The organism is Pseudomonas sp. DCB_AW (genome assembly GCF_026240895.1).
GTDB lineage: Bacteria > Pseudomonadota > Gammaproteobacteria > Pseudomonadales > Pseudomonadaceae > Aquipseudomonas > Aquipseudomonas kermanshahensis.
This window is the reverse complement of record NZ_JAPFCE010000023.1, coordinates 1-56,510: the sequence shown is the minus strand read 5'-3', so window position 1 is coordinate 56,510 and position 56,510 is coordinate 1. Positions and strand designations below refer to the sequence as shown.

49 protein-coding genes, 1 tRNA gene and 1 pseudogene (1 of these 51 running past the window's edge) are annotated in these 56,510 nt (G+C 62.8%); 24 read left to right on the top strand and 27 right to left on the bottom strand.

Translation table 11 applies throughout. The features are described 5' to 3' along the window. A protein-coding gene (locus tag OO306_RS14855; protein ID WP_265969202.1) for a nodulation protein NfeD crosses the window boundary here: on the bottom strand, nt 1–1,151 show its 5' portion. 199 nt of this gene lie to the left of the window's left edge; only the first 1,151 of its 1,350 coding nucleotides appear in the window; the start codon lies at nt 1,149–1,151; its stop codon lies beyond the left edge, outside the window. A 99-nt stretch (nt 1,152–1,250) separates the two neighbouring features. Between OO306_RS14855 and OO306_RS14850 the strand changes: the two genes are divergently transcribed. The 3 genes from OO306_RS14850 (at nt 1,251) to OO306_RS14840 (ending at nt 2,721) form a co-directional block, all read left to right on the top strand. Beyond that, nucleotides 1,251–1,709, top strand: coding sequence for an aminoacyl-tRNA deacylase (locus tag OO306_RS14850; RefSeq protein WP_027595139.1), 459 nt, complete (start codon nt 1,251–1,253; stop codon nt 1,707–1,709). A 61-nt stretch (nt 1,710–1,770) separates the two neighbouring features. Further along, the gene (locus OO306_RS14845) at nt 1,771–2,013 is read left to right on the top strand and encodes a DUF2789 domain-containing protein (protein ID WP_085273890.1); all 243 of its coding nucleotides are present in this window, start codon (nt 1,771–1,773) and stop codon (nt 2,011–2,013) included. A gap of 69 nt (nt 2,014–2,082) precedes the next feature. Beyond that, nucleotides 2,083–2,721, top strand: a complete 639-nt coding sequence (locus tag OO306_RS14840; RefSeq protein ID WP_027595141.1) for a hypothetical protein — start codon at nt 2,083–2,085, stop codon at nt 2,719–2,721. Nucleotides 2,722–2,727: 6 nt separating this feature from the next. Here the strand turns inward: OO306_RS14840 and OO306_RS14835 are convergent, their stop codons facing one another. Continuing rightward, on the bottom strand, nt 2,728–3,165 hold the full coding sequence (locus tag OO306_RS14835) for a CBS domain-containing protein (protein ID WP_027595142.1): 438 nt from the start codon (nt 3,163–3,165) through the stop codon (nt 2,728–2,730). A gap of 256 nt (nt 3,166–3,421) precedes the next feature. Here OO306_RS14835 and OO306_RS14830 point away from each other — a divergent pair, with 256 nt between their 5' ends. Genes OO306_RS14830 through OO306_RS14820 form a run of 3 tightly spaced genes read left to right on the top strand, consistent with a single transcriptional unit; the run spans nt 3,422 to nt 7,464 of the window. After that, complete coding sequence (locus OO306_RS14830; RefSeq protein WP_265969201.1) at nt 3,422–5,005, top strand: OmpA family protein; 1,584 nt, start codon at nt 3,422–3,424, stop codon at nt 5,003–5,005. 21 nt (nt 5,006–5,026) lie between these two features. After that, the gene (locus OO306_RS14825) at nt 5,027–6,634 is read left to right on the top strand and encodes a hypothetical protein (protein ID WP_099428049.1); all 1,608 of its coding nucleotides are present in this window, start codon (nt 5,027–5,029) and stop codon (nt 6,632–6,634) included. Further along, nucleotides 6,631–7,464, top strand: a complete 834-nt coding sequence (locus tag OO306_RS14820; RefSeq protein WP_027595145.1) for a hypothetical protein — start codon at nt 6,631–6,633, stop codon at nt 7,462–7,464. The genes OO306_RS14825 and OO306_RS14820 overlap by 4 nt, the downstream gene beginning before the upstream one ends. A gap of 133 nt (nt 7,465–7,597) precedes the next feature. Here the strand turns inward: OO306_RS14820 and OO306_RS14815 are convergent, their stop codons facing one another. The 4 genes from OO306_RS14815 to OO306_RS14800 all read right to left on the bottom strand — a co-directional run bounded on the left by OO306_RS14815 (nt 7,598) and on the right by OO306_RS14800 (nt 12,212). Further along, nucleotides 7,598–9,328, bottom strand: coding sequence for a dipeptidase (locus tag OO306_RS14815; protein WP_265969200.1), 1,731 nt, complete (start codon nt 9,326–9,328; stop codon nt 7,598–7,600). 160 nt (nt 9,329–9,488) lie between these two features. Next, nucleotides 9,489–9,565: transfer RNA gene (locus OO306_RS14810), tRNA-Arg, on the bottom strand. 188 nt (nt 9,566–9,753) lie between these two features. Continuing rightward, nucleotides 9,754–10,617, bottom strand: coding sequence for an ABC transporter ATP-binding protein (locus OO306_RS14805; protein ID WP_050580764.1), 864 nt, complete (start codon nt 10,615–10,617; stop codon nt 9,754–9,756). Continuing rightward, a complete protein-coding gene (locus OO306_RS14800) occupies nt 10,614–12,212 on the bottom strand; it encodes an ABC transporter permease (RefSeq protein ID WP_265969197.1) in 1,599 nt (532 codons plus the stop codon). Before OO306_RS14800 ends, OO306_RS14805 begins: the two co-directional genes overlap by 4 nt. A 300-nt stretch (nt 12,213–12,512) precedes the next feature. Here OO306_RS14800 and OO306_RS14795 point away from each other — a divergent pair, with 300 nt between their 5' ends. Together OO306_RS14795 and OO306_RS14790 are read left to right on the top strand one after the other, a co-directional pair. Then, a complete protein-coding gene (locus tag OO306_RS14795) occupies nt 12,513–13,550 on the top strand; it encodes an ABC transporter substrate-binding protein (RefSeq protein WP_265969196.1) in 1,038 nt (345 codons plus the stop codon). 36 nt (nt 13,551–13,586) lie between these two features. Further along, entirely contained in the window at nt 13,587–14,492 is a 906-nt protein-coding gene (locus tag OO306_RS14790) for a TauD/TfdA family dioxygenase (RefSeq protein ID WP_265969194.1), read from the top strand. Between the two features lie 130 nt (nt 14,493–14,622). On the opposite strand, the gene OO306_RS14785 is transcribed toward OO306_RS14790, so the two are convergent. After that, entirely contained in the window at nt 14,623–15,537 is a 915-nt protein-coding gene (locus tag OO306_RS14785; protein ID WP_027595151.1) for a LysR family transcriptional regulator, read from the bottom strand. Nucleotides 15,538–15,730: 193 nt separating this feature from the next. Between OO306_RS14785 and OO306_RS14780 the strand changes: the two genes are divergently transcribed. From OO306_RS14780 to OO306_RS14760, 5 genes are all read left to right on the top strand, one after another. Next, on the top strand, nt 15,731–18,067 hold the full coding sequence (locus OO306_RS14780; RefSeq protein ID WP_099428053.1) for a TonB-dependent receptor: 2,337 nt from the start codon (nt 15,731–15,733) through the stop codon (nt 18,065–18,067). A 17-nt stretch (nt 18,068–18,084) separates the two neighbouring features. After that, on the top strand, nt 18,085–19,761 hold the full coding sequence (locus OO306_RS14775) for an aryl-sulfate sulfotransferase (protein ID WP_265969191.1): 1,677 nt from the start codon (nt 18,085–18,087) through the stop codon (nt 19,759–19,761). A 546-nt stretch (nt 19,762–20,307) separates the two neighbouring features. Continuing rightward, entirely contained in the window at nt 20,308–21,750 is a 1,443-nt protein-coding gene (gene gabD, locus OO306_RS14770; RefSeq protein WP_027595154.1) for an NADP-dependent succinate-semialdehyde dehydrogenase, read from the top strand. Between the two features lie 182 nt (nt 21,751–21,932). Beyond that, nucleotides 21,933–23,210, top strand: coding sequence for a 4-aminobutyrate--2-oxoglutarate transaminase (gene gabT / locus OO306_RS14765; protein ID WP_027595155.1), 1,278 nt, complete (start codon nt 21,933–21,935; stop codon nt 23,208–23,210). 136 nt (nt 23,211–23,346) lie between these two features. Next, a complete protein-coding gene (locus OO306_RS14760) occupies nt 23,347–24,573 on the top strand; it encodes a response regulator (RefSeq protein ID WP_265969188.1) in 1,227 nt (408 codons plus the stop codon). Nucleotides 24,574–24,726: 153 nt separating this feature from the next. Here OO306_RS14760 and OO306_RS14755 read toward each other — a convergent pair whose 3' ends face one another. Together OO306_RS14755 and desA are read right to left on the bottom strand one after the other, a co-directional pair. Beyond that, a complete protein-coding gene (locus tag OO306_RS14755; RefSeq protein ID WP_265969186.1) occupies nt 24,727–25,716 on the bottom strand; it encodes a sensor domain-containing diguanylate cyclase in 990 nt (329 codons plus the stop codon). A 141-nt stretch (nt 25,717–25,857) separates the two neighbouring features. Next, complete coding sequence (desA, locus tag OO306_RS14750; protein ID WP_027595158.1) at nt 25,858–27,042, bottom strand: delta-9 fatty acid desaturase DesA; 1,185 nt, start codon at nt 27,040–27,042, stop codon at nt 25,858–25,860. A 147-nt stretch (nt 27,043–27,189) separates the two neighbouring features. Here desA and dibA point away from each other — a divergent pair, with 147 nt between their 5' ends. Next, entirely contained in the window at nt 27,190–29,085 is a 1,896-nt protein-coding gene (gene dibA, locus OO306_RS14745) for a phosphodiesterase DibA (RefSeq protein WP_265969185.1), read from the top strand. Between the two features lie 4 nt (nt 29,086–29,089). Here the strand turns inward: dibA and OO306_RS14740 are convergent, their stop codons facing one another. From OO306_RS14740 to tcyJ, 11 genes are all read right to left on the bottom strand, one after another. Continuing rightward, entirely contained in the window at nt 29,090–29,833 is a 744-nt protein-coding gene (locus OO306_RS14740) for a HipA N-terminal domain-containing protein (RefSeq protein ID WP_265969183.1), read from the bottom strand. Then, nucleotides 29,830–30,057, bottom strand: coding sequence for a helix-turn-helix domain-containing protein (locus OO306_RS14735; RefSeq protein WP_033694250.1), 228 nt, complete (start codon nt 30,055–30,057; stop codon nt 29,830–29,832). The genes OO306_RS14740 and OO306_RS14735 overlap by 4 nt, the downstream gene beginning before the upstream one ends. A gap of 228 nt (nt 30,058–30,285) precedes the next feature. Then, nucleotides 30,286–30,930: a methionine ABC transporter permease gene (locus OO306_RS14730; RefSeq protein ID WP_008096606.1), complete on the bottom strand. Its 645-nt coding sequence runs from the start codon at nt 30,928–30,930 to the stop codon at nt 30,286–30,288. Then, nucleotides 30,920–32,029: a methionine ABC transporter ATP-binding protein gene (locus OO306_RS14725; protein WP_265969182.1), complete on the bottom strand. Its 1,110-nt coding sequence runs from the start codon at nt 32,027–32,029 to the stop codon at nt 30,920–30,922. Before OO306_RS14725 ends, OO306_RS14730 begins: the two co-directional genes overlap by 11 nt. A 1-nt stretch (nt 32,030) precedes the next feature. Beyond that, nucleotides 32,031–32,831 carry a MetQ/NlpA family ABC transporter substrate-binding protein gene (locus OO306_RS14720; protein ID WP_085273879.1) on the bottom strand — a complete coding sequence of 267 codons (801 nt, stop codon included), beginning with the start codon at nt 32,829–32,831 and terminating at the stop codon, nt 32,031–32,033. Then, complete coding sequence (locus tag OO306_RS14715; RefSeq protein ID WP_265969181.1) at nt 32,824–34,215, bottom strand: LLM class flavin-dependent oxidoreductase; 1,392 nt, start codon at nt 34,213–34,215, stop codon at nt 32,824–32,826. The genes OO306_RS14720 and OO306_RS14715 overlap by 8 nt, the downstream gene beginning before the upstream one ends. Next, nucleotides 34,215–35,396 (bottom strand): SfnB family sulfur acquisition oxidoreductase, encoded by a 1,182-nt coding sequence (locus OO306_RS14710; RefSeq protein ID WP_027595165.1) that lies wholly within the window; start codon nt 35,394–35,396, stop codon nt 34,215–34,217. The genes OO306_RS14715 and OO306_RS14710 overlap by 1 nt, the downstream gene beginning before the upstream one ends. Before the next feature lie 134 nt (nt 35,397–35,530). Next, nucleotides 35,531–36,772 (bottom strand): SfnB family sulfur acquisition oxidoreductase, encoded by a 1,242-nt coding sequence (locus tag OO306_RS14705; RefSeq protein WP_265969178.1) that lies wholly within the window; start codon nt 36,770–36,772, stop codon nt 35,531–35,533. A 269-nt stretch (nt 36,773–37,041) separates the two neighbouring features. Then, complete coding sequence (tcyN, locus tag OO306_RS14700; RefSeq protein WP_085273875.1) at nt 37,042–37,800, bottom strand: L-cystine ABC transporter ATP-binding protein TcyN; 759 nt, start codon at nt 37,798–37,800, stop codon at nt 37,042–37,044. Nucleotides 37,801–37,802: 2 nt separating this feature from the next. Next, entirely contained in the window at nt 37,803–38,471 is a 669-nt protein-coding gene (gene tcyL / locus OO306_RS14695; RefSeq protein ID WP_027595168.1) for a cystine ABC transporter permease, read from the bottom strand. Further along, nucleotides 38,468–39,262 carry a cystine ABC transporter substrate-binding protein gene (tcyJ, locus tag OO306_RS14690; RefSeq protein WP_265969177.1) on the bottom strand — a complete coding sequence of 265 codons (795 nt, stop codon included), beginning with the start codon at nt 39,260–39,262 and terminating at the stop codon, nt 38,468–38,470. The genes tcyL and tcyJ overlap by 4 nt, the downstream gene beginning before the upstream one ends. 270 nt (nt 39,263–39,532) lie before the next feature. Here tcyJ and epsC point away from each other — a divergent pair, with 270 nt between their 5' ends. Together epsC and betT are read left to right on the top strand one after the other, a co-directional pair. Continuing rightward, on the top strand, nt 39,533–40,465 hold the full coding sequence (epsC, locus tag OO306_RS14685) for a serine O-acetyltransferase EpsC (RefSeq protein ID WP_099428064.1): 933 nt from the start codon (nt 39,533–39,535) through the stop codon (nt 40,463–40,465). 334 nt (nt 40,466–40,799) lie between these two features. Beyond that, nucleotides 40,800–42,761 carry a choline transporter BetT gene (gene betT, locus OO306_RS14680; RefSeq protein ID WP_172960398.1) on the top strand — a complete coding sequence of 654 codons (1,962 nt, stop codon included), beginning with the start codon at nt 40,800–40,802 and terminating at the stop codon, nt 42,759–42,761. 112 nt (nt 42,762–42,873) lie between these two features. Here betT and tauD read toward each other — a convergent pair whose 3' ends face one another. The 4 genes from tauD to tauA are packed head-to-tail and all read right to left on the bottom strand — an operon-like array spanning nt 42,874 to nt 46,363. Further along, entirely contained in the window at nt 42,874–43,707 is an 834-nt protein-coding gene (tauD, locus tag OO306_RS14675) for a taurine dioxygenase (protein WP_265969175.1), read from the bottom strand. Between the two features lie 46 nt (nt 43,708–43,753). Continuing rightward, nucleotides 43,754–44,593, bottom strand: coding sequence for a taurine ABC transporter permease TauC (tauC, locus tag OO306_RS14670; RefSeq protein ID WP_265969173.1), 840 nt, complete (start codon nt 44,591–44,593; stop codon nt 43,754–43,756). Beyond that, nucleotides 44,590–45,378, bottom strand: a complete 789-nt coding sequence (gene tauB / locus OO306_RS14665) for a taurine ABC transporter ATP-binding subunit (protein WP_265969171.1) — start codon at nt 45,376–45,378, stop codon at nt 44,590–44,592. Before tauB ends, tauC begins: the two co-directional genes overlap by 4 nt. A gap of 13 nt (nt 45,379–45,391) precedes the next feature. Further along, nucleotides 45,392–46,363, bottom strand: coding sequence for a taurine ABC transporter substrate-binding protein (tauA, locus tag OO306_RS14660; protein WP_085273871.1), 972 nt, complete (start codon nt 46,361–46,363; stop codon nt 45,392–45,394). A gap of 499 nt (nt 46,364–46,862) precedes the next feature. Between tauA and OO306_RS14655 the strand changes: the two genes are divergently transcribed. From OO306_RS14655 to OO306_RS14620, 8 genes are all read left to right on the top strand, one after another. After that, nucleotides 46,863–48,197, top strand: coding sequence for an OprD family porin (locus tag OO306_RS14655; protein WP_252826412.1), 1,335 nt, complete (start codon nt 46,863–46,865; stop codon nt 48,195–48,197). A 165-nt stretch (nt 48,198–48,362) separates the two neighbouring features. Beyond that, nucleotides 48,363–49,001 (top strand): peroxiredoxin, encoded by a 639-nt coding sequence (locus OO306_RS14650; RefSeq protein ID WP_027595177.1) that lies wholly within the window; start codon nt 48,363–48,365, stop codon nt 48,999–49,001. 229 nt (nt 49,002–49,230) lie between these two features. Beyond that, a complete protein-coding gene (ssuE, locus tag OO306_RS14645) occupies nt 49,231–49,824 on the top strand; it encodes an NADPH-dependent FMN reductase (RefSeq protein ID WP_252826413.1) in 594 nt (197 codons plus the stop codon). A 94-nt stretch (nt 49,825–49,918) separates the two neighbouring features. Beyond that, nucleotides 49,919–50,884, top strand: coding sequence for a sulfonate ABC transporter substrate-binding protein (locus tag OO306_RS14640; protein ID WP_027595179.1), 966 nt, complete (start codon nt 49,919–49,921; stop codon nt 50,882–50,884). A gap of 60 nt (nt 50,885–50,944) precedes the next feature. Beyond that, nucleotides 50,945–52,093, top strand: a complete 1,149-nt coding sequence (ssuD, locus tag OO306_RS14635; protein ID WP_099428069.1) for an FMNH2-dependent alkanesulfonate monooxygenase — start codon at nt 50,945–50,947, stop codon at nt 52,091–52,093. A 10-nt stretch (nt 52,094–52,103) separates the two neighbouring features. Next, nucleotides 52,104–52,901: an aliphatic sulfonate ABC transporter permease SsuC gene (gene ssuC / locus OO306_RS14630; RefSeq protein WP_027595181.1), complete on the top strand. Its 798-nt coding sequence runs from the start codon at nt 52,104–52,106 to the stop codon at nt 52,899–52,901. Beyond that, nucleotides 52,898–53,710, top strand: coding sequence for an aliphatic sulfonates ABC transporter ATP-binding protein (gene ssuB, locus OO306_RS14625; protein ID WP_027595182.1), 813 nt, complete (start codon nt 52,898–52,900; stop codon nt 53,708–53,710). The genes ssuC and ssuB overlap by 4 nt, the downstream gene beginning before the upstream one ends. Before the next feature lie 44 nt (nt 53,711–53,754). After that, on the top strand, nt 53,755–53,970 hold the full coding sequence (locus OO306_RS14620) for a molybdopterin-binding protein (protein WP_027595183.1): 216 nt from the start codon (nt 53,755–53,757) through the stop codon (nt 53,968–53,970). Between the two features lie 140 nt (nt 53,971–54,110). Here OO306_RS14620 and OO306_RS14615 read toward each other — a convergent pair whose 3' ends face one another. The 3 genes and pseudogenes from OO306_RS14615 to OO306_RS14605 all read right to left on the bottom strand — a co-directional run. After that, nucleotides 54,111–54,743 (bottom strand): TetR/AcrR family transcriptional regulator, encoded by a 633-nt coding sequence (locus OO306_RS14615; protein WP_027595184.1) that lies wholly within the window; start codon nt 54,741–54,743, stop codon nt 54,111–54,113. Next, nucleotides 54,743–56,335: a glutamate--cysteine ligase gene (gene gshA / locus OO306_RS14610; RefSeq protein ID WP_099428070.1), complete on the bottom strand. Its 1,593-nt coding sequence runs from the start codon at nt 56,333–56,335 to the stop codon at nt 54,743–54,745. Before gshA ends, OO306_RS14615 begins: the two co-directional genes overlap by 1 nt. Nucleotides 56,336–56,383: 48 nt before the next feature. After that, nucleotides 56,384–56,510 (bottom strand): annotated as a pseudogene (locus tag OO306_RS14605) (SDR family NAD(P)-dependent oxidoreductase); the annotation flags it as partial.

Here is a 56,510-nt window from a genome sequence, read left to right as displayed (position 1 = left end):
GCATCGCCGCTGACCAGGGCGCGCTTGCGCGCTTTCAGGGCCATGCCCAGCACGCCACCGATAAACAGCGCCGACAGCACTGCCAGGCTGGCGATCAAGGGCAAGGGGATGCCGAACCCAGGCACGTCGGTGTCCATCAAAATCACTGCGCCGACCACGAAGGCCACGATGCCGCCAAAGCCGACCACGCCAAAGCTGGGCAAGAACGCCTCGGCAATCATGAACGCCAGCCCGAGCAGGATCAGCGCCACCCCGGCGTAGCTCACCGGCAGCAATTGCAGGGCATACAGCGCCAGCAGCAGGCAGATACCGCCGATCACGCCGCCCACGGTGGAGCCGGGGCTCATGAACTCGAACAGCAGGCCGTACACGCCGACCATGATCAGGATCAGCGCCACGCTGGGGTTGGTGATGACGGCCAGCAGGCGCGTGCGCCAGTCCGGCAGGTGTTCGACCAGGCTGGCACTGAGGGTGTGCATCTGCTGCGGCTGGCCGGCAGCGTCCAGTGTTTTGCCGTCGAGTTGGCGCAGCAGGTCGTGCAGGTCAGTTGCCACGAGGTCGACCACCTTCAGCCGCAATGCCTCGCTGGCCGACAAGCTGACGGCTTCGCGCACGGCTTGCTCCGCCCAATCGGCATTGCGCCCGCGTAGCTGCGCCAGGCCGCGTATGTAGGCAGCAGCGTCATTGACCTGCTTGCGGGCGAGGGTTTGTTCATCACCACTGGGCTTGGCCTTGTCGTCCTTGGGCATGCCCGGGGGGCCGCCGATCTGCACCGGGGTGGCCGCGCCCAGGTTGGTTCCGGGGGCCATGGCTGCGACATGGCTGGCATAAAGGATGTAAGTGCCAGCGCTAGCGGCCCGTGCACCGCTGGGCGCGACGAAGCTGGCAACCGGCACGGGGCTGGCGAGGATGGCTTTGATCATCTGGCGCATGGCGCTGTCCAGGCCCCCAGGGGTATCCATGCGGATGACCACCAGTTGCGCGCCTTGCGCATGGGCCTGGTCCAGGCTGCGCACCAGGTAGTCGGCACTGGCCGGGCCGATGGCATCGTCGATGCTCAACACCCAGACGGCACCGGGCGCTGCCTGGCTGCCCGGTGCCAGCCCAAGCAGCATCAACAGCAACAGCCAGCGCCACCAGCGAGCGGCCACCTGTCGTCACCTCGTTCGTCTCTATTACACAAGTTTAGTCATGCCTGCCGGGCCAGGGCCTAAAATTGAAGATTGGGGGCGCAATACCGGAGGTGCATCATGCGTATGGCAAAGACCCTGCAGGCTCGCCTGGACAAGGCCAACTGCGACTACGACATCATTCCCCATCCACATTCAGCCACCAGCCTGGAGTCGGCACGTACGGCCGGTGTACCCGCCGAGCGGGTCGCCAAGTCGGTGGTGCTCGATGACCGGCATGGCAACTACATCCTGGCCGTGCTACCGGCCAACCGGCATCTGGACATGAGCAAGGTGCGCATGTCGGGCGCCTGGCAACTGACCCGCGAAAGCGGCCTGCCGACGCTGTTCGGCGATTGCGAACGCGGCGCAGTGCCGGCACTTGGCGATGCCTACGATATAAAAATGCTGCTCGACCCGACCCTTACCCGGCAAGGTGATGTCTACCTGGAGGCGGGTGACCACGATCACCTGATCCACATGAGCATGGAGCAGTTCATGAAGCTGGTACCGCACGCCGAAGTGCGTGAGCTGTGCTGATGTTCTCAAGCCAACGCCGGGCGGGCGTCGTGGACGGCCTGACCGGCTTTTAGGAGGAATCATGGAAGCACCGATCCATCCATTCGCCGAGCTGTTCAAACAGCTGGGCTTGCCTGACGATGCTTTGAGTATCGATCAATTCATCACCAGCCACTCGCCGCTGCAAAACGAGATCAAGCTGGTCGATGCCCCGTTCTGGACCGATGCCCAGCGCAACTTCCTCAAGGACAGCATCAACGAAGATGCTGATTGGGCAGTCCCTTTCGACCAACTCAACGAGGCGTTGCGCCGCCCCCGAAAATAAAGCGCCGAGCGGCACCTGACGAGTGATTGGCCGTTGCTATGCTCAGGAAAACAATAAGGGGATAGCGCGATGAAAGATCCCTACGCACCAGGGTTCTGGTGCTCCGTGACGATCCTGGGCACGCTGACGGCCAGTTACTTCTATGGCATCAGGCAGACGCAACAGATGAACCAGGCGGTGCAGTTTCTCTACGCCGCCGCCGCGGTCACCGTGGCGGTTGCGCTGGTGGCACTGACCTGGATCGCCTGGCAACAGTTGCGCCTGAACAAGCGTGAGGTGATCCAGGGGCGAACGTTGCTGACCATCTGGAACACCAAGGTTGCCCTGCGCCGGGTCGAAACGGTATTCGACCGCTATTTCTGGGGCAGCTACTGGCACTCCGGGCGCACCTTCGAAGAAGTCATGGGTGAGCTCAAGGGCACCCCGCTGGAGCAAAGCCTGGACGCCTTGAAGCGCCAGTGCCGGGCGCTCGACCGCGAAATCCACGATCACCACCACCATTGGCTGGCCAACGCACGGGACCTCTCCAGCGTGGCGGCGGCCATGGCCCGCGAACGCTATCAGCTCGACCTGGGCGAGCCGACGAGCACGGGCAATGGCACCACTGCCGTGCTCAACCGCGACCTTGAAGTGCTGGTATACACCTGGTCGGCGCGCCTGCGCAGCTTCGACCACCAACTGGACGAACTGGAGCGCGCTTACCACTGAGGCGGTTTACTCGCCGCGGATGTACTGCTCCAGTTGCAGGATCAGGTTGGCCTGTTCGGCGATGGTTTCCTTCACCAGGTCGCCAATCGACAACAGGCCCAGCAGTTCGCCATTGCTGACCACCGGCAGGTGACGCAGGTGCAGGTTGGTCATCTGGTTCATGCAATATTCCAGATTGTGCTTGGGTTCCACGGTAATCACCGGGGCGCTCATGATCTCACGTACCGGCGTTGCCGCTGACGAACGGCCTTTGAGCACCAGCTTGCGGGCATAATCACGCTCACTGACGATGCCGATCACCTGGTTATTCTCCACCACGGGCAGCGCACCGATATTTTTCTCCGCCAGCAGTTTAAGGGCGTCCAGTACCGAGTCGTCCGGGCCGATGGTGTAAACGGTCTGGGGCTGCGACTTGGTCTTGAGGATTTGTTCGACGTTTTTCATACGGGCCTCTGCGGGTGGAAAAAGCGCTGTCTCAATGTAAATAAAGCATCCGGCACGGCGCTCTGCACGGCAATGCAGGAAACGGCATGGAGGCGATTGAAAAACGTCATGGTTGAATCGATTGTGTACCAAGCACTCCGGCAAGCCGTGTATCCGGCGCTGGAGATGCTTACCTGGGTGGGGCAAAATCCCCGATAATCTGTGACAATGCATGTCAAGTTGCCATCATCCAGACCTGTTTCGGCAAGGAGCCGCAATGCAAAGCATGTTTCGCCTCACAGCGCTCAGTTGCGCCTTCATCACCGCTGCCGGTTGCAGCAGCCAACAGATCGACAATATTTCCAAGAGCGTTAAAGACATTGGCAGGGACTACGGCATGCCCGTGCTCTGTGGTGTCGGGGTTGTCGCCGGGGGCGCTGCCGGTTATGCCCTTAAAGGCAAGGACGGCATCTTGCCGGGCGTTGCAGTCGGCGGCACGTTGGGGTGCATCGCCGGTTATGTCTGGCAGTCGCGCTTGCAGGAGCTTGACCGCATCGCCAAGGAAGAGAACCTGAAGATCACCACCGAGAAGTTGACCGTTGCCTCGGCTGCGGTGGTGACTGCCGTCCCTGAACAGGCGGGCCTGGTGACCCAGATCGAAGACACCGGGATGTTCGCCACTGGCTCCGACCAACTGACCCCCAACGGCCAGCGCGCCGTGGCCAAGCTGGCGCAGATGTATGCCAAGCCGGCCGCCACCGACAAGCAGGCCGCCGCCAAGGAGGCGCAGGCACGTCGCTTGTTGATCGTTGGCCACAGCGATGCCGTGGGCAATGCCGATTTCAACCAGAAGCTGTCCGAGCGCCGCGCCAAGACCGTGGGCAAGGTCATGCTGCAGGCCGGCATCCCGGCCAGTGCCATCTATTACCAAGGCGCCGGGGCATCGCGCCCGATTGCCGATAACAGCGACCCGTTGCTGCGTGGCCAGAACCGCCGTGTGGAAATCGTCGAGCTGGCCAACGAACAGGCCCTGGTGATGCGTGCCCAGGCAGAAGCGGGTAACACCCGCTACCTGCACTACGGCACCTCGACCGCTGCCAAGCCTCGGCAGGCGACCACTACCGCACAAGCGAGCAGCAAGCCTGCCGCGAGCAAGCCGACCACGGCACAGCGCACGCCGGCCACGGCCAGCAGTACCGCCAGCGCAACCACCAGTACCAGCAGCACCAGCACCAGCACCAGCACCAGCACTAGCACCGCGAAGGCTGTTGCTGCTGTGCGTCCGCAGGTCGATTTCGCCGGTACCCCCGTGGCCAACTACAGCTGGACCATGGCGCAGAATATCAAGCCGAAACAGAGTGGCTTCACGCTGATCAGCAGCGCATACGCCGCGCAGATGCCGATGTCCAGCTGCGAGGCCGACCGCCCACGCAATGCCGGTGAAGTGCTGAGCATGGTCAACGACCAACCTTTGCAGCGCCGTGCCACCAAGGACTACCTGCCGGGTTACAACAACCGGGTCTGGGCCAACCTGGTCAACGGGCACCTGGTGACCGTGTCGCCGGTATCGATCTTGCGTGAGAACGCCATGGTCGACCGCCAGCCGATTCTGCAGTTGGTCGAAGACTACAAACAGCCTACGCAGCACAAACCACGCACCATGAAGGCCGTGGCCAACACCTATGAAGGCGAAAGCGAAGTGCTCTACCGGGTCTTCGCCAGCGATGCCCAGGCATCGATTTCGTGCATGGACATCGTGTTCAGCAAAGGCAACGCCGAGGTCAGCCAAGGTGCCTTGTTCTATGCCGCCGGCAGTGACGCGTTCGTCGCTTCCTACAAGCCGATCCCGGCTACCAAATAACCCCAGTCAAGGACGTCCTGAATGGAAGACTTTTCGCTCGCTGCACTTAAATCACTGATTCTCGCCAATCAGTTGCTCTCTGCCGGCCTGCTTTCGTTGCTGATCACTGCGGTGATCGTGCGTAACTATTGGGAAGAGGTTTCCTACTTCCTGACCCGTGTCTGGCACAGCTTCCCCTTGATCGGTACGGTCGCGCGCCTGTCGCGCAAGCCGGCTTCGGTCGACGCTGAAGGCTGGATCAACCACGAAGTCACCCTGTCGAACGTGTACAACAAGAAGTTCAAGCTCTACGCCAAGGACGCGAACGCCTACAGTGCCTACCTGGACTACCTGTCCAAGGCCGGTGAGGCCGGCCGTTCTGCGCGGCCGTGGTGGGTGTTGGCGGTTGTCCTGTTGCTGGTGGTGATCGAGGCCATGGGGTTTGCCTATGTGGTCGCCGGCTGGGTGAACATGGACGCGTCGACCAATGACCGTCACTGGCTGACGGCATTCGTGGCGATTCTGCTGGCCGTTGCGTCGGCGTTTCTGGCCGAGGCTGCCGGGCACGCGGTGCACCACAACAGCCTGGTCGCCCGCGCCCGCCATTGGTGGCAGGGTGAAGAGCCTTCCAAGCGCTCGCGCTCGCTGAAAGCCAACAAAGCCATCAACCTGGAAGACTCCTTCAGCGACTCGGACAAGCCTGACTACGAGCAGTTGCTGGCCCGTGTGAAGGACGTGAACGCCAACGTCACGCGCAAGTTCTTCTGGTTGATCACCTGCGGTGCGTTCGTGGTGGCCATGGCCATTGGTGCCTTCCTCATCCGTTCGGCCACCCTGGACAGCATCGAGACCGAGATGGTCAACGGCATGCGTGCCGAAGCGTCCACGCAAAGCAGCACCGCGGGCTCGCCGTTCGACCTGCCAGCAGAATCCCAGGCCATCAACGATGAAGCGGATAACGCCACCATCGACGACAAGATGCAGGCGATCCGCAAGGCCAGCCTGACGACCTACGTGATGCTGTCGCTGATCTACGTGGCGATCCAAGGCATCAGCCTGTGGTTGGCCAGCCGCTACTTCTTCGCCGGTACGCACTCGCACACCGCCTGGCAGCGTACCCACAAGTACGCCACCTCCGAAGAAATGCTCGATGCGATGGACCAGAAGCGTTCGGCCATCGCCAGCCATGCCGATGACAAGCTGCGCCGCTTGCAGACCTTGTTGTCCAGCCGTGATCACACCGATGCCAATGTGCTGACGGCACTGGATGGGGAAAACACCGCCCGCCGCAATTTCTTGAGCTTCGTCGAACACAAGGCTGACAAAGTATCGGAGCAGCCAGAGAAGCCAGCCCGGCCGATTGAAACCGTTGCACCAGCACCCGCGGCTGTAGCCGTCGCTGTCGCCGCGACGCCGGTCGAGCCTGCGCCTGCCGTAGCCCCTGTTGCCCCTGCTGCTGCAGTGGCCGAGCCGGTCGCTATCAAGGCCTCCGAGTTCCACGATGTGACTGGCCTGCCGGAAGAAAGCCTGGCCGCCGCCAGCCGTGCGCTGAATGTCAGCGAGGCGCAACTGCGCGACATCCGCGAGCAACAGCAAGCACTCAAGGCGCTTGGCCTGTTCCCGGCGAAGAAGGAGGGCATGCTGTCATGAGGCTTGCCAAGGCCCTGATCCTGGCGCTGGCGCTGCCGTGTGCAGCGCTGGCCGCCGAACGCAACGACCTGCAGAGCTGCTACACGCGCAATGGCCTGGCAGACATCAAGCCTGCAGGTTCCGGCCGCGAGCTGGTGGTGATCATCGATCAGACCATCCCGATGCCAGAAGACCTGCAGCGCAGCGCCTGGGGCCAGATCGACCGGTTCGTGCAGCCGGGCGATCGCGTCAGGCTCTATACCTTCTCGGCGTTCCTGCCGGGTGAGTATCAGCGCCTGGTGTATGCCGGCGAGCTGGACACGCCGTTGCAGGGCGAGGTTCGCGACGATGTGAACATGCGTAAGCTGCGTGGCCTGGACCAGTGCCTGGCGACCCAGAAAAAGGCCTTTCAGACCGGTTTCGGCGGGCTGTTCGTGAAGGGCCTGCGCGAGGCGCGTCAGGACATCCCCAAGAGCGAAATCATGAACACCCTGCGCCGTGTCGGTGAAGACATGGGCAAAGAGCAGGGTATCCAGGAGCGGGTGGTGTACCTGATTTCGGACATGCTTGAGCATTCCGACTACACCAGCTTCTACGCGGCCAACCAGATCAAGCAACTGAACGTTGGCAACGAGCTGAAGCTTGCGCAGAGCAAGGGGCTGTACGCCGACCTGCAAGGCGCACGGGTGTATGTGTCTGGCGCTGGGCTGGTCACCGACGCGGTGAAGCATGCCTACCGCTCTGGCAAGACCATGGATGCGCTGAACGACTTCTGGGCGCAGTACTTGAATGCGTCCAACGCAACGTTGGAAGGCTTTGGCACGCCTAGCCTGAGTACCGACCTTCGGTAACCCGGCCTTCCGGGTAATACGCACCCTTGTAGGAGCAGCCTTGCGCTGCGAAGAGGCCGGTGACAACAGCGCAGATCTACTGTGTTGTCACTGGCCTCTTCGCAGCACAAGGCTGCTCCTACAGGTGATTGCGCTACAGCTTCGGCATCTGCCCGATGCGCGCGACCATCTCGCTCACTACCTGCAGATCCAGCATGAACTGCTCCACGGTCTTGAACTCGTTGTCGTTGTGCCCGGTGTATTTCACGTCAGGCATGGCCAGGCCGAACTGCACGCCGTTGGGCAAGTCATGCACCGAGGTAGCCCCCGCCGAGGTGCCAAACTCGTGCTTCATGCCCAGGTTCTCGCTGGCCACGGCAAGCAGGGCCTTGACCCACTCGCCCTCCGGGTTGCGGTACATCGGCGCGTCGAGGCTGTAGTCGAAGGCCACCGGGACGTGGCTGGTGCTCTTCCATTTATCCAGCTTGGCCGCCAGGTCATCCTTGATCACGGCAATTTCCTTGCCCTTCGGGATACGCAGGTTGACCGCCAGTTTCAGCCCCTTGTCGTCCACGCCGACAAAGGTCGGCGAGGCGGTCAGCGGCCCCATGAACGCGTCTTCAAAGCCCACGCCGAGCTTTTTGCCCAGGTAGTCCAGGCCCCAGTTGTCGCTGGCATAACGGGCGGCGTCGGTGAACTGGTTGTGCTTGAGTGGCACCTGCTTGCCCAGGCCATCGATGAACACCAGCATGCGCGCCACCGGGTTGACCCCGGACTCTGGCTCCGAGGAGTGCGCCGAGACGCCTTTCACCGTGAGCTGCACGTCCTTGCCAACCACCTTGGCATCGATGCTGAAATCACCGCCGTTGCCCTTCACATACGCGGCACCGGCTTTGTTCAGGCTGGCTGCCAGTTCGGCAGGCTTGTCGCTGGCCAGGGTGGCGACCGACGTCGTCGGGATCTGGTTGGTGGCCAGGCCGCCGGTGAGGTGGGTGATTTCGGCGCCCTTGCCGGTGGCGGCGCGCTTGGCGAAGCTGGCCATGACCGTGCCGTAGCCTTTCTCGGCGATCACCACAGGGTAGCCGCCGTCCAGCGCCAGGTTGTAGTCGGGCGTCGGGTTGCGCTCGAAGTAGTAAGGGATCGCGTCACCGCTGGTTTCTTCGGTGGTGTCCACCAGCAGTTTGAGTTGCCGGGCCAGCGGCAGCTTCTCGTCCTTGGCCACTTTCAGCGCATACAGCGCCACGACGATGCCGTTCTTGTCGTCTTCGGTGCCGCGGCCATACATGCGGTCACCCACCAGCGTGACCTTGAAGGGGTCGAGGCGAGTGCCATCGTCCAGCTTCCAGTTGTCCGGGTTGACCGGCACCACGTCGGCGTGGGCATGGATGCCGACCACCTCTTTGCCTTCGCCCAGGGTGATCTCGTAGACCCGGTTGTCGATATTGCGGAACGTCAGGCCAAAGCCTTCGGCCAGGGCTTTGATCTTGTCCGCGATCTTCAGGAACTCGGGGTTCTCGTGCTGCGGCACGCCATCGACGCTGAAGGTGGGGATGGCCACCAGTTCGCGCAGGGTCTCGGTGGCGGCCTTGCCGTACTTGATACGGGTATACAGGCCCAGCAGGCGGTTGATTTCGTTCTGCTGCTCGTCGGCCAGCGGCGTGTTGGCCAGGTACGCGCTCAGCGTCTCGCCGAGGTTGTCGGCCTTGGCCAGGTCGCTGCCGTTGAGCTTGCCGATGAACTGTTTGAAGTCCGCCAGTTCTGTGCCGTCGTAGGCCTTGATGATGGCCGCGGATTGTTGCTGGGAGAGGTTGGCCTGGGCCGGTACGCTGAACAGGCCGATGCTGGCCAGCAGCAGTGAGGTAGCGGTGAGTTTTTTCAGGTACATGGGCGCGCGCATTCCTTCGCGAGTCATTGTTGGGGGTACCCGTTCGAAAAACGGGAAGGTGCCCACGCTAACACCAATGCTCTGCAGTACGGGAGTACCAGAAACGCGACATGTCGCACAAACGAAAAAGCCCCGGGAAAAATCCCAGGGCTTTCGAAGATGGCGCACTCGGCGGGATTCGAACCCACGACCCCTGCCTTCGGAGGGCAGTACTCTATCCAGCTGAGCTACGAGTGCAACGCGCACGCATGATACCCATCTGTTTCGGTTGCGTCCATCGCCTTGATCTGTAGCTGTTTTTACCCGTGCTTTGGGCATAACGCCTGTAGGAGCAGCCTTGTGCTGCGAAGAGGCCAGTGGCAGCAACGCAGACGTGTGCTGTTATCGCCGGCCTCTTCGCAGCACAAGGCTGCTCCTACAGGCCATCAGAGTGCGATCAGCTCGGGCCGCAGCCCTTCTACTCGGCGAACCACGGGTGGTAGGTAACCGCCGGCACCGGTGATCTGGTGCAGCACCTTCTCGCGCAGCCCATGCAGCGCCACGCCTGTGCGCAGGCGCGGGTGTGGCAGGTCGATTTCGACCACCGACTTGATCCGCCCCGGGCGCGGTTCCAGCACGACCACCCGGTCGGCCAGGTAGGTGGCCTCTTCGGCGTCGTGGGTCACCAGCAGGGTGGTGATGCCGGCTCGTTCCCGAATGGCCAGCAGCTCATCCTGCAGTTGCTGGCGGGTCAGCGCATCGAGCGCGCCGAAGGGCTCGTCAAGCAACAGGATCCGTGGGCTTGCCACCAGCCCGCGGGCGATCGCCACGCGCTGGGCCATGCCGCCGGAAAGCTGGTGCGGGTAAGCCGACTCGAACCCGCTAAGGCCGACCAGCAGCACAAATTCATGCACGCGCCGGGCGCGCTCACCCTGGGTCAGCTGTTCGTTGACCAGCCCCAGGGCGATGTTCTGCTCCACCGTCAGCCAGGGGAACAGGCGGTGTTCCTGAAACACGATGCCGCGTTCGCCGCCGATGCCACTGACCGCGCGCCCGTCGACGCGGATGCTGCCGCTGTAGTCGGTGTCGAGCCCCACCAGCAGGCGCAGCAGGGTAGATTTGCCACAGCCAGACGCACCGACGATGGCGATGAATTCGCCTTCGTTGATCGACAGGTTGAAATCGTGAATGGCCTCCAACGGTTGGCCATCGACGCGGAAAACCTTACCGACTCCCTCGAAGCTGACCAATGGCGGGGTGACGTCGGGTTGATTGGCCGCAGGCAGGTGCGAGGTGTTGAAGGCGTTCATGCGGTTCTCCAGCGCGTGGCGCGCGATTCGAGGCGTTGTCCGAGGGTGCCGAGCAGGGCGCCGACCAGGCCGATCAGGACCATGGCGGCCATCACCTGGTCCATGCGGAACAGCTGTTGGGCGCCGATCATCAGGCTGGCGATGCCGCCGTCAGAAGGCATGAAGTATTCGGCGCCGATGGTGCCCAGCCAGGCGTAGATCAGCGACAGGCGCAGGCCAGCGAAAATCGCCGGGGCAGCGCCGGGCAGCACCAACCGGCGCAAGCGTTGCCACAGGCTCAGGCGCAAGGTGCGGGCGGCCTCGCCCAGCTGAGGCGACAGCCCGGCGATACCGCGCTGGGTGGCGATCAGCAACGGGAAGAACGCCGCCAGGGCCACGAACACAGTCTTGGCGCCTTCGCCCAGGCCGAACCAGGCCGTAAGCAGAGGCACCCAGGCAAACAGCGCCACTTGGCGCACGGCCGTCAGGCTCGGGCCGAACACGCGCTCGGCGTGGTGCGAAAGCCCCAGCAGCAGGCCAACCAGCAAACCCGCGCCACCGCCCAGCACCAGGCCGGTCAAGGTGCGTTGCAGGCTCAGCAGCAACGCCTGTGGCAGCGTGCCGTCCGCCAGCCCGCTGAACAGGGTGTGCAGCACGCCCAGCGGTGACGTGAGGATGTTCTGGTCGACCCAGCCAACGTTGCTGGTGACCTGCCACAGTGCCAGCAGTGCAATCGGCAGCAGTAGACTTTGCCAACCTTTTGGGATCGGGCCGCGCTGCTGCTCGCCGGTTGCGGGTTGCGGCCAGAACAGCAGGCGTTTCTCCAGGCGCGAGAAGCCTTGCTCCATGAGCGCCCCAACCAGGCCGATCACCAGGATGCAGAGCAGCACCAGGTCGAGCATGAACAACTGCCTGCCCCACACCATCAGGTAGCCGATGCCCTCGCTGGAGGCCAGCAGCTCCACGGCCAGCAACGACGTCCAGCCGGTAGCCAGGGCCAGGCGTACGCCCGTGAGGAAGGCGGGCAGGGCGGCGGGCAACAGCAGCCGCAGGAACAACAGGTGACGGGGCAAGCGCAACGCCGCTGCAGCTTCACGCAGCTTGGGTTGGGCATCGCGCACGCCAACCAGGGTGTGCAGGGTGACCGGCACCACCACGGCTTTGACCAGCACCACCAGCTTCAGCAACTCGCCGATGCCGAAAAACAGCATGAACAGCGGAATCCAGGCCAGGGTGGGAATTTGCGCCAGCGCGACGAAGGTGGGCAGCACCAGCGTCTGTGCCCGCCGCGACGACCCCAGCCAGGTACCCAGCAGCAACCCGCTGACAATTCCGACCGCCAAGCCCCAGAACAGCCGCTGCACACTTATCCACAGGTGCCCCCAAAGCTCCCCGGAGCCAAACTCCAGCGCGCTCTCCCACACCCGCGAAGGCGCCGGCAAAATCTGCTCGCTCATCCAGTGTTGCTGGCTGGCGACCACCCACAACACCGCGATCAACACCGGCAATACCCAAGAAAGGTACGCAGCCCTCTTGTAGGCGCTGCCTTGCGTCGCGAAAGGGCCGCGAAGCGGCCCCCGAAGCCACCCCCAACTCCTGTTCAGAATTCCATTCATCGGCATCTCTCGAACGAAGCGTTGTTATCTTATGCACTAATGGAATTAAAAATTCATAAGTGCGCATTTCAAGAGATAAGAGCATGCAACCCTTGCATGCGCAAACCCCTTACCGTTGCGTTTTCCTCATATTTTCCATGCGTTCCCCGCAAGCCCCCCGCAGGCCCGCATAACGCCTGATTTATGCCTTCTGGTTACTAAAAAATGAAGTTTTGATCTTTGTAGGTTCTAACCAGACCTGCCTAGCTTCTGGCCAAAGCGCCGGCCTTCGTCGGTGGCAGCCTGCCAAGGAGCCTTGCCATGAAAACCCCACTACGCCACCTGATCACCGCCCTTGGGCTGGTCTTCACCCTCAACGCCCACGCTGCCGAGTCAGCCCAGCCAGCGAGCATCCGCATCGCCGTGCCCGACTTGAGCGCTGGCAGCAAACACAGCGCCGGGGGCGTGGTCGATGTGCTGCGCGACCAGCAATTGCTGGAGAAGGAATTTGCCAAGGACGGCATCCGCATCGATTGGCACTTCTTCAAGGGCGCAGGGCCGGTGGTGAACGAGGCCCTGGCCAATGGCCAAGCCGACTTTGCCTACCTGGGGGACCTGGCTGCGATCGTCGGCAAGGCCAATGGCTTGGATACCCGCGTGCTGTCGGCCGGCGTGCGGGGGGTGAAAAGCTACCTGGGGGTGGTGCCGGGGTCCGGCATCAAGACCCTGCACGACCTCAAGGGCAAGCGTGTGGCGGTGTTCCGCGGCACTGCCAACCAGCTGTCGTTCGCCAGCGCGCTGGCCAGCCAGGGGCTGTCCGAGCGTGACCTGAAGGTGATCAACCTCGACTTCAACGCTGCCAACGCCGCAATCGCCGCCAAGCAGATCGATGCCACCTGGGGCCTGTCGAACCTGCTGGCGCTGCGTGAACGCGGGCTGGTCGAGCTGCCCGTCAATTCCCGCGACCTGCAAGGCGCCGGCAGCACCCAAGCGGTCTTGCTGGGCACCGGCGAATTCATCCGCCAGCACCCAGACCTGGTACAGCGCCTGGTCAATGCCCAGGAGCAGGCTACCGCGTGGCTGCGTGACGAACACAACCGCGACGCCTACGTCGACCTGGTGGCAAACAACGCCAGCTGGCCGCGCAGCATCCTCAGCGATGACTTGGCCAAGGAAAACCTCGCGCATTACTTCGACCCACGCCTGGACGCTGATTTTCTGGCCCAACTGCAGCAGGGCGTCGACTTGGCCGCCAAAGAGCGCCTGATCCGCCGTGGCTTCCAGGTTGCCGACTGGGTTGAGCCACGCTTTCTCGACACCGCACTGCAACAGCAGCAGGCCGTCCAGGCCGCCCGCTAACCCTTTGAACCGACAATAACCGCAAGGACCACGACCATGAGCAATGCCGCCCTGGCCACCGCGCCACTCGCCCTTGAACTCGACATCCATCCGGTTGCCGGCCGTATCGGCGCCGAGATCCGCGGGTTGAAGCTTTCTGCCGACCTGGATGCCGCCACGATCGACGCCATACAGGCGGCCTTGGTCGAGCACAAAGTGATCTTCTTCCGTGGCCAGACCCACCTGGACGACCAGAGCCAGGAAGGCTTCGCCAAGTTGCTGGGCGAACCGGTCGCCCACCCCACCGTGCCGGTGGTCGATGGCACCAGCTACCTGCTCCAGCTTGATGGTGCCGAAGGCCAGCGGGCCAACTCCTGGCACACCGACGTGACCTTCGTCGATGCCTACCCCAAAGCCTCCATCCTGCGCAGCGTGGTGGCGCCGGCGTCTGGTGGGGATACCGTGTGGGCCAATACTGCAGCGGCGTACCTGGAGCTGCCCGAGCCACTGCGCGAGCTGGCCGACAAGTTGTGGGCGGTGCACAGCAACGAATACGACTACGCGTCCCTCAAGCCTGACGTCGACCCGGCCAAGCTGGAGCGTTATCGCCAGGTGTTCACCTCGACGGTGTACGAGACCGAGCATCCGGTCGTGCGCGTGCACCCGGTCAGCGGTGAGCGGGCGCTGCAGTTGGGGCACTTCGTGAAGCGCATCAAGGGTTATTCGCTGGCCGACTCGCAGCACCTGTTCGCCGTGCTGCAGGGGCATGTCACGCGCTTGGAAAACACCGTGCGCTGGCGCTGGGAAGCGGGGGATGTGGCGATCTGGGATAACCGCGCGACGCAGCATTATGCGGTGGATGACTATGGCACCCAGCCGCGTGTGGTTCGGCGGGTGACGTTGGCGGGTGAGGTGCCGGTGGGGGTGGATGGGCAACTGAGCCGCACAACCCGTAAAGGCTAAGTACTGCCCAGTCTGTGGGAGCAGCCTTGTGCTGCGAAGAGGCCGGTGCTGCCAGGCTCATTACGTTTGGCATGCGCCGGCCTCTTCGCAGCACAAGGCTGCTCCTACACACAGCGGGCGATAGGGTTGTTCATAGGTCGGTATCACAGGCAATCAACTGCCTGACCAACCCCTGCGCCAACGGCGACAACCCATACCCCACCCGGCTCACCACCCCATAGCGGGTATAAAACGCTTCTTCGTGCTCCGGCGCCAAGTCCGAAAGCTTCAGCGCCACCAGCCCCCCGTCACGTTGATACGGCCGCAGGTTGGCATTGCAGGCAATGCCGATGGTGTCCGAATGCATCACCACATTCAGCAACGCATAGCCATGTTCGCATTCCACCGTGGGCAGAAAATCCTGCCGTCCGCTGAGGTCGCTGAGGACCTTGCGGATGTTCGGCGGGCGAAAGGTGGTGGCCAGTGGGTACTCGAACAGGTCCCGCGCCTGCACTGCTTGCCGCGTGGTCAGTGGGTGCCCAGCGCGGCAGCAGAAGTGCCAGCGCTGCGGCGCCAGCTTGTGCACGCGGTAATCCGGGTCTGACTCGAACTGGCGCGTGTCGGCGACGAAAAACTCGATCTCTTCGGCGATCAGCTTGCGGTTCAACGCCTGCCAGTTATCCACCTGAAAACACGTGCGCGCCGCTGGGTATTCGGCGACGAAGCGCGCCACTGCCCGTGGCACCAAGCCCCCCGCTGGCGCAGGGCCGGAACCGAAGCGCACCACGCCCGTGGTGGCGCCGTTGAACTGGTGGATTTCATTGACCAGGTTGTGCGCCCCGTGCACCAGCCGCCGTGAATGCTCCAACACCAGCAAACCCTGGCGGGTGGGGGCCAGCTCTTTGCTGGCGCGGTCCACCAGGCGGCAGCCGATGTTGTGCTCGAGGGTCTGGATGCTGCGGCTGAAGGCCGATTGCGAGAGGTTCACCGCAGCGGCCGCGGCCACGAAACTGCGGTGTTCGACCAGGGCAATGTAGTGGCGCAGCTGACGGAGATCGATATGCATTTTCTACATTAAAACCTTCGGTCAAATGCAATTGCTGATAAGGGTGAGTCCCCTTATAAAGGCTGTTACTTATTCCACTAAATATGAATTACAAATATTTATATCACTTAAAAGAATATAAGCCCGACTGACCGCGATTCGGTTCCGCCAACGGAAATGCTCGCTCAGGGCCCATGCCTCAAGGAGCATCAGCATGTCCCGAGTTTCCCGTTGGCCTGCGCGCGCATCGCGGTTCACCCTGCAACCCTTGGCCGCTGGCGTGTTGCTGGCGGCATCCACTGGCAGCTTTGCCGAAGCGCCTGTCAGCACAGCCCCTGCCGTGGAGCAGGAGGCCAAGCTTGGCACCGTTACCGTCAACGCCCGCCGTCGCGAAGAAACCGCACAGAGCGTGCCCACGCCGATCAGCGTGCTGAACAGCGAAACCCTGGAAACCCAGCGCATCTACCGCGTGCAGGACCTGCAACAACTGGTGCCCAGCACCAACGTCGCCTATGTGCATGCCCGTCAATCGAGCATCTCGATCCGTGGTCTGGGCAACAACCCGGCCAGCGATGGCCTGGAAGGCAGCGTCGGCATCTACCTGGACAACGTCTACCTCGGTCGCCCCGGCATGGCGGTGTTCGACCTGCTGGATGTCGAGCAACTGGAGGTGTTGCGCGGCCCGCAAGGCACGCTGTTCGGCAAGAACACCACCGCCGGTGTGCTCAACATCACCACGCGCAAGCCGACCTTCCACCGTGAGGGCAGCGTTCAGCAGTCGATTGGTGAAGATGGCTACCTGCAGACCCAGGGCAGCTTTTCCGGGCCGATCAGCGACACCCTGGCCGGGCGCATCAGTGCCTACCGCACCGAAGACGATGGCTACGTGAAGAACATCCACAACGGTGACGACCTCAACGGCGGCAAGCGCCAGGGCTTTCGTACCCAATTGCTGTTCAAGCCCAGCGAAACCTTCAACCTGCGCTGGATCGGCGAGTACAACGAAGAAGATTCCAACAACGGCATCCTCAGCTTGTACAGCACCGGCCCGACCATCAACGGCGTCAACCGCTACGAGAGCCTGGCAGCGCAGGCCGGCGCGACGCTGGTGTCGGGCAAGGACCGCAAGGTCAATTTCGATGCCGATCAGCAGGTGACGGTGTTCCAGGGTGGCACTTCGGTCGAGGCCAACTGGACCTTGCCCAACGACTTCACCCTCACCTCGATCACCGCCTACCGCTGGTGGGACTTTACCCCGCGCAACGACGATGGCCTCAACGTGCCGGTGTTCTACAGCGCTGGTGTGTCGGTGCGCGACAAGCAGTATTCGCAGGAGATTCGCCTGGCTTCGCCGACCGGTGGTGCCTTCGACTACGTGCTGGGCGCGTACTACTTCAAGCAGGACCTGGACAATAAGTCCTTCACCTATTACGGCCCTCAGGCAGACATCTGGAACATCACCCCGGCGGGCGCCCTGAACAACGTCAACACCCTCGGTGATGGCCACATCGACACCGACAGCTATGCCCTGTTCGCCCAGGGCACCTGGCACCTTACCGACCGCCTGGACTTCACCGCCGGTGTGCGCGGCACTTACGAGGAGAAAAGCGCCTGGGTGACCCGTGATGCGCCTACGGGGGGCGCGGCGGTCACCGGCGCCGCAGCGGCGGCGCGCCAGGGCCGGGTGGGGGCCTACGACTCGGGGGATCTCAACCAGTACAGCTTCAGCCCCTCTGGCCTGCTGGGCCTGAGTTACCGCTTCAACGACCAGGTACTGGGTTATGCCACCCTGACCCATGGCGAGAAATCCGGGGGTATCAACCTTACCGTCGGCGCCGCGCCGCGCTTGGGCACTGACTCGCTGCTGGTCGGCACCGAGCGGGTCAACAACGCCGAAATCGGGGTCAAGAGCACGCTGCTGGATGATCGCCTGCAGCTCAACGCCAACCTGTTCTGGGCCGAAGTGCATGGCTACCAGGCCAACGTGTATGACGAGGCCAACCGCGTGCAGTACCTGGCCAACGCGGGGCGTGTGCGTTCGCGTGGACTGGAGTTCGAGGCCACGGCACTGCCGGTGCGCGGCCTCACGGTCAACTTCAACGGCTCGTGGAACGACGTGCGCTACACCGAGTACGACGATGCGCCATGCCCGCCCGAAGTCAGCCTGGCCAATGCCACCGCCACCTGCGACCTGTCGGGCCATCAGGTGGTCGGCGCCTCCAAGTACATCGCCAACCTCAACGCCCAGTACAAGTGGCAGCTGGCCGAGCGCGTCGAGCCCTACGTCACCGCCAGCTACGCCTTCCGTTCCAAGGCGGTGGGCACCATCGACGACTCTGATTTCGGCCAGATCCCCAGCTATGCGCTGGTCAACCTCTCCACCGGCGTGCGCCTGGACCAGGGCGACGGCGTGCTCGACCTGTCGCTGTGGGTGAAAAACGCCGGCGACAAGACCTACTTCACCAGCCTGTGGAACTCCGCCAACGGTGGCTATGCCGGGGTACTCGGCACCCCTCGCACCTTCGGCGCTACCGCCCGTTACGACTTCTGAGCACAAGGAGCTTTGCCATGAATGCTAAAACCGAAACCCCTGCATTGCCTGAAGGCGCCTGCCTCACAGCCAAGGTCCCCGGGCCTGATGAGGCGCTGTTGGGCGACGTGGTGGTCAACCCGTACCGCCTGGCACCGCTGACAGCCATCATCCGCGATGGCGGGCGTACGCTGAGTGCGGCCCATGTGCGCGTGCTGGGCCGCGGCGAGCGGGGCGTAGACATCGCCTACGAGGTGTCGGACCGCTCGCTGTGGACCTATGGCGGCATCCCGGTGTTCGGGTTGTACCCCGACTACGTCAACCAGGTTGAAGTGACCTACAAGCTCGATGGCGAGCGCATCCGCGAGCGTTATCAGGTCTATGCGCCGGCAGTGCGCCTGCCGGTGGTGGCGAAGCAGACTGCGGCGTTGCCAGAGGTCGAACCCATCAAGGTAGCGCCCGGCTTCGAAAACCGTCTTTACCTGTTCAACCACCTGCAGGGGGATATTCCGGGCGGCCGCGCCTTCAAGTGGAATGCCCTGGGCGGTGCGGCCGAGTGGGACCAAGTGGGCAACAACTGGATCGCCGACAGTAATGGCGACGTGCGCTGGTACCTGGATATCGAGCAGATTCACGATTCCAACCGCCGGGACGGCCTGGGCGGCACCATGGGCTTCCAGCAGACCCGTGACGGCAAGTTGATCTGGGGCCAGGGCCAGACTTACTCCAAGTACGACCTGCTTGGCCGGCGCATCTGGCAACGCAGCTTGCCGGACAAGTTTGCCGACTTCTCCCACGAAATCCGCGAGACCGCCAACGGCACTTACCTGTTGCGGGTCGGTACCAGCGACTATCGCCGGCCAGACGGCAAGCGCGTGCGCTCGATCCGTGACCACATCATCGAGGTGAGCGAAGCGGGTGATGTGTTGGACTTCTGGGACCTGAACCAGATCCTCGACCCGTACCGCGGCGACCTGCTGGAAACCCTTGGCAAGGCGGCGATCCAATTACCCGACGGCGTGCAAAAGCACGAAGACCGGCTGGCCAACGAACTGGCCGAAGGCGACCTGCCGTTCGGTGACACCCCAGGCGTTGGCACCGGGCGCAACTGGGCGCACGTCAATGCCATCGACTACGACGCAGATGACGACAGCATCATCGTTTCAGCACGCCATCAAGGCGTGGTGAAGATCGGCCGTGACAAAACCGTGAAGTGGATTCTCGCCTCGCCGCAGGGGTGGCCGGAGCGCTTGCAGGACAAGGTGCTGACGCCGGTGCAGAGCGAAGGCTTCGATTGGTCCTGGACCCAGCACACCGCCTGGCTCACGGGCAAAGGCACGTTGACCGTGTTCGACAACGGCTGGGGGCGCGATTTTGCCCCAACCAAGCTGGCTGGTAACTACAGCCGCGCGGTGGAGTACAAGATCGACGAGGCCAAGGGCACGGTCGAGCAGGTGTGGGAGTACGGCAAAGCGCGCGGTGACGAATGGTACAGCCCGGTGACCTCGGTGGTGGCCTACCGGCCCGAGACCGATACCCAGTTCATCTATTCGGCCTCGGTGAATTTCCTGACCCCAGAGAAGCTGACTACCACCGTGCTCAATGAGGTGCGCCGCGGGACGCAGGAGGTGCTGGTGGAGCTGAAGGTGCACAGCCGGCAGCCGGGCAGTGTCGGGTATCGGGCGTTGGTGATAGACCTGGGCAAGGCGTTCTGAGGTTTGATCGTTTCTTGATCAAGGGGTGTGGCTTTCATGCGCCAGCCTTGGATTTTGAGGTGGGGCGCAAATCGAGCGCCGCCCGCGCGGCGCTTCGCGGGGCAAGTCGGACCGCCGCACCGCCGCTCCCACATCTGTTTCGGGCCAGTGAGACCTGTGGCATTTGCGCGCGACCACCTTGTTTGTACGACGCGATATTGAGACGGGCGCCAAGGGGCCGCGCGCCAATCCTTCGGGATAACTGGCCCGAAACAGATGTGGGAGCGGGCTTGCCCCGCGAAGCGCCGCGCGGGCGGCGCTCGATCTCATAGGCGCTGAAAATCTCACGCCAAACACTCCCCCTTTCACATTTCTTTCAGCCCGATCGTCTACCCTGTACCGGCCCTTTTGCGGGCGATTTCGGATAGTCTGTTCAACCATTCGTTCTTTTTTTCGAACAGCCTATTGTCCTACACCCCAGCAGCCGCTTAGCATTCGTTTGAGATTTCAAACGCTCGATGCCCTGCTTTGGGCGCTTTTCAACAATCAACAATTCGGGAAGCCGACATGCAGCTCAAAGACGCTCAGTTGTTCCGCCAGCAAGCCTATATCAATGGTGAGTGGCTGGATGCGGACAATGGCCAGACCATCAAGGTGACCAACCCGGCCACCGGCGAAGTCATCGGTACCGTGCCGAAGATGGGCACTGCGGAAACCCGCCGCGCCATCGAAGCCGCCGACAAGGCCCTGCCGGCCTGGCGCGCCCTGACCGCCAAAGAGCGTTCGGCCAAGCTGCGTCGCTGGTTCGAACTGATGATCGAGAACCAGGACGACCTGGCTCGCCTGATGACCACCGAGCAAGGCAAGCCATTGGCCGAAGCCAAAGGCGAAATCGCCTACGCCGCCTCGTTCATCGAGTGGTTCGCCGAAGAAGCCAAGCGCGTCTACGGTGACACCATCCCAGGCCACCAGCCTGACAAGCGCCTGATCGTCATCAAGCAGCCAATCGGCGTTACCGCGGCCATCACCCCGTGGAACTTCCCGGCGGCCATGATCACCCGTAAAGCCGGCCCGGCCCTGGCCGCTGGCTGCACCATGGTGCTCAAGCCTGCTTCGCAGACCCCGTACTCCGCGCTGGCCCTGGTCGAGCTGGCTCACCGTGCCGGCATCCCGGCTGGTGTGCTGAGCGTCGTCACCGGCAGCGCTGGCGAAGTCGGCGGCGAGCTGACTGGCAACTCCCTGGTTCGCAAACTGTCCTTCACCGGCTCGACCGAAATCGGTCGCCAGCTGATGCAAGAATGCGCCAAGGACATCAAGAAGGTTTCCCTGGAGCTGGGCGGCAACGCGCCGTTCATCGTGTTCGACGACGCTGACCTGGACAAGGCAGTCGAAGGCGCGATCATCTCCAAGTACCGCAACAACGGCCAGACCTGCGTCTGCGCCAACCGTATCTACGTGCAGGACGGCGTCTACGACGCGTTCGCCGAGAAGCTGGCTGCTGCAGTGGCCAAGCTGAAGATCGGTAACGGTCTGGAAGACGGCACCACCACTGGCCCGCTGATCGACGGCAAAGCTGTCGCCAAGGTTCAGGAACACATCGAAGACGCGGTCGCCAAAGGCGCCAAGGTGCTGGCCGGTGGCAAGCTGATCGAAGGCAACTTCTTCGAGCCGACCATTCTGGTCAACGTGCCGAAGACCGCTGCTGTCGCCAAGGAAGAGACCTTCGGCCCACTGGCGCCGCTGTTCCGCTTCCAGGACGAAGCCGAAGTTATCGCCATGTCCAACGACACCGAGTTCGGCCTGGCTTCGTACTTCTACGCCCGCGACATGAGCCGTGTGTTCCGTGTTGCCGAAGCGCTGGAATACGGCATGGTTGGCATCAACACCGGCCTGATTTCCAACGAAGTCGCACCGTTTGGCGGTATCAAGGCTTCGGGCCTGGGCCGCGAAGGTTCCAAATACGGTATCGAGGACTACCTCGAAATCAAATACCTGTGCATCAGCGTCTGATCACCGGTTAAAAGGCTTTACCTCTGCCAGCGGGGCGCGAGAGCGACGTCTCGCTGGCCTTTTTTACATGCAGTACCTGGTGGCCAGGGCGTTCACGGCAGTCGATCAACGAATACTGTGCGCGAGCACTCCCAGCCACCCCCGAATAAAAGCGCCATTCTGATCGGCGCAATGAGGGCATTATGAGCAAGACCAACGAATCCTTGATGCAACGCCGTGTAGCCGCCGTCCCACGTGGCGTCGGCCAAATCCACCCGATCTTCGTAGACACCGCGAAGAACTCGACGGTGATCGACGTTGAAGGCCGCGAACTGATCGACTTCGCGGGCGGCATCGCAGTACTGAACACCGGCCACCTGCACCCGAAAGTGGTTGCAGCCGTGCAAGAGCAGCTGACCAAAGTCAGCCACACCTGCTTCCAGGTGCTGGCCTACGAACCCTACGTAGAGCTGTGCGAAAAGATCAACAAGCTGGTCCCAGGCGACTTCGACAAGAAGACCCTGCTGGTCACCACCGGCTCCGAAGCCGTTGAAAACGCCGTCAAGATCGCCCGTGCCGCCACTGGCCGCGCTGGCGTGATCGCCTTCACCGGCGCCTACCACGGCCGTACCATGATGACCCTGGGCCTGACCGGCAAGGTCGTGCCGTACTCCGCTGGCATGGGCCTGATGCCAGGCGGCATCTTCCGCGCACTGTTCCCGAACGAACTGCACGGTGTGAGCGTCGACGACGCCATCGCCTCGGTTGAGCGCATCTTCAAGAACGATGCCGAGCCTAAGGACATCGCCGCGATCATCCTCGAGCCCGTACAAGGCGAAGGCGGCTTCCTGCCAGCGCCGAAAGAGCTGATGCAGCGCCTGCGCGCCCTGTGCGACCAGCACGGCATCCTGCTGATCGCCGACGAAGTGCAGACCGGCGCTGGCCGTACTGGCACCTTCTTCGCCATGGAACAGATGGGCGTCGCGCCTGACCTGACCACCTTCGCCAAATCCATCGCTGGCGGCTTCCCGCTGGCCGGTGTGTGCGGCAAGGCCGAGTACATGGACGCCATCGCACCAGGCGGCCTGGGCGGCACCTACGCCGGTTCGCCGATCGCTTGCGCCGCGGCCCTGGCCGTGATCGAAGTGTTCGAAGAAGAAAAACTGCTGGACCGCAGCAAGGCTGTTGGTGAGCACCTGGTGACTGGCCTGCGCAAGATCCAGGAAAAGAACCCGATCATCGGTGACATCCGTGGTCTGGGCTCGATGATTGCTGTCGAAGTCTTCGAGAAAGGCACTCACACCCCGAACGCTGCTGCCGTTGGCCAAGTGGTTGCCAAGGCACGTGACAAGGGTCTGATCCTGCTGTCTTGCGGCACCTACGGCAACGTCCTGCGTATTCTGGTCCCGCTGACCGCCGAAGACGCACTGCTGGACAAAGGCCTGGCGATCATCGAAGAGTGCTTCGCCGAACTCGCCTAATGTGACACGCTTCAGAAAAAACCCGCCTCGGCGGGTTTTTTTTGTGCCCAGAAAACGCGATGGACGCTATCGTTGACGCAGGACTTGCCTTGGAAGCTGCGACGGATTGCGTGTCAGGGATATTCAGGAGTTGGCCATGAGCGCTGTAGACCCCACCCCACCTTGCGTACTGATTGTCGAGGGCGACCCGTGGGTGCGTGACATGCTCAAGGAGATGCTGCTCAGCGTGCGTTGCGACGCCCGTCTGCAGGTCTGCGCCGACGGCTCGCAGGCGCTGAGCGCGCTGTCGAGCAAGCCCGACCTGATCATCGCTGCGCGTGAGCTGGCCGGCGTCGATGGCCTCGACCTGCTGCGCAAGGTCCGCGCCAAAGGCCCGGGGTTGCCGTTCATTCTCATGAGCAGCCGCAGCGACAGTGCCAGCGTGCGCGAAGCGTTGCCCCTGCACCCCACCGCTTACCTGAGCAAGCCCCTGAACCTGGATAACCTGCGCAAGCGCCTGGAAGAACTCCTGCTGGCCGTTGGCGAAGAAATCGCCTGCCCGGTGCCGCCTTTGCAGCCGGGTGCCAGCCTGACCGGTTACCTCGAGCAGCGCCGCGCGACTGCCGATGGCGGGCCGCTGCTGGCCGATGTGCAGGTGGCGATCAAGCGCGCGCTGAACCCTCAGGGCCTGAACCTCAAGGTGCTTGAAGAGGAAGTGCGCAACGACCCGCAGGTTACCGCGGTGCTGATCGCCGCCGCTAACAGCGCCGCCCTGCACCGCGACGCGCCCGTGCAAACGTTGCTGCAGGCGTTGAACAAGCTTGGCAGCACCCAGAGCATGAACCTCATCCTGGGCATGACCCTCAAGCGCAGCGCACGGCTGAGCGACCCCTTGCTGGCGCAGCACGCGGCGCACTTCTGGAACCTCTCGCTGCACTGCGCTGAATACGGCCGCAGCCTGGCGCGTATGTTGGAGTTGGATGAAGGGCGTTGTTACTGTGCCGGGCTGTTGCATTGCCTGGGCGACCTGGCGGTGCTGCGCTGCCTGCAAGAGTGGCGCCTGGCCGGCGGTGAGTTGGACGAGGGCACGGTCCGCAAGTCGCTCGATGAATACGGCGCGGCGTTCGGTTCGGCGCTGCGCACGCGCTGGCGCTTGCCGCTGGCACTGCGTGAATTGATTGCGGCCATTTACCAACTGGGCGGTGGTGTGTATTCGCGGGAGATCCTGGCGATGAACCTGGCCGGGCAATTGTCACGGCTGCCGGCTGAGCATGGGTTGGAGCAGGTTGCCAGTAACAAGACTGCACGGCTGCTCAAGCTCGGCTTGGCGGAGCTGGGCCGGTTGCGCAAAGTGGAGAAGCCGCAGGACGAAGCCTCCATCTGACATCACGTGCGATTCTTGAGCGGCCTTGCGTCGCGAAAGGGCTGCGAAGCAGCCCCGGCAATATCGGCGGCGAAGCTGAAAGCCTGGGGCCGCTACGCGCCCCTTTCGCGACGCAAGGCCGCTCCTACAAATCGTGCATGGCCTGTGCTGAGTTCAGCCCCGCACAATCTGATTCTTCCCCTGCCGCTTGGCCCGATACATCGCCGCATCGGCGCGGGCGAACAGGCTGTCCAGCGACTCATCCTCATCCGTCAACGCCGTCAGCCCCTGGCTCACGGTCACCCCGTAGACGTGCTCGTCGTGGCTGAAGCTCAGCCGTTGGATCTCTCGCTGCAAACGCTCGGCGATCTGCTCGGCCACTTGTGCATTACAGCCTGGGAACACGGCCGCAAACTCCTCGCCACCAATACGTCCAAACTGGTCCCCTCGGCGTAGCACGGCTTTGCCGCTGTCGGCGATGCGCTGCAGCACCTGGTCGCCTTCCTGGTGCCCGTAGCTGTCATTGATCTGTTTGAAATCGTCGATGTCCAGCAGCAGGAAGGCCAGTGGCGTGCCGTCCTCGCGGGCGCTGTCGAAGGCCTGCTGGGCACACTCGAAGAAGTGCCGGCGGTTGCTGCTCTGGGTCAGCACGTCGGTGGTGGCCAGGCGATGCAGTTCGCCTTCGAGTTGCTTCTTTTCGGTGATGTCTTCGGCGATACCGACAACGATGACCCGCTGTTCGCCCTCGCGGTGCTGGTTGATGTAGCACTTGTCACTCAGCCAGCGCACCTGGCCTTCGGCATTGAGGATGCGGTATTCGCGGTCTTCCACCGAGCCTTTGAGCAGCACTTGGGCCAGGCTGCGCTCGGCGTACTCCAGGTCGTCGGGGTAGATGCTGTCGCGCCACTCGTTGTAGTCGGCCAGCACCAGGCTGATCGGGCGGCCAAAGATACGTTCGTACGCCGGGCTGACGTAGAGCACCTGGCGAGCTTCCCAGTCAAAGGCCCAGAGTACGGCATTGACGCTGTCCAGCAACGAACTGAAGAGTTGTTCGCGTTCACTCAGGCGGGCGACTTCGCCTTGGGCGTGCAGCAAGGCCAGCAAGGTCTTGGCGGCTTCTGGAGGTGGGGGGCCGGGCAGGGAAGTTGGAATGTTCTTGGCCATGTGCACGAGCGAGTCTCGACAAGTGAGCGTGCGGCCAGCATCAGGCCCGCCACGCGGGCGATGTGCCGAGTTGGAGTGGTGGGCAGGGGGGGAAGTTCCAGGCGGCACGCCCTGCCAGCAGGGCGTGCCGATCAACGGCGGTCAGGCGCCGGTTGGGCGCAGGGAGTAGGTTTTCAGTTGTGCGGCGAAGTCGTGCAGGGCATGGATGCCGCTGGCTTCGGCCTCGTGCACCCAGTCCTTCATGGCCGCGAGCATGTCGTGGCCATTGGCGCTGGTGCGTGCCCAGATTTGCTGCAGGGCCAGGCGTTTTTCGTAAATGACCTTGAGGGCCTGGCTATGCGCGAGCAGCGTCTCGATGCGCACGTGGTGGCGGTCTTCCAGCAGGCTGGTCTCCCGCGACAGCAGGCGCTTGGCGCGGCGGAAACGGTGGCGCATCGACGCGTCGACCTTGGCCAGCTCTTGCTGCACCAGCGGGCCGATCACCAGCTTGCGGTACTGGGCCATGATCTGGAAGCGATTGTTGAGGATCGCCATGGCAGTGTCCATGTCCAGGTTGGCCTTGCCTTCGACCCTGTGGGCGATCGGCGCCACGCGCTGCACCTTGGCCAGGCGCAGGAAGCAGAACAGGCGTATCCAGGCCCAGCCCATGTCGAATTCCCAGCGTTTTACCGACAGCTTGGCCGAGTTGGGATAGGTGTGGTGGTTGTTGTGCAGCTCTTCGCCACCGATGACGATGCCCCACGGCACCAGGTTGGTGGCGGCGTCCCGGCATTCGAAATTGCGGTAGCCGACGGCATGGCCCAGGCCATTGACCACGCCAGCGGCCCAGAACGGAATCCACATCATCTGCACCGCCCAGATGGTGATGCCAAGAGTGCCGAACAGCAGCAGGTCGATCACCGCCAGCAGGGCAATGCCGCCCAGCTTGTACCGCGAGTAGAGGTTGCGCTCGATCCAGTCGTCCGGGCAGTTCTTGCCGTAGATGCGCAGGGTTTCGGGGTTGCGTGCCTCTTCGCGGTAGAGCTCGGCGCCTTTGCGCAGGACCGTGCTCAACCCCTTGTGCACCGGGCTGTGCGGGTCGTCCGGGGTTTCGCACTTGGCGTGGTGCTTGCGGTGGACGGCGGTCCACTCGCGGGTGTTCTGCGCCGTGGTCAGCCACAGCCAGAAACGGAAGAAATGCTTGAGCGCGCCGTTGAGCTCCAAGGCCCGGTGCGCGGAGTAGCGATGCAGGTAAACCGTGACGCTGACGATGGTCACATGGGTCATCAACAAAGTGATGCCGACCAGTTGCCAGGCCGACAAGTCGAGCAGGCCGTTGTACCACATAGGTGTTAAAACCCTCGAGAACACAGGGGAAGGGTCTGATTATCCCTTGGCAGGGAAATAAAACCAGTCACCCTTTCAGATAGGACGTCACGACATGTTTCACCCTTTATAATGCGCGCTCTTCGTTCATGGGCCATTCCACCCGACATGTCTGTTTCCGTTCGCGACGCCTTGCGCATGGCTGCGCTCTATGTGGTGCTGTCGATCCTCTGGCTGGTGCTGGCAGAGATGCTCCTGCATGGCATGACTGACGACCCGCTGGCACTGACGGTGGGGCGGCAGATCAATGTGGTGATCTGGGTCTTGTTCAGCGCGGTGCTGATTTTCGTGTCGCGGGCACGGCTGCTCAATTTCATCGGCATTGGCGCGCGCCTGCGCTGTGAGGACCGCGAGCGGCTGCGCATGGCGGCGGCGGTGTTCGACAGTACCCTCGAAGGGGTGCTGGTGACCGACCGCCAAGGCCTGATCGTGCACGTCAACCGCGCCTTCATGCGTATTACCGGTTACCAGCAGGACGAGGTCATTGGCCAGCGCCCGAACAAGTTCAAGTCGGGCCGCCATGGCGCGTCGTTCTATCAGCAGATCTTTGCCACCCTGGCCGAAAAGGGCGAATGGAGTGGCGAGATCTGGAACCGCCGCAAAAGCGGCGAGATCTACCCGCAATGGCAGACGATCTGCGCCATACGCGATGACGCTGGCGAGCTGAGCCATTACGTGGCGGTTTTCAGCGACATCAGTGCGATCAAACATACCGAGCAGGAACTGGCCTACCTGGCCCATCACGACCCGCTGACCGGCCTGCCCAACCGCCTGCTGTTCACCGACCGCGTCGAGCAGGCGCTGGTGACGGCGCAAGCCAACAAACGCGGTTGCGGTTTGCTGCTGCTCGACCTGGACCATTTCCAGAGCATCAACGACGGCCTTGGACACACCATCGGCGATCAGTTGCTCAAGCTGGTGGGCGAGCGCCTGGGCGAGGTGGTGGGCAATGGGGTGACCCTGGCGCGGCTGGGGGGGGACGAGTTCGGTGTACTGGCCGAGAACTGCCAGCAAGTCGGCCAGGCGGGCAAGCTGGCGCAACGCATCATCGAGCGTATGCGCGAGCCGTTCGTGTTTGATGGCCATCGCCTGTTCATCAGTGTCAGCGTCGGCATCAGCCTGTTCCCCAGCGATGCGCTGGGTACCGAGCAGTTGCTGCGCAATGCCGACGCGGCACTGTTCAAGGCCAAGAGCAGCGGGCGCGCCTGCTATGCGCTGTACACCGAAGAGCTGACCGCGCACGCCCAGCACCGGGTGGAAACCGCCGGCGAGCTGCGCCGTGCCTTGGAGCAGGATGAACTGCGGGTGTACTTCCAGCCGGTGCATGACCTGGCCACGGCCGAGCGGGTAGGGGTCGAGACCCTGGTGCGCTGGGCGCATCCCCAGCGCGGCCTGGTGCCGCCGAGCGAGTTCATACCGATCGCCGAGCGCACCGGGTTGATTGCCGAAATCGACACCTGGGTGCTGCGTCAGGCTTGCCTGCAGATGGTGCAGTGGCAGCGCGAAGGCCGGCAGCTGGCGTTCGTCGCGGTGAATATCTCAAGCCGTCTGTTTGGCCAGCACGCGTTGTATCGGCAGGTGGCCGAAGTGCTGCACGAAACCGGCTTGGCCCCGGCGATGCTGGAGCTGGAAGTCACCGAGAGTGCGGTGATGGAAGACCCGGAAGTGGCGCTGGAGCAGCTGCATCGCCTGCGTGAACTGGGCGTGACCTTGGCGATCGACGACTTTGGCACGGGGTATTCGTCGTTGCTGCGGCTCAAGCGTTTGCCGGTGCAGAAGCTGAAGATCGATCAGGGCTTTGTCGCGGGCCTGCCTCATGACGATGACGACATCGCGATCGTGCGGGTGATCATTGCCCTGGCCCGCAGCATGGGCATGCAAGTGCATGCCGAGGGCATCGAGCAGCAAGAGCAGGCCAGCTTCCTGCTGCAGGAGCAGTGCCAGTTGGGCCAGGGTTACTGGTTCGGCCGGCCGGTGCCGGCGCAAGACCTAGATTGGGGGTGATGGCTCAGGGCCGTAGTTTTTCCGTCATGTCGCGGATCACGCCATGGACGATGCGCCTGACCAGCCTGCTTTCACCGGCATGCCAGGCATGGGCGTTTTTTTCCAGAAGGTCTCTTGCTGCATCTTCCACGCCCGGTACCAGCTCATCAATGATCTTGTTACCCAGCGGCGCGCGTACGCCAATGGCTTCACCGAGGCTGATGACGCTGGCCCTGGTAATGTCAGCGTGGGTGCGGACGCCTTCTGGCTTCCACTCGAACAGGGCGTCTTTTTCCATGACAATCGGCAGCTTGTGCTGCGCGCCAGCGAGTGACATACGCTTCGGGGCACCTGTGGTCAGTGCGACTCGGGGCAGGTTGCGAATCCTCTCACTCAACTGAGCGTCCGAGATGGGCTTCAGCCCGCTCGCCTGCTCAAGTTGTGGCTCAGGTAGCAATGTGATTGCACCTGCCGACTCTGAACCGTAGTAGCTGAGCAAGCCAAAAGCGTCCGCGAATTCGAGCTTTGCATCGCTGGCCAGCAATGTGCGTGCTTGCTCTTCGGGCAGCAGATTGTCGAAGAACCATTGGACAGGGCGCTCGGATGATCCATCAACCAGCAAGCCTTTGGCACGAGGCAGTGCGGGCGACAGATCATAGCCATCGGGTCGGGCTATCCAGGTTGGCGTATATTCCAGGCTCCAGACACCTGCGTTGTCGCTGAGCGTTGCAACGTGGTGGCTGTTGATCAGGATTTGGAGGGCTCTCATTTGTCAGGCACATCCACATAGACCCGTATGCCAAGCTCCTGCATCACTTGCAGGACGCTTGCGAGTGACACACTGCCCTTGCCTCGCTCGATGTCCCTGAGCAGGACGTGGCTTTTGCCGACGATGAGGGCCAGGTCCGATTGGGTTATTGCCTGGTTTTTGCGTACCTCACGTACTGCATTTCCCAAATCGAGAGGTGTCTGGATCTGTTTGAGGGAGCCCATGGGTGTTCAGCCGGTTCGAAAGAATAGTTTCGATTATGGTCGGCGACAGGGAACATTCAAGGAAAACTAAGGTTTTATTTAGTTTTAGGGTATGAGAAGAGATCAATGCAAAAAAACGAAAGTATTGTTTCGCTAGAACGGTTTAGCGCCTTTATATGGTTTCTATCTCAACGATAATTTAGTTTTCTGCGCGACGTCGAATGGGGCCGCAAAAGGGCCCCAAATAACTCACCGCTTGTTCAACCCCTTCGCCAGCCGATCCCCACCCAGTTGAATCAACGCCACCAACGCCACCAGCATGGCGATCACGGTCAGCATGATCTGGCTGTCGAAGCGCTGGTACCCATACCGATAGGCAATGTCGCCCAGCCCACCGGCGCCAATCGCCCCGGCCATGGCTGACGAGTTGATGAGGGTCACCAGGGTAATGGTGAACCCCCCGACGATGCCGGGCAGCGCCTCGGGCAGCAGCACATGCCAGACGATGTGCCAGCGCCGGCAGCCCATGGCTTGTGCCGCTTCCACCAGGCCGTGGTCCACTTCGCGCAAGCTCACCTCGGCAATCCGGGCAAAGAAGGGGGTGGCGGCGATGGTCAGCGGCACCACGGCCGCCCACACGCCATAGGTGGTGCCTACCACCAGGCGGGTGAAGGGGATCAGCGCGACCATCAGGATCAGAAACGGGATCGAGCGGAACAGGTTGACGAACGCGCCCAGCACCCGGTTCAGCAGCGGTGCCTCGAAGATGCCGCCCTTGTCGCTGGTGACCAGCAGCACCGCCATCGGTACACCGACCAACAGCGCGATCAGCGACGACACGCCGACCATCAGCAGGGTGTCGAGCAAGCCTTCAAGCAGGCGATCAAACCACATGGCCCAGTACCTCCACGTCTTCGGCCCAACGGCGGGCACGCTCCAGCAATTGGTGGGTGTCGTGTGGCGAATGCTGCACCGACAGGATCAACTGCCCAAGCGCATGTTCACCGATGGTTTCAACGCCACCTTGCAGCAGGCGCACGCGGCCGCCGAGGTCGGTGAACAGGGCAGAAAGCTCCGGCTCGCCGAGCAAGGTCAGCTTGAGCACCACGGCGCTGTCGCGGCTCTGCGGGCTGGCCTTGAGGCTGGCCTGCAAAGTCGCGGGCAGCTTGGCCTGCAAGGGCGCGAGCAAGGTCCGCGTCACTTCATGGCGCGGTGTGCCGAATACCCGCCAGACTTCCCCTTGCTCGACCACTTCGCCGCGCTCCAGCACCACCACGCGGTGGCAGATATCGCGGATTACCGCCATTTCATGGGTGATCAGCACGATGGTCAGGCCCAGGCGCAGGTTGATGTCACGCAGCAGTTCAAGGATCGAGGCCGTGGTTTCAGGGTCGAGTGCCGAGGTGGCCTCGTCGCACAAGAGGATCTCGGGGTCGTGCACCAGCGCCCGAGCGATGCCGACGCGTTGCTTTTGCCCGCCCGACAGCTGCGCGGGGTAAACGTGGTGCTTTTCCTGCAGGCCGACCAGCTCCAGCAGTGCGCGCACCTTGCGCTGGCGCTCGGCCTTGGGCACGCCGGCCACTTTCAGTGGCAGCTCGACGTTCTGCCACACGGTCTTGGCCGACATCAGGTTGAAGTGCTGGAAGATCATGCCGATGCGCCGGCGCAGCGCAACCAAGCGGTCCTCGTCGAAGGACGCGATGTCCACCTGGTCGATCAGCACGCGGCCCTGGCTGGGTTGTTCCAGGCGGTTGATGGTGCGCAGCAGCGACGACTTGCCGGCGCCGCTGCGGCCGATGATGCCGAAGATCTCGCCATGGCGAATGTTCAGGTCGATGCCTTGCAAGGCAGGCTGAGCCTGGCCAGGGTAGGTCTTGCCGAGGCCGATGAAGCGCACGTGGGCTTCGTTGACCTCTGGGCGCAGGGCCTGTTCCTTGGCCGTTGGCGGCAATGGTTGGGGTGTCGGCGCCCTGAGCGCGCTGGCCTGGCTCATGTCAGCCCTCCCAACCGGCCTGGTAGAGGTTGCCGTGGGCTTTGTTCAAGGCCGCGCGCACCGCGGGCGAGTGCTGGTAGATATCGACGAACTTGGCCAGGCGCGGGTCGTCCTTGCTTTGCGGGCGAATGACGAACTGGATCACGTACTCTTTGTTTTCCAGGCCATCGAACAGCAGCGCGGAGGTGGCGTCGAAGCTGTTGGCCAGGCGGATGTAGGCCGGGTAGCCCTGAACCAGGTCGGCGTCATCATAGGCGCGCACCAGTTGCACCGCCTCGACCTGAAGGATTTTAAGGTGCTTGGGGTTGGCGATGATGTCGTCTTCCGTGGCCTTGTAGCCGACCCCAGGTTTAAGCGTGATCAGCCCCGCCTTGGCCAGTAGCTGCAGGCCACGGCCGCTGTTGATCGGGTCGTTGGCGATGGCCACGCTGGCGCCTTCGGGCAGCTCGGCGAAGCTTTTGTACTTTTTCGAGTACAGGCCGACGTTGTTGATGATGCCTGGCGCGTAGGGCACCAGGTTGAAGCCCGCAGCGGCCTTGGCGTTTTCCAGGAACGGGATGTGCTGGAAGTAGTTCACGTCGATGTCGCCGCTGTTGAGGCTGACATTGGGGGCTATCCAGTCGCTGAACTCGATCAGCTTCACGTCCAGGCCTTGCTTGTGGGCTTCTTCCACGGCGGTTTCCAGGGGAATCGCAAAGGCGGAGGTGGTACCGATTTTCAACGGCTCGGCGGCGAAGGCGCTGGCGGACAGGCCAAGGGTGACCGCAATGGCCGCGACGGGCCGGAACAGTTTCTCAAGCATGGTGCAGGGCTCCAGTCGGGGCAGGGGTTTGGGTAAAGCGGTAGCGCGAGCCGGGATGGCTGGCGGGCAGGTGCGGGTGGTCGGTATCGAACAACTTCTCGCGCAGGGTGCCCTCGGCGTATGCGGTCTTGTAGCGGCCACGCTGTTGTAGCTGCGGGATGACCAGCTCGATGAAGTCCTCAAAGCTTTCTGGTGTAACGGTGCGGGTCAGGTTGAAGCCGTCCAGCCCGGTTTCGTCGAGCCAGGCGATCAGGGCATCGGCGACCTGTTCAGGGCTGCCGACCAGGGTCACGTAGCGCCCGCCCAGGGCGTGCTGATCAAGCAGGCGGCGGCGGGTCCAGGCGTTTTCCTGCAGCTGGCGCGTGGCCGACTGGATGGCGTTGCCCTTGCTGAAGCCGATCGGCTCGTCCAGCCCATAGGCCGCAAAGTCGATGCCGGTGGAGGCGGCAAAGTGCGCCACGCCGGCCTCGGGGCTGGCATGGCGAAGGTACTCGGCATGCTTGGCTTGGGCCTGTTGCTCAGTGGGGGCGACGATCACCGTGATGCCCATGAACACCTTGACCGCCTGCGGATCGCGGCCCGCCGCCTTGGCGGCCGCGCGCACCTTGTCGACCTGGGCGCGGGTGGCGGTTTTGCCCTGGCCGCTGATGAACACGCACTCGGCATGGTTGCCGGCAAAGGCGAGGCCGCGCGGGGAACTGCCCGCCTGGAACAACACCGGTGTGCGTTGCGCTGAGGGCTCGCACAGGTGGTAGCCCTCGACGTTGTAGAACTCGCCGTGGTGGCTGACCTTGCGCACCTTGTCGGGCTGGGCGTAGACGCGCTGCTCGCGGTCGGCGACCACGGCATCGTCAGCCCAGCTGCCTTCGAGCAGTTTGTACAGCACCTGCAGGTACTCGTCGGCCTGGTCGTAGCGCCGATCATGCTCGGGTTGCTGCGCCAGGCCCATGGCGCGGGCCGCGCTGTCGAGGTAGCCGGTGACTATGTTCCAGCCGACCCGGCCATTGGTGAGGTGGTCGAGCGTGGAGAGGCGCCGGGCGAACAAGTAAGGCGCCTCGTAAGTGAGGTTGGCGGTAAGGCCGAAGCCCAGGTTGCGGGTGACGGCAGCCATGGCTGAGACCAACAGCAGGGGGTCGTTGACGGGTAGCTGGATCGACTCCTTGAGCGTTACCTCCAGCGACTGGCCATAGATGTCGTAGGTGCCGACGATGTCGGCGATGAACAGGCCGTCGAACAAGCCCCGTTCCAGCAGGCGTGCCAGGTCGGTCCAGTATTCAAGCGTCTTGTACTGGGTCGAGGTATCCCGCGGGTGGGTCCACAGGCCATGGTTGATGTGCCCGATGCAGTTCATGTTGAAGGCATTGAGCAGAATCTGCTTGGCCATCAGATCGTCCCCCGGCGCGGCGGGTTTTCGTTGTTCAGGTAGTAGTTGCCGATGGCGTGGTACTTCCAGCGCACTGGGTCGTGCAGGGTGTGCACGCGAGCGTTGCGCCAGTGGCGGTCGAGGTTGTGCTCGGCGAGGGTGGCCTGGCTACCGGCCAGTTCGAACAGCGTGGTGCCGGCGGCGAGGGAAATCTCGGTGCTGATGGCGCGTGCTTCGGCCACGGCAATGGAGGCGGCGGCGACGTTGTCGGCGCTGCTGTCTTGCTGGGCGCGGTCGAGGTATTCACCGGCGCGTTCGAGCAGGGCTTCGGTGGCGTGCAGGCGGATCGCCAGTTGGCCGAAGCTTTTCAGGGTCAAGGGGTCTTCGCTGGCCTTGTCCAGGCCCGAGTCGACCCAGGGGCGGCTGCGGGTGCGCACGAAGTGCAGGGCATCTTCGTAGGCGGCGCGGGCGATGCCGGTGTCGATGGCGGCGTGGAGAATCTGTGCCAGTGGGCCGACAGGGGTCGGGCGTTCGAAGGCGCTCTGGAAGGGGACTACGTCTTGGGCGCTGACCCACACGTTGTCGAATACCACCGAACCACTGCCGGTGGTGCGCTGGCCGAAGCCGCTCCAGTCGTCGATCACCTGCAGGCCTTGGCTGTCGGCGGGGACGAAGGCCAATTGTTGCACGCCATCGTCATCGATCACCGAGGTCGGGATGCGCTGGGCGTAAAGGGCACCGGTGGAATAGAACTTGCGGCCATTGATACGGAACCCATCACCGTCGCGGCTCAGGCGGGTGGTGCGGTCGTTGGCGGTCTTGGTGCCCAGTTCGGCCAGGGCATTGCCAAAGCGCCGGCCGGCCAGCACTTCGGCGTACAGGCGTTGCTGTTGTTCAGGGCTGCCGTTTACCCGCAGCACTTCCAGGGCATAGAAGTGGTTTTGCGGGATTTGCCCCAAGGAGCCATCGGCCTGGGCGATGCGGGCGATGACTTTGGCCAGGGTGACGTTGGACACACCGGCGCCGCCGAAGGCCTTGGGCACGCTGATGGCCCACAGGCCGGAGCGGGTGAACAGGTCGAGTTCGGCGTGGGGCAGGCGGCGCTCGCGGTCGCGCAGGGCGCTGTCGCGGCGCAGTTGCTGGGCGATGTCTTCGGCGATGGCCAGGGCTTGGGTGTCGCTGGTGATGATGTTTGTGGTCATGGTGTTTCTCCGGGGGCCGCTGTGCGGCCCATTCGCGGGGCAAGCCCGCTCCCACAGACACACTGCACTGATCTCAGGTGTGGGAGCGGGCTTGCCCCGCGAATGGGCTGCGCAGCAGCCCCAAAGGCTGCAAATCAGATCCAGGAATGCCGCGCAGGCAGGCTGCCGTTCAGGTGGTAAGCGCCCACCGCGTGGTACTTCCAGCGCACCGGGTCATGCAGGGTATGCACGCGGGCGTTGCGCCAGTGGCGGTCGAGGTTGAACTCGGCCAGGGTGGCGCGGCTGCCGGCCAGCTCAAACAGCTTTTCGCTGGCCTGCAAGGAGACCTCGGTGGTCAGCACCTTGGCCTCGGCCACGGCGATCGAAGCGCGGGCAGCAGAAGCGGCGTCGATGGGTGCGGCATTGACCTCATCGAGCACCCGCGCCGCCTTGCGCAGCAGCGCCTCGGCAGCGTGCAGCTCGAGCTTGAGGCGGCCGATGTCGGCGATCACGTACGGGTCGTCGCTGGCGCGCTCGACCTTGGCGTCGATCCAGGGCCGCGATTTGTCGCGCACAAAGCTGATGGCATCATCGATGGCCGCTTCGGCGATACCGGCGTCGATGGCTGCCTGGATCAACTGCGAAGCCGCGCCCTGGATATTCGGCGTGTCACGCTGGCGCCAGTTGTCGATCACCAGATCCGCATCGACCGGCACCTGGTCGAGCAGCACGGTGCCGCTGGCGGTGGTGCGTTGGCCGAACCCAGACCAGTCATCGACGATGCGCAGCCCAGGGCTGCCGCGGCGGACGAAGGCCAGGCGCTGGCGGCCTTCGTCGTCCAGTGCCTTGACCGCCACCCAGTGGGCGTACAGGGCGCCCGTGGAGTAGAACTTTTCACCACTGATGCGATAACCGTCGCCTGCGCGGGTGATCTTCGCCTTCAGGGTCAGGGTGTCTTTGGTGCCGCGCTCGGGGCCGGCATTGCCGATGCGCCAGCCGTCCAGCACGCTGCGGAAGATCACCGCCTGCTGTGCCTCGGTGGCGGTCAGGCGCAGCAACTGCAGCATGCCGAACTGGTTCTGCGGGATCTGCCCCAGGGCCGGGTCGGCGGCACTGATCAGGCGGAAGACTTCCGCCACGGTTTCGAACGAGACATCGGGGCCGCCATAGGCCTTGGGTACGCTGATGCTGCCCAGGCCGCTGCGGGTGAACTGCTCGATCTCTGCCCACGGTAGTTTGCGTTGCTGGTCGCGGCGTGCGGCCTGCTCACGGGCCACGTCGGCCAGTTCGCGTGCGGCTTGCAGGGCCTCGGCGTCGTTGCGCAGCACCTTGGCTGGCAGCAGCAGAGGCGAGCTGTCGACGTCGCTGTGGAAAAGGGTATTTGGCTGGCTGGACATCAGTACCGCTCCTTGGCTGCACTCAATGCCCTGGCGATACGCACTGGGGTGATTGTGATCCTGACCATTCCTAACCTCACAAAAGTAGATGCGTCGCTTCAGCTGATGGCGACAGACGTTTGCTGGTCCGGTGGTCCGGTGTATATACCCTAATGGCTTATTAAAAGATTATGAACTAACCTTTTGGAATATATATAGAAGTTGAGATTTGCACAGGATATGCCGGCCTCTTCGCGGGCAAGTCGGACCGCGAAGAGGCCAGTACAGGTTTATTCCGAAGCTGCGGTGCCGAGGAACTTGCGCAAGAATTGCCGGGTACGCTCTTCCTTGGGCGCCGCAAACAGCGCCTTGGCTTCACCCTGTTCGACGATCACCCCCTTGTCGAAGAAGATCACCCGGTTCGCCACATCACGGGCAAAACTCATCTCGTGGGTAACGATGATCATGGTGCGCTTTTCTTCGGCCAGGCCGCGGATGGTGGCGAGCACTTCGCCAACCAGCTCCGGGTCGAGCGCCGAGGTCGGTTCGTCAAACAGAATCACCTCAGGCTCCATCGCCAGGGCACGGGCAATCGCTACCCGCTGCTGCTGGCCACCAGAAAGGCGCCGCGGGTAGGCGTCTTCCTTGCCCGCCAGTCCTACCTTGGCCATCAGCTTGCGGCCCAGGGCGATGGCCTGGTCGCGGGGCGTCTTCTTGACGATCACCGGGCCCTCAATGACGTTTTCCAGGGCGGTGCGGTGGGGGAACAGGTTGAAGTTCTGGAACACGAAACCGGCCTGCTGACGCAACCGGCGAATCGCGCTCTGCTGCCCACCCAGCGGGCGATTGGCATCGATGCTGATGGCGCCGATCTGGATCTGCCCGGCGTCGGGGGTTTCCAGCAGGTTGAGGCAGCGCAGGAAGGTGGTCTTGCCCGAGCCGCTGGGGCCGATGATGGCGACCACTTCGCCTGGCTGCACGGTCAGGTCGATGCCATTGAGCACGGTCTGGCCCTTGAATTGCTTGGACAGGCCTTTAACTACGATCATGCTCAATGCTCCTGGTCATGCTGGTTGACCCGCGCTTCCATGCGGTTCTGGAAGTGCGCGAGGATACTGCAGAGGATCCAGTAGATAACCGCCACAGCCAGGTACATGGTGAAGACTTCAAAGGTGCGCGCGGTAATCAGCTGGGCCTGGCGGAACAGCTCGGGCACCTGGATGGTCGCCGCCAGGGCGGTGTCCTTGACCAGCGAGATGAAGCTGTTGCCCAGCGGCGGCAAGGCCGTACGCAGGGCTTGCGGCAGGATGGCCCGGCGCATGGCCTGGGTGCGGGTCATGCCGATGCTGGCAGCGGCTTCCCACTGGCCACGGTCGATCGAGGAAATCGCCGCACGCAGGATTTCGCAGATGTAAGCAGCCATGTTCAGCGACAGGCCGATCAGCGAGGCCGGGATGGGGTCGAGTTCGATACCGATCTGCGGCATGCCGAAGTAGATCACGAACAGCTGCACCAGCAGCGGCGTGCCCCGGAAGAACGACACGTAGATGCGTGCCAGCCAGTTCAGCGGCAACATCTTCGACAGCCGCATCAGCGCCAGGGCAAACCCCAGCACCAGGCCGAAGAACATGCCACCGACACTGAGCAGCACCGTATAACCCGCGCCCTTCAGCAGGAAGGGCGTGGAATCGACAACGAGTTGCAGGCTTTCAGCGATCATTTAGTGACATCGGCACCGAAGTATTTTTCCGACAGCTTGGCCAGCGTGCCGTCGGCCTTGAGCTTGTCGATGGCCTTGTTGAGGGCCGCCAGCAACTCAGGTTCGCCTTTGCGCAGGGCCACGCCGCTTTCCAGGCGCGAGAAGGCATCGCCGGCAAGCTCGGTGTCCTTGGCTTTTTGCGCGTATTCCAGTGCGGCCAGGCGGTCGATCAGGATCGCGTCGATGCGGCCGTTGCGCAGGTCGGCGAATTTGGTCGGGTCGTCCTCATAGGTGCGGACTTCGGCTTTGGGCACGTCCTGATTCACCCACTGCTCGTAGTTGGTGCCCAGGCCGACGCCGACTTTCTTGCCTGCCAGGTCCTGTGCAGTCTTGATGTTCAGGTCTGCGGCTTTCTTCTTCAGCACCAACGCCTGGATGCCGGAGACGGTGTAGGGCTCGGAGAAGTCGTACTTTTTCTTGCGCTCTTCGGAGATGGTCACTTGGTTGACCACCACGTCCAGGCGTTTGGACTCCAGCGCTGCAAGGATGCCGTCCCATTTGGTCGGCTGGATCTTGGCCTTGACCCCCAGCTCCTTGGCCAGCAGTTCCGAAAGCTCCACTTCGAAGCCGGCCAGCTTGCCGCTTTCATCCTGGAAGCTGAACGGTGGGTAGGTGCCTTCCAGGCCGACGTTGATCACGCCCTTTTCCTGAATGGTCTTCAATTGCTCGCCGGCGAAGGCCTGGCTGAGCAGGCCGGCACCCAGCAGGATGGCCAGGCTGGCGTTGAGTAGCGGTTTGGCGAATTTCGACATGTCAGGCCCCGCGCTTGGTGTGGAAGTAGTGGGTGGCGACTATAAAGTTGGCCGCTTAGGCCAGGAAATAATAAAAAATTATCTTATTATTCCTTTTTGTTTTTTTGCCGAGTCAAGTCAGCTTTGAGGGTAGGCCAGGATACTGGCGCCGTCATCGCGGCTTATGCCCGACTTAGCGCAGGATGGAATAAAGCGTTGTTTTTTCCAAGGGATGGATTTGCCGTAGAGTGGATTGCATAACGACAGATTGGCCCCAGGCAGGAGAACACCGTGAGCGAACAACCAACATCCGCGCATTGGCAGCTGCACAGCATCGTCAGTGGTTTGCGCAGCGCCCGTGAGCAATGGCGCAGCCGCAATGGCCGCAGCATTGGCGAGCAGGGCGGGCGCGAACTGCCCTCTCGCGAGGCCATGCGGCAGATTCTCGAGCAGTTGTGCGGGGCGCTGTTCCCGATGCGCCTTGGGCCGGTCGACCTGCGCGAAGAGAGTGAAGATTTTTACGTAGGGCACACCCTGGATGCCGCCCTGACCGCATTGCTGGCCCAGGCCCGCTTGGAGCTGCGCTACGCCGCCCGGCAGACGCAGGGTGGCCTGGTGTCCGTCGATGCCCAGGCACTGCGGCTGATCCAGGATTTTGCCGCGGCGCTGCCCAACCTGCGGGTATTGCTCGACACCGACGTGCTGGCCGCCTACCACGGTGACCCGGCGGCGCGCAGTGTCGATGAGGTGCTGCTGTGCTACCCAGGCATCCTCGCCATCATCCATCACCGCCTGGCGCATCACTTGTACCAGGCTGGTTTGCCGCTGCTGGCGCGCATCAGTTCGGAGCTGGCGCATTCGGCAACCGGTATCGACATCCACCCCGGCGCGCAGATCGGCCCGAGCTTCTTCATCGACCACGGCACCGGCGTGGTGATTGGCGAGACCGCGATCATCGGCGAGCGGGTACGTATTTACCAGGCGGTGACACTGGGCGCCAAGCGCTTCCCAAGCGATGAGTCGGGGACCCTGCACAAAGGCCTGCCGCGCCACCCGATCGTCGAGGACGACGTGGTGATCTATGCGGGGGCCACGATCCTGGGGCGCATTACCATCGGCAAGGGCTCGACCATTGGCGGTAATGTGTGGCTCACCCGCAGCGTGCCGGCCGAGAGCAACATTACCCAGGCCAACCTGCAGCTGGATTGCCAGGACAAGAACTGACCTGAGGTCTTTACTGGCTGTACCGGCCCTTTCGCGGGGCGAGCCCGCTCCCACAGAATCATCAGCCTATTGGGGCTAGTGATGTACCTGGGGGAGTGGGCTTGCCCCGCAAAAGGGCCGGTTCAGGCAGGCACCGATCAGCACCCCGGTTCGCATCAAATCCCGATCCATGGTTAACTTGAACGCTTGTTCAATGAAAAAACGCTGGTCCGCTGCCGGTGTTCAACAGGAGGATTCCTTTGCTGAACCCGTTCATTTCGAACCTTACGTCACGTGACGAGGTGCATGCCCGATGAGTGCACCGACCCCCACCCTTGCCAACGGCAAGATGCGCATGAACCCTCCGGTGTTCTATTTCGCGGCAAGTTTCATCCTCATCTTCGGCCTCATCGTCATCACCAATCCGCAAGCCGCAGGCGACTGGTTGCTGGCGGCACAGAACTGGGCGGCCAACACGGTCGGCTGGTACTACATGCTGGCGATGACGCTGTACCTGGTCTTCGTGGTGGTCACCGCCTTGTCTGGCTACGGCAAGATCAAGCTCGGTGCCGACCACGACGAACCCGAGTTCAGCTACTTGTCCTGGGCCGGCATGCTGTTTGCCGCCGGCATCAGCATCACGCTGTTCTTCTTCTGCGTATCCGAACCGCTGACCCACATGCTGCAGCCGCCCCAGGGCGAAGCAGGCACGGCAGAGGCCGGGCGCCAGGCCATGCAGATCCTGTTCCTGCACTGGGGCCTGCATGGCTGGGGCGTGTTTGCCTTCGTCGGCATGGCGCTGGCCTACTTCGCCTACCGGCATAACCTGCCGCTGGCCTTGCGCTCGGCGTTGTACCCCCTGATCGGCAAGCGCATCAACGGGCCGATTGGTTACGCGGTGGATGGCTTCGGCATCATTGCCACGGTGTTCGGCCTGGGCGCCGACATGGGCTTTGGCGTGTTGCACTTGAATGCCGGCCTGGATTACCTGTTCGGTATCAGCCACAGCCAGTGGGTGCAGGTCGCGCTGATCACCTTGATGATGGGCGCGGCGGTGGCCGTGGCGGTCGCCGGGGTGGAGAAAGGCGTGCGGGTGATGAGCGACATCAACCTGTTCCTGGCCTGCGCGCTGTTGCTGTTCGTGCTGTTTGCCGGCCCTACCCAGCACCTGTTCAACACCCTTATCCAGAACCTGGGTGACTACCTCGGCGCCTTGCCCCGCAAGAGCTTCGACGTCTATGCCTATGGCGAAAACCGCGACTGGCTGGGCGGCTGGACGGTGTTCTACTGGGCCTGGTGGATTGCCTGGGCGCCATTCGTGGGCTTGTTCATTGCGCGTATTTCGCGCGGGCGCACCATCCGCGAATTCGTCTTCGGCGTGTTGTTGATTCCCCTGGGCTTCACCCTGGCGTGGATGTCGATCTTCGGCAATAGCGCATTGGACCAGGTCATCAACCATGGCATGACCGCGCTTGGCCAATCGGCGCTGGATAACCCGTCGATGAGCCTGTACCTGCTGCTGGAGACCTACCCCTGGAGCAAGGTGGTCATCGCGACCACGGTGTTTATCAGCTTCGTGTTCTTCGTCACCTCGGCCGACTCGGGCACTGTGGTGCTGTCGACTTTGTCGGCCAAGGGTGGTGACCCGGATGAAGACGGGCCTAACTGGCTGCGGATTTTCTGGGGCGCGATGACCGCGCTGATCACCAGTGCATTGCTGTTCGCCGGCAGCATCGATTCGCTGAAGTCGGCGGTGGTGCTGACCTCGCTGCCGTTCTCGCTGATCTTGCTGTGCATGATGTGGGGGCTGCACAAGGCGTTCTACCTGGAGTCCCAGCGGCAGATTGCGCAGATGCATTCGCTGGCGCCGTTCGCTCAGTCGCGTCGCGGGCGCGGCGGCTGGCGCCAGCGCCTGAGCCAGGCCGTGCACTTCCCATCACGCGATGAGGTGTACCGCTTCATGGACGACGTGGTGCGCCCGGCGATTGCCGATGTGCGTGAGGTGTTCGAGCAGAAGGGCCTGGTGCTGATTACCCAGGACGACCCGAGCCACGATAACGTCAGCTTGAAAGTGGGCCATGGCGAGGAGCAACCCTTCATCTACCAGGTGCAGATGCGCGGCTATTTCACGCCGTCGTTTGCGCTGGGTGGGCTGGGTGCTCAGGAGTTGAAGAACCGCCGTTATTACCGGGCGGAGGTGCACCTGAGCGAGGGCAGCCAGAACTACGACCTGGTGGGCTACAGCAAGGAGCAGATCATCAACGACATCCTCGACCAGTACGAGCGGCATATGCAGTACTTGCACCTGGTCCGCTAGAACGCTGGGGCCGCTTTGCGGCCCTTTCGCAGCACAAGGCTGCTCCTACAGGATGTGCGATCCCCTGTAGGAGCAGCCTTGTGCTGCGAATGGAGGCCAACGGCCTTCCGGTTCAAAACGGCGCATCCCCCAAAATCGTCGCCCGGTGCATCACCCGCCGATTCGGCCGGTAATCATCCACCGCAAAATGCTGGGTCACGCGGTTGTCCCAGAACGCTACATCATTTTCCTGCCACCGCCAGCGAATGCTGAACTCAGGCCTGGTCGCATGGGCGAACAGCAGCTTGAGCAATGCGTCGCTCTCATACTCGTTCAACTCATTGATGCGCGTGGTGAACCCTTCGTTGACGAACAGCGCCTTGCGCCCGCTGACCGGGTGCGTGCGGACCACTGGGTGTGACAGCGGCGGGTTGTTGCGCCGGGTCGCTTCCCAGCGCGCCAGGTCTTCTGGCGTGGTGCCAAAACGCTCGAGCGGGAACGACTTGGTGAAGTCATGGGTGGCCGTCAGCCCATCAAGCATCTCGCGCAGGGGCGCCGACAAGGCTTCGAGGGCGGCAATGCCACTGGCCCACAGGGTGTCGCCGCCATACGCCGGCAGTTGCTTGGCGCTGAGCACCGCACCCAACGCCGGGGTCGGCAGGAAGGTCACGTCGGTGTGCCAGACGGCGTTGTCGCGCACGTCGGTGACCGCCGTGTCGAGCACCAGCACCTGCGGGGTTTCCGGCACGTTGGGGTAGATCGGGTGGATGTGCAGGTCACCAAAGCGGGCCGCAAAGCGGGCTTGCTGGTCTGGGTTGATCGGTTGATCGCGGAAGAACAGCACCTGGTGCTTGAGCAGCGCTTGCTCGATGGCGTCGCGCTGCTCGGTGGTGATGTCGCGGCTGATGTCCACGCCGCTGATCTGGGCGCCGAGCGCCGGGCTGAGAGGGGTGATGGTCAGGCTCATGTCGGTCTCGATCTGTTTTTTTCTAGGCGCCGAAATGCCGGCGTGGTCAGTGGCTTTGCCCGTGCCAGGGCACCAGCTTGCGTTGCAGCGCGCGCAGGCTCATTTCCAACGCGAAGGCGATCAGGGCGATCAGCAGAATGCCCAGCACCACCACGTCAGTGACCAGGAACTGCGCCGCCGACTGCACCATGAAGCCCAGGCCGCTGGTGGCGGCGATCAGTTCTGCGGCGACCAGGGTCGACCAGCCGACCCCAAGGCCGATGCGGATGCCGGTGAGGATGTCGGGCAAGGCGCTGGGCAGGATCACGTGGCGGATCAGTTGCGCCTTGGTCGCCCCCAGCGATTGCGCGGCGCGCAGTTTGGCCGGGTCGACGGTGCGTACGCCGGTGGCGGTGGCGATGGCAATCGGGGCGAAGATCGCCAGGTAAATCAGCAACACTTTCGACAGCTCGCCGATGCCGCACCAGATGACGATGAGCGGCAGATAGGCCAGAGGCGGAATAGGGCGGTAGAACTCGATCAGCGGGTCGAGAATGCCCCGCGCCACACGGTTGTAACCGATGGCGATGCCGACCGGGATGGCGGTCAGGGTGGCGGCGACCAGTGCCAGGCCGATACGGCCCAGGCTTGCCCCCAGGTGCTGCCACAGGCTGGCATCCATGTAGCCCTGGGTCAGTAGGGTCCAGGCCCTGGCCAGGATATCGCCGGGCGCCGGCAGGAACAGCGGCTCGATCCAGCCGGCGGCCGTCACCAGCCACCAGGCCAGCAGCAGGCTGGCCAGGGTCAGGGTGCTGATCCAGTGGGTAGCAAGCGGGCGGCGTGCCTTTTCAGCAGGCCGGGTGTGGGCGTCGCGTTTGCCGGTAACCGGCAGATCCAGGCTGCTCATGCGCGCTCCTGCAGGCTTTGGCGTTGGGAGAAGACCCGCGCCAGCACATGCTCGCGGGTTTCGATGAAGCGTGGGTCGGACTTGATCGCCCGGGCCGGCTCGCCCGCCGCGTAGCGTTGGCCGAAGTCCAACTGCAGGCGCTCGACCACACGCCCCGGATTGGGCGCCAGCAGCACCAGCTCGCTGGCGAGGAACACCGCTTCTTCAATGTCGTGGGTAATCAGGAACACAGGCTTTGCGGTGCGCTGCCAGACCTGCAGCAGCAGCTCTTGCATCTGCTCGCGGGTGAACGCGTCGAGCGCGCCGAACGGCTCGTCCATCAGCAGTACCCGTGGGTCGGCCGCCAGCGCGCGGGCCAGGCCGACACGCTGCTTCTGGCCACCAGACAATTGCCATATGCGCCGCTCGGCAAACCCTTCCAAGTCGACCAAGGCCAGCATCTCGCGGGCTTTGGCCTCGCGCTGGGGGCGCGGTACGCCGGCCAGCTCAAGGCCGAAGGCGACGTTGCCCAGCACGTTTTGCCAGGGCAGCAAGGCATCGTCTTGGAACACCACACCGCGTTCGGCGCTGGGGCCATTGACCGGTGCACCGTCAAGGGTGATGCGGCCGCCGCTGGGGGCGACGAAGCCGGCGATCAGGTTGAGCAGCGACGTCTTGCCGCTGCCGGATGGCCCGAGGGCCACCAGCAGCTGGCGTGGCCCCAGGCTCAGGTTGATGTCGGCCAGCACCGGGGTGCTGGCGCCAGGGTACTGTGCGCTGATGCGCTCCAGTTCAAGCAAGGCCATGACGGGCTCCGGATCAGTTTGGGAGGAACTTGGCGCTGACGTACGGCGAGTAGTCCGGCAGCACCGCGTCGACCTTGCCTTGTTGCTTGAGGAAGGTGGCTGTGTCGGTCAGCGCTTGGGTGGTCGGTGCACCCAGGGCGTTGGCCTGGTCGGCGGCCAATGGGTAGACGTTGCCTTCCAGCAGTACCGGGATATCGCTGGCCTTGGCGCCGGACAGCTTGACCAGCTTGGCCACGTTGTCCTTGTTGGCCAGCCACGCTTGCGGGTCTTTGCGGTAGTCGGCGTAGGCGTCGAGGGTGACCTTGGCGAACGCCTTGACCACGTCAGGGTGCTTGTCGGCGAAGTCCTTGCGCACGATCCAGGCGTCGAAGGTCGGTGCGCCTTTTTCGGCCAGTTCACCGGAGGTGATCAGCACCTTGCCGTTTTCCTTGGCCACGCCCAGGGCGGGGTCCCAGACGTAGGTCGCGTCGATGTCACCGCGTTTCCAGGCGGCAATGATCGCCGGTGGCGCGAGGTTGAGGATCTGTACCTTGGACGGGTCGATGTTCCAGGCCTTGAGCGCCGCCAGCAGGCTGTAGTGGCCGGTGGAAACGAAAGGCACGGCCACTTTCTTGCCGATCAGGTCTTGCGGCGTCTTGATGCTGTCGCGCGCCACCAGTGCTTCGCCCGCGCCGATCTGGGTGGCGATCAGGAAGGTCTCGACTGGCAGTTTGCGTGTTGCCGCAGCGGCCAGCGGGCTGGAACCTAGGTAGCCGATCTGCACGTCACCGCTGGCCACAGCCGTGATCACATCGGCGCCGTTGTCGAATTTGCGCCAGTCGATACTGGCCTTGCTGGCTTTTTCGTAGTCGCCATCGACCTGGGCCACTTTGGCCGGGTCAACGGTGGTCTGGTAGGCCACGGTCAGGTCGGCGGCCTGGGCCAACCAGCTGGTGCCGGCGAGGGTCAGGGCGGCGAACAGGCGCAGCGGAGCGTGCGGGATCATGGTTGAACCTCTCGTCAGGCAATCGATGTGATGGATGGCGAGAAGACTAAATGATCTAAGAAATCTAAAATAAATAACTTTTTAGAATTAGCTTAGGAGCCAAATGCTTTAAGCCGCGCGCCGTTGATGTCGCGCAATGGCGAAATCCGACAGGGCTGCTAGGCTTTTCCGTCCCTTAGAACAGTATGGAATTAGGTTATGAGCAAACGTTTGCAAATAACCTGAAGTTATGAATGACTGTGCCGTTTACAACAAATGGCAGTAAAGGTTCCTAACATATTCCGGAAAAATCTTACAAATTCATAAAACGGTCATTTTGGATTTATAGGATTGTCATTATCCTGTAGCGCAGGTGGCGTCTTAGACCAAAGTCGCGAAACGTTTAGAAACGATTGACTTCATGGTCACGCTTTGGGACTAAATCGCCAATCCACGGTGAGCGGGGCAGCAGACCCCGCCTCCAGAGATACACAAGAATTAGAACGTAGAGGAGCAAAACATGTACAAGTCCAGCCTGGCTCTGGCCGTGGCACTGGGGGTTCTCGCCCAACAAGCAGGCGCTGCCGGTTTCGTTGAAGACAGCAAACTGTCGCTCAGCTCGCGCACCATGTACTTCGACAACAACAACCGTGAAGCCCACGGCGACCCTCGCCCGGACCAGCGTGAATCAGGCCAGGGCTTCAAGCTCGATTACATTTCCGGCTTCACTGAAGGCACTGTCGGCTTCGGCGTCGACGCCCAGGCTCTGTGGGGCATTCAGCTGGATGGCGGCCGCGGCTATCACAAGACTGGCTTCCAGCCTGACGATAGCGATGGTTCGGCAGTAAGCCAGTGGGGCCGCATCGGTGCCAACGCAAAGGCTCGCTTCTCCAAGACCGAAGCTCACTTCGGTAGCGCCCTGGCGCCTAACCTGCCGATCCTGGTTGCCAACGATGGTCGTCTGCTGCCGCAAACCTTCGAGGGTGGCACCATCCAGTCGAAGGAAATCGACAACCTGACCATCAATGCCGGTCAGCTGACCCACGCCATGGGCCGTGCTTCGACCAACCGCACCGGCCTGTCCGTGGCGGGCGCTACCCAGGACAGCAACAAGTTCCGCTACGGCGGCCTGGACTACAAGCTCACGCCAGACCTGACCCTGCAGTACTACTACTCGAACCTGGAAGACTTCTACAAGCAGCACTTCCTGGGCGCGACCCACGTGTTCAAGATTGCTGACGACCAGTCGTTCAAGACCGACCTGCGCTACTTCGACAGCAGCAGCGACGGCAAGAACGGTGAAGCTGGCTACCGCTTCAGCAACAACGGTGGCTATGCCAAGAACCTCGGCGAGGTCGACAACAAGACCTGGTCCGCCATGTTCACCTACACCCTGGGCGGCCATGCGCTGATGCTCGGCCACCAGCGCGTCAACGATGACGGTGGTTTTGTCTGGCTCAACCAAGGCAACGTCGTTGATGGCAATGGCCGCAACGAAGGCGCTGGTGGTTCCAGCTTCTACCTGTTCACCGACAGCATGATCAACCAGTTCGCCAAGGCCGGTGAAAACACCACCTTCGGTCAGTACTCGTATGACTTTGCGCGTCTGGGCGTGCCAGGCCTGAAAGCCTCGGTTGCTTACCTGAAAGGTGAAGACGGCAAGAACGCCAACGGCAACGGTACTTTCAGCGAATGGGAACGTGACGCTCGCGTCGACTACGTTATCCAGGAAGGCACCTTCAAAGGCCTGGGCGCCAGCCTGCGTCACGGTGTCTACCGTGGCACTGGCACCAGCTCGCTGGCTGACCAGGATCAGACCCGTCTGATCTTCAACTACACTTACAACTTCCTGTAAGCCGTAGCTGAACCAGAAGCCTCGCCTAGTGCGAGGCTTTTTTATGTCTGCAATTCGGTATGCTCTGTGGTTATAAATAAATCAGTATTTATTCTTTTTGTTTTTAACTGAATGCAGGCACATTGAACCCCACAAGGCCAGAACACAGCACAGGAGCCGCACCCCATGAGCCTCAAACTCGGCGACATCGCCCCCGATTTCGAACAGGATTCCAGTGAAGGCAAGATCCGCTTCCACGAGTGGCTCGGCAACAGTTGGGGTGTGCTGTTTTCCCACCCGGCCGACTTTACCCCGGTGTGCACCACCGAACTGGGCCTGACCGCCAAGCTCAAAGACGACTTCGCCCAGCGCGGCGTCAAGGCCATCGCGTTGTCGGTGGACCCGGTCGACTCGCACCACAAGTGGATCGATGACATCAACGAGACCCAGAACACCGTGGTCAACTTCCCGATCATCGCCGACGCCGACCGCAAGGTGTCCGACCTGTACGACCTGATTCACCCGAACGCGAACGACACCCTGACCGTGCGCTCGCTGTTCGTCATCGACCCAAACAAGAAGGTACGCCTGACCATTACCTATCCGGCCAGTACCGGGCGCAACTTCAACGAGATTTTGCGGGTAATCGACTCGCTGCAGCTGACCGACAACTACAAGGTCGCCACGCCAGGTAACTGGCAGGACGGTGACGACGTAGTGATCGTGCCTTCGCTCAAAGACGAGGAGGAGATCAAGCAGCGTTTCCCCAAAGGGTATCGGGCGGTGAAGCCTTATCTGCGCCTGACGCCGCAACCTAATCGTTAAAGGATCCACGTTGCATTGCTCTTAGCCATAGCAGGGATTTCGGGCCGTTTCGACGGCCCTTTTTTATGCCTGAAGGAACGATTTTGGCTTCTTCGCGGGTAAACCCGCTCCCACAGAGACCGTATTGGGGGATAGATAAAAGTGGAATAAACAAATGAAAAAATATGATTTCTAGATATATGAACAGGCTGTTAATGTCACTCCCAACAGAACACAAGGAAGCGCTCCAATGCTGGTCGTCTCAATCGGTGGTAGCCCTGGTACCCGTTCACGCTCCGGCGTGTTGCTCGAGCGCTCGCGCCAGTGGCTGCAGCACCGTGGCGTCGAAGTGGTGACCTTCCAGGTACGTGACTTCCCCGCCGAGGACCTGCTCCATGCGCGCTTCGACAGCCCGCAGGTGCAGCACTTCCAGCAACTGGTGGCCCAGGCCGATGGCCTGATCGTCGCCACCCCGGTGTACAAGGCATCGTTCGCCGGTGCGCTGAAGACTTTGCTCGACCTGCTGCCCGAACGCGCCCTGGAGCACAAGATCGTGCTGCCCATCGCTACCGGCGGCAGCATCGCCCACATGCTGGCGGTGGATTACGCGTTAAAACCGGTGCTGTCGGCACTCAAGGCGCAAGAGACCCTGCAAGGGATCTTCGCCGACGACAGCCAGGTCGCCTACGCAGAAGGCGCCAAGGCGGCACAGCTGGCACCTGCTCTGGATGAGCGCCTGCAGGACTCGCTGGAAACCTTCCACGTTGCCCTGGCCCGTCGGCCGCGCCCCGTGGCCCCCGGCGTACTCAATGAACGCCTGATCAGTGCCCGCTGGAGCATCTGACCCGGTTCAACGGCTTTATCGCGTCATCCACCTTACTCGCCCGTCAACGAGGCAAGCAGGTGCAACCCGAACCCCATTCGCACAGGAGAGCGCCATGCGCACAGTCTTCTTGCGTCGTGGTCTGGTCGCCCTGTTTGCGGCGGCTGTGTCCTTCGGCGCCATCACCCAAGCCCAGGCCGAGAGCCTGCGCATCGGTTATCAGAAATACGGCACCCTGGTGCTGCTCAAGGCCAAAGGCACGCTGGAGAAGCGCCTGGCCGAGCAGGGCGTGCAGGTGCAGTGGACCGAATTCCCCGGTGGCCCGCAGTTGCTCGAAGGCCTGAACGTCGGCTCCATCGACTTCGGCGTCACCGGCGAAACGCCGCCGGTATTCGCTCAGGCTGCCGGCGCCGACCTGCTCTACGTGGCCTACGAGCCACCGGCGCCGCACAGCGAAGCGATCCTGGTGCCGAAGGGCTCGTCGATCCAGTCGGTGAAAGACCTCAAAGGCAAGAAAGTCGTCCTCAATAAGGGCTCCAACGTCCACTACCTGCTGGTGCGTGCCCTGGAAGATGCAGGCCTCAAATACAGCGACATTCAACCGGTCTACCTGCCGCCAGCCGATGCCCGCGCGGCATTCGAGCGTGGCAGCGTCGATGCCTGGGTGATCTGGGACCCGTACCAGGCCGCCGCCGAGAAACAGCTGCAGGCACGTACCCTGCGTGACGGCAAAGGCCTGGTCGACAACCATCAGTTCTATCTCGCCACCCGTGACTATGCCACCCAGCACCCTGCCGTGATCAGCACCTTGATCGACGAAGTGCGTGCCGTGGGCGAGTGGTCCCAGGCCAACCCGCAGGAGGTCACCGATCAGGTCGCGCCCCTGCTTGGGCTGCCTGCCGACATCACCCTGACCTCGGTCAAGCGCCAAGGCTACGGCGCTGCGCCGCTCACCCCTGAGGTGGTGGCCGCACAACAGAAGATCGCCGACACGTTCCAGGCGCTGAAGCTTATTCCCAAGCCGCTGAGCATCAAGGACGTGATCTGGACACCCCCGGCCAAGGTCGCCAGTGCGCCTTGATTGAATTGCCTGCGCCGGGGCGTTGCTCCGGCTTGAGCCACCCTTGAGGAGACAACTCCAATGAGCCTTAACATTTTCTGGTTTCTTCCCACACACGGTGACGGCAAGTACCTGGGCACCTCCGATGGCGCCCGTGCAGTCGATCACGGCTACCTGCAGCAAATTGCCCAGGCTGCCGACCGCCTTGGTTTTGGTGGGGTGCTGATCCCTACCGGGCGTTCCTGCGAGGATTCCTGGCTGGTGGCTGCGTCGTTGATCCCTGTCACCCAGCGCCTGAAGTTTCTGGTTGCCCTGCGCCCCGGCATCATTTCGCCGACCGTGGCGGCGCGCCAGGCCGCGACCCTGGACCGCCTGTCCAACGGCCGTGCGCTGTTCAACCTGGTCACCGGTGGCGACCCGGACGAACTGGCCGGTGACGGCCTGCACCTGAGCCACGAAGAGCGCTACGAAGCCTCGGTCGAGTTCACCCGTATCTGGCGCAAGGTGCTGGAAGGCGAAAACGTCGACTACGACGGCAAGCACATCCAGGTGAAGGGCGCCAAACTGCTTTATCCGCCGGTTCAGCAACCGCGTCCGCCGCTGTACTTCGGCGGCTCGTCCGAAGCCGCGCAAGACCTGGCGGCCGAGCAGGTCGAGCTGTACCTGACCTGGGGCGAGCCACCGGCCGCTGTCGCCGAAAAAATCGCCCAGGTGCGCGAGAAGGCTGCCGCCCAAGGCCGCGAAGTGCGCTTCGGTATCCGCCTGCACGTGATCGTGCGTGAAACCAATGAAGAAGCCTGGGCCGCCGCTGACCGCCTGATCTCGCACCTGGACGACGAAACCATCGCCCGTGCCCAGGCCTCGCTGGCGCGTTTCGACTCGGTCGGCCAGCAGCGCATGGCTGCCCTGCACGGCGGCAACCGCGACAACCTGGAAGTCAGCCCCAACCTGTGGGCGGGTGTCGGCCTGGTACGCGGCGGCGCCGGTACCGCGCTGGTCGGCGATGGCCCTACCGTGGCTGCGCGGGTCAAGGAATACGCCGAGCTGGGCATCGATACCTTCATCTTCTCGGGTTATCCACACCTTGAAGAGTCCTACCGCGTTGCCGAGCTGCTGTTCCCGCACCTCGACGTACAGCGACCGGAACAACCGAAAAGTACCGGTTACGTGAGCCCGTTCGGCGAGATGGTGGCCAACGACATCCTGCCCAAGTCCGTGTCGCAGAGCTGAGGGCCGGGCCATGAGTCGTGCAACTTCTTCTACCTTGGCCCAGCGCCTGGCCCCGTGGGCACTGCCGGTACTGCTGCTGGCAGCCTGGCAGCTGGCGGTCAGCGCGGGCTGGCTGTCGACCCGCATCCTGCCAGCGCCGAGCGCGGTGGTCAGCGCGGGTGTCGAGCTGGTGCGCAGCGGCGAGATCTGGACCCACCTGGCCATCAGTGGCTGGCGTGCCGGGCTGGGCTTCGTCATCGGCGGCAGCATCGGCCTGGCGCTGGGCTTTATCACTGGCCTGTCGAACTGGGGCGAACGCCTGCTCGACAGCTCGGTGCAGATGATCCGCAACGTGCCTCACCTGGCGCTGATCCCACTGGTGATCCTGTGGTTCGGTATCGATGAGTCGGCAAAGATTTTTTTGGTCGCCCTGGGCACGTTGTTCCCGATCTACCTCAACACCTACCACGGCATCCGCAACGTTGACCCGGCGCTGGTGGAGATGGCGCGCAGCTATGGCCTGTCCGGTTTCGGCCTGTTCCGTCAGGTGATCCTGCCAGGTGCGTTGCCCTCGATCCTGGTGGGCGTGCGCTTCGCCCTGGGCTTCATGTGGCTGACCCTGATCGTGGCAGAAACCATCTCGGCGAATGCCGGTATCGGTTACCTGGCGATGAACGCCCGTGAATTCCTGCAGACCGACGTGGTGGTCTTGGCCATCGTCCTGTACGCCGTGCTTGGCAAGCTCGCTGACCTCGCCGCCCGCGGCCTGGAACGTGTCTGGCTGCGCTGGCACCCGGCCTATCAAGTGGCCAAGAAGGAGGGCGCATGACCGTGCTCAAGGAACAGCCGCCACGCCTGCTGCGTGGCATCCCCCTGGCATCCAACGGCCTGCGTAAAACCTTTGGCCAGCGTGAAGTGCTCAAAGGCATCGACCTGCACATCCCGGCCGGCCAGTTCGTCGCCATCGTTGGCCGCAGCGGCTGCGGCAAGAGCACCTTGCTGCGTTTGCTGGCCGGCCTCGACCAGCCCAGCGCCGGTGAATTACTGGCCGGTGCCGCACCCTTGGCCGAAGCCCGCGAAGAAACGCGGCTGATGTTCCAGGACGCGCGCCTGTTGCCGTGGAAGAAGGTGATCGACAACGTCGGCCTGGGCTTGTCTGGCAACTGGCGGCCACGGGCGCTGGATGCGCTGGAAGCAGTCGGCCTGGCCGACCGCGCCAACGAGTGGCCGGCAGCACTCTCCGGTGGCCAGAAGCAACGGGTGGCCCTGGCGCGGGCACTGATTCACCAGCCGCGTCTGCTGTTGCTGGACGAGCCGCTGGGTGCCCTGGATGCATTGACCCGTATCGAGATGCAGCAATTGATTGAACGCCTCTGGCGTCAGCACGGGTTCACCGTGTTGCTGGTCACCCACGATGTCAGCGAGGCGGTTGCCGTGGCGGACCGGGTGATCTTGATCGAAGACGGCGAGGTCGGGCTCGACCTCACTGTCGATCTGGCACGGCCAAGGTCGCGTGGTTCGCACCGTTTGGCGGCGCTGGAAAGCGAAGTGCTCAACCGTGTTCTGTCGGCCCCGGGCACTGCGCCTGAGCCGGATCCTGTAGCCCCTTTGCCCACGCAACTGCGTTGGGCGCACTGAATGACTCACTTACCCGACTGAAGCCAAAGAGAAGGAATCAAGCCATGACTATCAAAGCCATCAACGTTCGCAACCAGTTCAAAGGCACCGTGAAAGAAATCCTCGAAGGCCCGGTACTGTCGGAAATCGACGTGCAGACCGCCTCCGGCGTTGTCACCTCGGTGATCACCACCCGCTCCGTGCGTGAGCTGGAGCTGCAGGTGGGCAGTGAAGTGATTGCCTTTGTGAAGTCGACAGAAGTGTCCATCGCCAAGCTGTGATTCTGGTGTTGAAGGGGGCTGCTCTGCAGCCCTTCGCGGGCAAGCCCGCTCCTACAAGAGATCGAATTCCCATCAGGAGATCGAATCCCATGTGGGAGCGGGCTGGTCCCGCGAAGGGCCGCAAAGCGGCCCCAACCATTTCAACCCAAACGCTTAGCCAGAAACGGCGGCAAATAAAGCCCCAGATACGCCTCGAACACCCGCTTGCCTTCCTCGGCCATACGCGCCGTGATCTGTTCATGCAACTGCACCGACCGCGCATACACCCGGTCGCTCAGCTCCATGGCCAGGGCAAACACATCCACATCCGCAGGCATCACCGGCAAGTGAAAATGCTGGTCGAACAGCTTGTACATCAGGTCGCCCAGCTCCATGTCGTGCTGCCGGTCAGCTTGCACCACTTCGCTCAGGCCATGCTGCGCCAGGATCAACTGACGCGCCGCGGCATCCCCGTTGTAGATATCCAGCATGCGTTGCTCGATCAACCGTGACAGCTCATGCCAGGTCGTCAGCGTACTGCTGTCGATCGGTGCACTCAGCGCTTCGCGAAACGCCCGGTGCACGTCGGCGGTCAACGCCTCCAGCAGGGCTGGGACGCTGGCGAAGAAGTGGTACACCGACGAAGGGGGTATCTGCGCCCGCTCGGCCACGCTGTAGATCGACAACCCCGCCACCCCCAGCTCGGCAAGCAGCTCGCGCGCGGCCGCCAGGATCGTCTCGATCCTGGCCTGGCTGCTGGCGCGCGGCTTGCGCGGGGAGGCGGTGCGGCTCATCAGTTGCTGATCGCCAGGATGCTGGCCTGGTAGGCGCCGACGAACAGGTCGAAGTCGCCGACTTCGGTCTGCTCAAGCTCGGCCTGTTTGGCCAGCGACTCGCGGGCGAGCGTTTCGAAGGCCTGCTGGCGTTCGCTGCTTAGCGGTTGCTCGCGGAAGCGCTCGGCGTGAACGCGGCTCTGGCGCAGCGAGAACTGGACAAAACTTTCGTCATGTTCGGTCATGCGTGCCAGGACTTGGGCCGATGGGGTCAGCGAGGCGTCGTCGACCTTGGCCTGTTGCTCCTGCAGGGCGTTGGCATGTGCGTCGCCGCCGTGGGCGCGGTCGAGCAGCTCGGCCAGTTGGCCAATGCGAGTGATCAACTCGGTAGCCCAGGTTTTCAGCGCGATGGGCTGACCATCACGGTGCAGTTCCAAGCCTGGGCGACGGCCTTCTTTGACTACGGTCAGGAAGTTGCTGGTGCACTGGCCACACTCGCCGTTGTCCAGTTGCGGGCTTTCTTCAAGCGCGCAGAACAGCAGGAAGGCATCGAGGAAACGCGCTTCGGTCAGGTCGATCCCGACCGGCAGGAACGGGTTGATGTCCAGGCAGCGCACTTCGACGTACTGCACGCCACGGGACGTCAGCGCCTGGATCGGCCGCTCGCCGGTGTAGGTGACACGCTTGGGGCGGATGTTCGAGTAGTACTCGTTCTCGATTTGCAGGATGTTGGTGTTCAGCTGCACCCACTCGCCATCCACGTGCGTCCCGACCTCGACGTAAGGCGGGTAGGGCGTGCCCACCGCCTTGCGCAGGCTGTCGGTGTAGCTGGCCAGGTTGTTGTAGCACGGCGTGAGGCCGGCCTGGGCGTTGCTCTGGTAACCCAGGTCGCTCATGCGCAGGCTGGTGGCGTAGGGCAGGAACAACGTTTCGGCATCGAGTTCTTCGAGCTGGTGCGGGCGGCCACGCAGGAAGCCTTTGTCCAGGGTCGGCGAAGCGCCGAACAGGTACATCAAAAGCCAGCTGTAGCGGCGGAAGTTGCGGATCAGCGCGATGTAGGCCGACGACTGATAATCGCGCGCCTCTTCTGCGCTGCCTTCGCTTGCGCGCAGCAATGGCCACAACGCTTCAGGCAGCGAGAAGTTGTAATGGATACCGGCGATGCACTGCATGGTGCGGCCATAGCGCAGGGCCAGGCCTTTGCGGTACACGTGCTTGAGCTTGCCGATGTTCGAGCTGCCGTATTCGGCAATCGGGATGTCTTCCTCGGCCGGCAACGCGCAGGGCATCGACGGGCTCCACAGGTATTCGCTACCCAGCTTGGTGTAGACGAAGCGGTGAATCTCGTCGAGGTTCTCGAGCACCTGGGCCGGGTCCGCGAGGGCCGGGGTGATGAACTCCAGCAGCGACTCGGAATAATCGGTGGTGATCTGCTCGTTGGTCAGCGCCGAACCCAAGGCCTCAGGGTGTGGGGTCTGGGCCAGGCGACCTTCATCGGTCACGCGCAGGCATTCTCGCTCAATACCGTGCAGGCACTGCTTGAGCAGGGGGAGATTTGCGCCGAGCAGGCTCAGGCGGCGGTTGAGGAGTTCGCTCAAGATGTATTCCTTCACGCGTCAGTCGCCCCAATATGGGGGTAGAGATAACGGTCTACAAGGGTGCAGGCAGGCGGTGAGCGCGTTGACGCCACCTTTGGCCGCGCCGTAGGGCACGCGGTTGACGCCACGGGTGGCGATGGACGAGACGTTGACAATGGCCCCTGCCCCACGTTCGAGCATGTACGGCAAC

Coding starts and splice junctions, on each gene's coding strand:
- OO306_RS14850 (WP_027595139.1), top strand. CDS start 1,251: ATGCGTATGGCAAAGACCCTGCAGGCTCGCCTGGACAAGGCCAACTGC.
- OO306_RS14845 (WP_085273890.1), top strand. CDS start 1,771: ATGGAAGCACCGATCCATCCATTCGCCGAGCTGTTCAAACAGCTGGGC.
- OO306_RS14840 (WP_027595141.1), top strand. CDS start 2,083: ATGAAAGATCCCTACGCACCAGGGTTCTGGTGCTCCGTGACGATCCTG.
- OO306_RS14835 (WP_027595142.1), bottom strand. CDS start 3,165: ATGAAAAACGTCGAACAAATCCTCAAGACCAAGTCGCAGCCCCAGACC.
- OO306_RS14830 (WP_265969201.1), top strand. CDS start 3,422: ATGCAAAGCATGTTTCGCCTCACAGCGCTCAGTTGCGCCTTCATCACC.
- OO306_RS14825 (WP_099428049.1), top strand. CDS start 5,027: ATGGAAGACTTTTCGCTCGCTGCACTTAAATCACTGATTCTCGCCAAT.
- OO306_RS14820 (WP_027595145.1), top strand. CDS start 6,631: ATGAGGCTTGCCAAGGCCCTGATCCTGGCGCTGGCGCTGCCGTGTGCA.
- OO306_RS14815 (WP_265969200.1), bottom strand. CDS start 9,328: ATGTACCTGAAAAAACTCACCGCTACCTCACTGCTGCTGGCCAGCATC.
- OO306_RS14805 (WP_050580764.1), bottom strand. CDS start 10,617: ATGAACGCCTTCAACACCTCGCACCTGCCTGCGGCCAATCAACCCGAC.
- OO306_RS14800 (WP_265969197.1), bottom strand. CDS start 12,212: ATGAATGGAATTCTGAACAGGAGTTGGGGGTGGCTTCGGGGGCCGCTT.
- OO306_RS14795 (WP_265969196.1), top strand. CDS start 12,513: ATGAAAACCCCACTACGCCACCTGATCACCGCCCTTGGGCTGGTCTTC.
- OO306_RS14790 (WP_265969194.1), top strand. CDS start 13,587: ATGAGCAATGCCGCCCTGGCCACCGCGCCACTCGCCCTTGAACTCGAC.
- OO306_RS14785 (WP_027595151.1), bottom strand. CDS start 15,537: ATGCATATCGATCTCCGTCAGCTGCGCCACTACATTGCCCTGGTCGAA.
- OO306_RS14780 (WP_099428053.1), top strand. CDS start 15,731: ATGTCCCGAGTTTCCCGTTGGCCTGCGCGCGCATCGCGGTTCACCCTG.
- OO306_RS14775 (WP_265969191.1), top strand. CDS start 18,085: ATGAATGCTAAAACCGAAACCCCTGCATTGCCTGAAGGCGCCTGCCTC.
- gabD (WP_027595154.1), top strand. CDS start 20,308: ATGCAGCTCAAAGACGCTCAGTTGTTCCGCCAGCAAGCCTATATCAAT.
- gabT (WP_027595155.1), top strand. CDS start 21,933: ATGAGCAAGACCAACGAATCCTTGATGCAACGCCGTGTAGCCGCCGTC.
- OO306_RS14760 (WP_265969188.1), top strand. CDS start 23,347: ATGAGCGCTGTAGACCCCACCCCACCTTGCGTACTGATTGTCGAGGGC.
- OO306_RS14755 (WP_265969186.1), bottom strand. CDS start 25,716: ATGGCCAAGAACATTCCAACTTCCCTGCCCGGCCCCCCACCTCCAGAA.
- desA (WP_027595158.1), bottom strand. CDS start 27,042: ATGTGGTACAACGGCCTGCTCGACTTGTCGGCCTGGCAACTGGTCGGC.
- dibA (WP_265969185.1), top strand. CDS start 27,190: ATGTCTGTTTCCGTTCGCGACGCCTTGCGCATGGCTGCGCTCTATGTG.
- OO306_RS14740 (WP_265969183.1), bottom strand. CDS start 29,833: ATGAGAGCCCTCCAAATCCTGATCAACAGCCACCACGTTGCAACGCTC.
- OO306_RS14735 (WP_033694250.1), bottom strand. CDS start 30,057: ATGGGCTCCCTCAAACAGATCCAGACACCTCTCGATTTGGGAAATGCA.
- OO306_RS14730 (WP_008096606.1), bottom strand. CDS start 30,930: ATGTGGTTTGATCGCCTGCTTGAAGGCTTGCTCGACACCCTGCTGATG.
- OO306_RS14725 (WP_265969182.1), bottom strand. CDS start 32,029: ATGAGCCAGGCCAGCGCGCTCAGGGCGCCGACACCCCAACCATTGCCG.
- OO306_RS14720 (WP_085273879.1), bottom strand. CDS start 32,831: ATGCTTGAGAAACTGTTCCGGCCCGTCGCGGCCATTGCGGTCACCCTT.
- OO306_RS14715 (WP_265969181.1), bottom strand. CDS start 34,215: ATGGCCAAGCAGATTCTGCTCAATGCCTTCAACATGAACTGCATCGGG.
- OO306_RS14710 (WP_027595165.1), bottom strand. CDS start 35,396: ATGACCACAAACATCATCACCAGCGACACCCAAGCCCTGGCCATCGCC.
- OO306_RS14705 (WP_265969178.1), bottom strand. CDS start 36,772: ATGTCCAGCCAGCCAAATACCCTTTTCCACAGCGACGTCGACAGCTCG.
- tcyN (WP_085273875.1), bottom strand. CDS start 37,800: ATGATCGTAGTTAAAGGCCTGTCCAAGCAATTCAAGGGCCAGACCGTG.
- tcyL (WP_027595168.1), bottom strand. CDS start 38,471: ATGATCGCTGAAAGCCTGCAACTCGTTGTCGATTCCACGCCCTTCCTG.
- tcyJ (WP_265969177.1), bottom strand. CDS start 39,262: ATGTCGAAATTCGCCAAACCGCTACTCAACGCCAGCCTGGCCATCCTG.
- betT (WP_172960398.1), top strand. CDS start 40,800: ATGAACCCTCCGGTGTTCTATTTCGCGGCAAGTTTCATCCTCATCTTC.
- tauD (WP_265969175.1), bottom strand. CDS start 43,707: ATGAGCCTGACCATCACCCCTCTCAGCCCGGCGCTCGGCGCCCAGATC.
- tauC (WP_265969173.1), bottom strand. CDS start 44,593: ATGAGCAGCCTGGATCTGCCGGTTACCGGCAAACGCGACGCCCACACC.
- tauB (WP_265969171.1), bottom strand. CDS start 45,378: ATGGCCTTGCTTGAACTGGAGCGCATCAGCGCACAGTACCCTGGCGCC.
- tauA (WP_085273871.1), bottom strand. CDS start 46,363: ATGATCCCGCACGCTCCGCTGCGCCTGTTCGCCGCCCTGACCCTCGCC.
- OO306_RS14655 (WP_252826412.1), top strand. CDS start 46,863: ATGTACAAGTCCAGCCTGGCTCTGGCCGTGGCACTGGGGGTTCTCGCC.
- OO306_RS14650 (WP_027595177.1), top strand. CDS start 48,363: ATGAGCCTCAAACTCGGCGACATCGCCCCCGATTTCGAACAGGATTCC.
- ssuE (WP_252826413.1), top strand. CDS start 49,231: ATGCTGGTCGTCTCAATCGGTGGTAGCCCTGGTACCCGTTCACGCTCC.
- OO306_RS14640 (WP_027595179.1), top strand. CDS start 49,919: ATGCGCACAGTCTTCTTGCGTCGTGGTCTGGTCGCCCTGTTTGCGGCG.
- ssuD (WP_099428069.1), top strand. CDS start 50,945: ATGAGCCTTAACATTTTCTGGTTTCTTCCCACACACGGTGACGGCAAG.
- ssuC (WP_027595181.1), top strand. CDS start 52,104: ATGAGTCGTGCAACTTCTTCTACCTTGGCCCAGCGCCTGGCCCCGTGG.
- ssuB (WP_027595182.1), top strand. CDS start 52,898: ATGACCGTGCTCAAGGAACAGCCGCCACGCCTGCTGCGTGGCATCCCC.
- OO306_RS14620 (WP_027595183.1), top strand. CDS start 53,755: ATGACTATCAAAGCCATCAACGTTCGCAACCAGTTCAAAGGCACCGTG.
- OO306_RS14615 (WP_027595184.1), bottom strand. CDS start 54,743: ATGAGCCGCACCGCCTCCCCGCGCAAGCCGCGCGCCAGCAGCCAGGCC.